Below are 54621 nucleotides of genomic sequence, written 5' to 3' on the forward strand. Positions count from 1 at the left end.
CCTTGATATCGAGACAAGACAATCAAGAGGAATAATCAGGTGAGTGCCCTCGATATCGAATATTTCGAACATGATGGCTTGCGTCTGGCGTACCGTCAGGACGGAGAAGGCGATCCGATCCTGCTCATTCACGGCTTTGCGTCGTCAAGTCTCGTCAACTGGGTTTCGCCCGGCTGGTTCCGCACGCTGACCGAAGCCGGATATCGCGTCATCGCCATCGATAATCGCGGGCACGGCCTTTCAGCGAAGCCCCATGACGCGGACGAATATACGCCAACCAAAATGGCAGCGGATGCAGCAGCCCTGCTCGATCATCTCGGGATCGAAAACGCACACGTCATGGGCTATTCCATGGGGGCGCGCATTACAGCATTTCTGGCGATTGAACACGCCGAGCGCGTTCATAGCGCCGTTTTCGGCGGTCTTGGCATTGGCATGGTGACGGGCGCTGGCGACTGGGAGCCTATTGGCGAGGCGCTTCTCGCCGAGGATCCGACGACGATTACGCATCCGCGCGGACAGATGTTCCGCAAATTTGCCGACCAGACGAAGAGTGACCGTATTGCGCTTGCCGCCTGTGTGATTACCTCCAAGGAGCTTGTTCCCGCTGCCGCGATTGCACGTATCATGCAGCCCGTTCTCGTGGCCGTCGGCACAACCGATGATATTGCAGGCAGCGCGCAGGAACTGGCCGATCTTCTGCCAAATGGACAGGCAGTCGATATTCCGGACCGCGACCATATGCTGGCCGTTGGTGACAAGGTCTACAAGCAGGCGGTGTTGCAGTTTTTGAAAGAAAATCGGCTCTGACGGGAATTTGATCTTGGACAAAGAGCGCGCCGACGGGGTGCGTCAAATTCGGCTGTGTCAAGGCAAACCATTTTAAGCCATTCCCCCGCAGAACTGCGGGGGAATGGCTATTTGCAGGTACGCATTTCCGAACGCAAAACCGTTTCACACTTTTGCTGGAAATGCTGTATGCTGCGCGCCGAACTCGTATTGCGGCGTGGGGACTGAGCGAAAGTTCGGCTGTCGTCTCCTCCTCTCGCGGTGCAAAACTGGAGTATGCATATGTCCGTTCGCACATCAGCGAAAGCGACCCCCGGTCTGGGGCAGGTCGATCCTATCTGGCATTCCATCCGTGCCGAAGCGGAGGAAGCCGTCAAGAACGATCCCGTGTTGGGCACGTTCCTTTATGCGACGATCCTCAACCAGCCGAGTCTGGAAGATGCGGTCATGCATCGTATCGCCGAGCGTCTCGGCCATGCCGATCTGAGCGCCGATATTCTGCGCCAGACCTTTGACGCGATGCTGGATGCCAATCCTGAGTGGTCGCAGATTGTGCGCGTCGATATTCAGGCGGTTTATGATCGCGATCCGGCCTATAGCCGCTTCATGGACCCTATCCTTTATCTGAAGGGTTTCCATGCGATCCAGACCCATCGTCTGGCACATTGGCTTTACCATGAAGGCCGCAAGGATTTTGCCTATTATCTGCAGAGCCGTTCGTCCTCGATCTTTCAGACCGATATTCATCCGGCCGCACGGCTTGGCAGCGGTCTGTTCCTCGATCATGCGACCGGACTTGTGGTCGGCGAAACAGCCTTGATCGAAGACAATGTTTCGATCCTTCACGGGGTCACACTCGGCGGCACGGGCAAATCGAGCGGCGACCGCCATCCGAAAATCCGTCACGGTGTACTGATCGGTGCTGGCGCGAAAATTCTCGGCAATATCGAAGTCGGTCATTGCTCGAAAATCGCCGCTGGTTCAGTGGTTCTGAAACCTGTCCCGAACAATGTCACGGTAGCTGGTGTACCGGCCAGGATCATGGGCGATACGGGTTGTGCCGAGCCCTCCCGCGTCATGGACCAGATGCTGGGCGAGGGGATTTAAGCGATACATCGTATCGTTGCAGGCTGAACGGGCCGCTTGCTGGTTTTTTCCAGTATGCGGCCTATATTCTGTCAAAAGAAGCTATTAACTGCCGACAACCCTTGAGCACGGCTTTGCCGGGGGTTTACATAGGAAATGGCCGGATGCAATAAACCGGCTCAATTCAATATCAGGAGAAGCCGGTTGAAACCCGAAGAACTCAAAAAACTGGACGCCTATTTCAAACGGACCTTCAACAATCCCGGCCTGCAGGTGAAGGCGCGTCCGCGCAAGAACGACTCCGCCGAGCTTTACCTCAACGACGAATTTCTCGGACTGGTCTATAAGGACGAGGATGAAGGCGAACTCTCCTACAATTTCTCGATGGCCATTCTCGACGTCGATCTTTGATAGGTCGCGGTAATCGCGTCGCGAACGACGCTGATGCCGGGCAGGAATACTCTCTGACGCCCTTTCCAATGGAGAGGGCGTTTTGATATCCCGACACGACTATTCCTGAGCCTTGGTTGATTCTATGAAATTTGGTTTTCCATTGGCTATGCTCCTGATGGCCCTGTCTTTAGCTGCGCGCGCAGAAGTTCTGGGAACTATCGAAACCGAACAGGACGATGGCTCGCGGTCAGTGATTGAGATATTCGATGAACCGCAAAGCATCGGGAAATGTGACGGCGCTTATGCTGCCGCAGCTTATGTCATGGATCGCGACTTTTCCCTCCTTGCAGGAAAAGGATGCTGGAAGCTTCTCGGATCGGCGGAAATGTTAAAGCTGGAAATCGTGCTGGCGGCCACGGAAGAACATCTCATGAGCGGGGTTCCACTCAGCCAGATCAAGTTCAGTGAAGACGGGCAAAGAGCTTTCCAGGAACTGAGCGGGAAGTAGATGTGCCAGTCTTATGGTCAGGACCTATTCATTTGGTGAAAATGGTGTGAGGCCATCTGTTTGGATACGAGGAGAAAAGGCGAAGGTTCATTTTCGAGGTTTTTTTTATCGAAGTAGCAGCGCGGATGGACCACATCTTCTGGACACCAAAATGACTCGCGATCCGCTGCGCCGAACCGCTCAGCCGGGGGAATCACCCCGTTCTTCGCATCTCTCCTAACCGCTCTTGTCATTTAAGGTGCCATTTCCATCAAATTAATAGGTCCTGACCTTTGGGCCGCTGATACCGCTCCAGCCCATCGATTAATAGCATCAATCCGAAATCGAACAGCTTCTCGGGGCCTTCTGCATCTAACGTTGCCATGGCTTTGGCAATTGTTGATGTTGCTTCAATATTTGCCTCGTCGGATGGCGTGCTTTCGTGGAAGTCAGCCTGCTGTTCCAGCGCAGCCCCGACAACATAATGGCTGATGCTGATCAGCACGCGCGCTGCATTTACGGGTGTAAAACCTGCCTGGATCAAAAATTCAATCTGAGCTTCGGCCTGTCCCATTTGATTGTTATTCGGGCGCGTTCCGGCGTGGATACGCGCGCCATCGCGATAAGTCAGCAATGCCCGCCGGAAACTATGCGCATTTTCAATCAGGAAATGACGCCAGTTCTCCCCAGCGCGCGGTAGGGCGTAGTCGTGATGCTCCGCCAAAATCGTTTCTGCGAGGGCATCCAGCAACACACGCTTGTTTTTGAAATGCCAGTAAAGTGCTGGCTGCTGCACGCCCAGCCGCTCTGCCAGACGACGCGTTGTCAGGCCCTCTTCTCCGACCTCATTCAACAGTTCCAGTGCCGTTCGTATCACGGCATCACGGTGTAATTTTGCCAAAGCGCTCACCAAATCAGTTATACCTTGACAATTTATCATTGATAAATTTTAAGTCCAGCTCCTTATCGATGATAAATTATGGGGCTGGTATGAACAGCACGTTGATGATCGTTCTGGCTGTTACTGTCTTGGACGCAGTGGGGATCGGTCTGGCGATGCCGGTTCTGCCCAGTTTGCTGCGCGATGTGGCTCATTCCGACGATGTGGCGGGTCACTATGGAGTGCTGTTGTCTCTTTATGCGCTCATGCAGGTTTTCTTCGCTCCGGTTCTGGGGCGAATGTCTGACCGATTTGGCCGGAAACCGATCCTGTTCGGCTCGCTCATCGGGGCGACAATCGATTATGCCATCATGTCTGCTGCCCCCCACCTCTGGGTTCTTTATGCTGGTCGTATCCTATCGGGTATGACGGGAGCGACGATGGCGGTCGCAGGAACCTGCATAGCGGATACGGTGGAAGGGAGTGCACGCGCTCAAGCCTTTGGCTGGCTGGGTGCATGTTATGGCGGCGGTATGATTCTCGGACCGGTCATCGGTGGCGCATTAGGAAATGTTTCGCCAACAGCCCCATTTGCGGTTGCCGCAGTGGTTAACGGTTTCATGGCTCTGTCGGTTTTCCTTTTGATGCCGGAGCTTCGCCCCGAAACCAAACCGGAGCCCCAGGCGAATGAATCTCTGGGCGCTCTCGTGCCATCGGGTGCGCAGAAAGGTCTCAAACCGTTGCTGTGGGTTTTCTTTCTTCTGCAACTGGTGGGACAGATACCTGCTGTCTTGTGGGTGATATTCGCTGAAGATCGTTTCCATTGGGATACGACACATGTGGGCTTGTCGCTTGCGGCCTTCGGTTTGCTGCATGCCATGTTTCAATGGCTTGGTACGGGTCGTCTCGTCGCATCAATTGGAGCTGGATATACGATAATCATTGGAATGGCTGCTGATGGGCTGGGTATGGCATCCCTCGCGCTCGCCGCAGAAGGCTGGATAGTTGCGCCAATTCTGGTGTTGCTGGCATTTGGTGGAATAGCGATGCCAGCTCTGCAATCCATCCTGTCGGATAAGGCGGGTCAAGACAAGCAAGGTGCGCTTCAGGGGACGCTTGCTAGCCTTACGAATATCAGTGCCGTCGCAGGCCCGGTTATTTTTACGGCACTTTATATGAGAACTGCTGCTAGCTGGAACGGTTGGGTGTGGCTGGTTGGGCCAGTAATCTATCTGGCGGCCGCTCCGTCACTCATTTTCGTTTGGCGTCAGTCGGCAGGCTTGCCATCAAGGAGATGAGTATTCGCAAAATCGACGACCGCCTTGTCCAGTGATTGCGAGTCGCCAAGCATGGAGCGGGGGAAGCGATAAAGTATTTGCAGGTCACGACCGAACTGGACGTCGCGCTCGCATGAGTTGAAGCTTTCCGCAGCACTATCCGCAAGGCATCGCGCAACGAATTCCGGCTTGCCGCTGCTCGGGTCGGACAAGACCAGTTCCTCACCCTTATAACCGCTATTGTCGAGAAAGCGGTGCACTGTCAGGTTTCCGGGCGCTGCTTCTCCGTTCGGGTCAATCAGTTCGGCATAGATCGGCAGATAACGCCCGCTCATATCGCGCGACATGGTTCGCTGCTCGATGGACATGAAAATGAGATGCCGTTTCGGAGTGAGAAGGTTGAAGATGGCGCGGTCGCGTTCCGTGTAACCGGTAAGGCCTGGCCAGCGAGCATACAGGTCGAGACGCCCGGTCACCCCATCGCGTCGCTGGTTCGAAAAGCGGATCATACTGGCTGGAATCGACAGGACGTTGTTGCCGATGATGATTTCATAAGCGTGCGTGCTGTCGGAGTGTCCGCCGCGCGCAATCAGCGGACCAAGCAGACGTCCGCCAACATTCATGGCAATCGAGAGCAGAATCAGGACGATAACCGCCAACAACAGCCAACCGAAGAGGCGGCTTCCCATTTTCGAGGCGGTGTAATCTGGTGCTGTTTCCATCTGGGTGTCATGGTGATGATATTGCAAAAGAATATCGGTCTTTTATGGTTAACAGAGCGTGAAGTCGTGCTTGTATGACGGCTTGAAACGGCTTAGCGATTCAATATCGAGTTTGCTGATGGAGGAAGAACATGCCGATCTATGCATATAACGGGCACAAGCCGCTATTCGCGGACCGCAGCAGCAACTGGATCGCGCCAGATGCGACCCTGATCGGCAAGATCGTTGTCGGTGAAAATGCCGGTTTCTGGTTTGGCGCTGTTCTGCGCGGCGATAATGAGCCGATCACCATTGGGGATGACACCAATGTTCAGGAACACACCATCATGCATACGGATATCGGCTTTCCACTGACAGTCGGTGCAGGTTGTACCATCGGGCATCGGGCCATTCTTCATGGCTGCACCGTAGGTGAAAATACACTGATCGGCATGGGTGCCATCGTTCTCAATGGCGCGAAGATCGGAAAGAACTGTCTGATCGGGGCAGGGGCTCTTGTGACCGAGGGTAAGGAAATACCGGATAATTCACTCGTGGTCGGTTCGCCTGCAAGGGTTCTGCGGGAACTGGACGATGCTGCGGTCGAAAAACTAAAGCTTTCGGCAGAACATTACGTCGAGAAGGCCCGGTCTTTCATGCGCGGGCTGGAACCAGCCTGAAAAGAAAAAGGACGGGGCCAGAGGGAGACTGACGGCCCGTCCTTGTCCTATCGGATAATCAGTTCTTGATGCTGCCGACCAGGAGTTCGCGGTCGCTCTTGATCGAAACCCAGCTTCCGGAGTTCGTGGTCGACTGGCGCTTCAGATAGCTATAATCGGTCTTGTTCCAGGCGAGGACGCGGGTATCGAGATTGTCGAGAATGAAGTCGCCGCGGTCGGTGCGAACGGTCAGAACCGCATGGCCTTCACCATTTGGCTGACGAACCACCGTGAAAAGCAGCGTATTTGCCGGGATGCCGAGCGCCATCAGTTCGCGACGCTTCAAAAGCATGTAGTCGTCGCAGTCACCCACTGTTGTCGGGTATTCCCAATATTCCTCGCGACCCCAGGCTTCCATATCGGTCATCGGCGCGATCTTTTCGTTGACGCTCGCATTGACCGCAATGATCTGTTTCCAGATTTCCGGTGTCAGCTTCAGCATATTGCTGTTGCGGCTGGTGATGTTGCATTCGGACTTGTAGCGCTCGCAGAACTCGTAATGGCCAATGGGCTGCGAAGTGCGTTCTCCGGTCGTCATCCATGGTGAATTGGAGGCGGGGCTTGCTGCCTCTGCCAGTCCGATTCCGAGCAGCATCAGTATGGCTGCGATGATGGTTTGTTTTGTCATTCTTTTGTCTCCCTGTTGGAGACCAAGATGACTTAGACAATTTGAAGGCACGCAAATTTGCGCGCGAAAATGCGAGTCAAATTCGATTAAAACTGCAAATAACGCTGAAACTTTTTGTCAACGAACGGACAAATTCAGGGCAAATCGGGCTGTTTTCGTGGCTTTTTTGTGATTCCTGGCATTTCGCGGTTTGCCATTCCGTAACCTTGACACGCATTCATCTTTTCGGCGGATGCTTTCAACCGAAAAGATTGTCCAGTGTTGTGCTGGTCTGGATGGTAGCGAATTCGACTGCGAAGCCGCCCTGGAAATGACGGACGACGGTTCCCCGGATCGGTCCCAGCATGATGCCGCTTTTGATCGTGGGCTTGAACTCGCTTTCGATTGCCGCACCGGAAAGCGATAGGTCGGCAATGCGGCACAGTCTTTGTGCACCATCGGCAAAAGTAATGTTGTGCTGGGTCTTGCGCGGTACGACGCGTTCGTGACGGCGATCTTCGGGCAAGGAAAGTTCGTGCTTGTTGGCAAGCCAGGTCAGCTGTGCGGAAAGCTTGTCCTTCTTCTGTTCGGAGGTCGACAGGAGAATGTGGAAGCCTTCGGATGTAACCTCGTTGGCAATTCCTTCGATCCGTCCCACATGGTCGATATAGGCGATAATGCGTTCGCCGTTGCGCGGTGTTGCTATACCGCTCATGAGTGCAGTTCCAGGCGACATGCGCTTGATGATACAGGGAAATTCGCTGCGATTTTCCAGCATGTAACGACCGTTGAGATCGACATTCACGGCATTGAAATTTTCCTGCCGCACATTGCTTGCAGAAGATGCCGCAGCAAATCTGTTCATCAAAGCCGATCCATCTCGAAATTTGGCACTCTTACTATCCGTCACAATACAGTAGCCGTCGATAAAGAGAAATCGCGATTTCAACCCTGCGTCAGGCTTTGCCGCCCTTGATGACGCGCAATTTCGGAGCGGCATGTTCCCGTGGCTGCGTCAGGCGAAGATTCGTCCACTCACGCCCTGCTCGGGGTGCATTTACTGTGATGGCGGCCGATTTTCGAACGTCATTTGCCAGAATCAGATCTGGAGCCACCGGTTCGATAGAATTCAGATGGCCGAGGACGATTGGATCGGCTCCGACCCATGTGACTGCGTCGAGCACGGCGATGCTGCCGAGAAGGCTGATCTGCCCGTCTGGCGCTTCAAGCGGGGCGAGAAACATTTCCAGATCGAGGCTTCGTCCGGACATGCTGATTCCCACATGCGAAACGAGGGCAGGGACTTCCAGGCTATTTACATTTTCCGACAGTTCGCCAAGGGCTGCCCGGTCCCGCTCTGACCAGAGCGAGAGGAACCGCGTGTTCTTCAGTTCGCGACCAAAAAGGGTGCAGATGCGTGTTCCCGCCAGACGGAACGACAGGTCGTCATCTTTTTCAGCCTCAAGGAAGAAGAGGTCGGACAGATGGCGCCCGAGCTTGCGCGGCTCGATCTGTTCACGCATCGGCGCACGAAAGAAACCGCTTTCCGTGCGGGCCAAGCGCTGCCATTCGCTGAAAATCGCGATCGTACTGCGGTGTTTCATCATGCGCCGTTGATTTGTCCGTTTCACGCGGAGGCTGCCTCCGCTGTTGAACGCATTAAAATAGTATTAACGGCGAGGATGCCAGTTTAACCCTTTCTTCATCCACCGGGCTCGTCCGTTAAGGTTAATAATAAGTAATGGTTGCACGGCACTGAAAGACGCGCTTTGATAAGGCGTCAGACGAAGCCTTTGACTTGGTTGGCGTTTTTCTGAGCTCCAGATTTAATTTCGCGAAAGATTTCTGTTCGCGTCAAGGCCGACCGGGAACCTCCGTCGGCCTTTATTTTTAATAAATTCTGCCCTATCAACATGCATCGACCAGACGCAAAAGGCTCCTTCGGTCCGATTGCGGTGCTTCGCATAAAATAGAAAGCAGCAGTTCATGAGCGTTCCCCAGCCGGAAATGAACGGCAGTAACCGCCGGTCGGGCGGTAGTGAGCCGATATTCAATATTCCGGGCGTTATTCTCGCTCTGATCGGCCTGTGCGCTGCAGTCTACGTTTATCAGAACTACCTCATCAGCGAGCAGCAGAACTATGAGTTCATGCTGAACTTCGCGCTCATCCCGGCACGTTTCTCACTGGCCGATGGGTTTACCGATCCTGCAGCACTTTTCACGCTCATCAGCTATTCCTTCATGCATGGCGGCTTTGCCCATATTGCCGTCAACATGATCTGGCTCGCAGCCTTTGGCTCTCCGCTCGCGGGCCGCATCGGTACGGGGCGAATGATCGTTTTCTGGATATTCACTTCGGTGATTGCCGGGTTGACCCATTATGCGATCTATCCGGACAGCGTTTCGCCACTGGTGGGGGCATCGGGTGCGATTTCGGGAATGATGGGTGCCGCAGCGCGTTACGGCTTTCGCCGCATCGGCCATGGACGCAGATCGGAATTCGCTGGCCCCGTTCTTCCGGTTGGGCTGACCCTGACGCTGAAGCCTGTCCTGACTTTTGTGGGTGTCTGGTTCCTGATCAACATCATCACCGGCCTTTATTCGACTGGCGGCGCGGACCTTTCCAGCATAGCCTGGGAAGCGCATATAGGTGGTTTCATTGCCGGGTTCTTCGGTATTTCACTGCTGGACCGTCCTCGCAGCTATGATGCCGTGCTGAGGCGATAAGTTCTGCACTCTTTTGGCTTTGACAAAGCCTTCTCCCCATTTGATGCCACTTGCTAATCTGACGTTCGAAGCGCACCATCATGGAACGTGGTGGGAGGAGCTGCGTTCTGCTTTATATGGCGTTTGAACGCCGGAAGCAGTGAGTGCTAAATCTTGGAGGGACTTTGGCATGACCGTAAGATCGATTCTCGAGACAAAGGGCAGGGATGTGCTGGTTATTGCACCTGCCGATACGCTATCCCACGCCGTCGCCATGTTGAACAAACATAAGATCGGTGCGCTGGTGGTGTGCGACGAGGCCGGTCGAATCAAGGGTATCCTGTCTGAACGCGATGTCGTGCGTGCCGTCGCGGCACAAGAAACCAAGGCCATGAGCATGCCGGTGGCCGAAGTCATGACGGCAAAAGTGCAGGTCTGCCGCGAACATCACACGATCAATCAGGTGATGGAGATCATGACGCGAAGCCGATTCCGCCATATGCCGGTGGAAGAAGGCGGCAAGCTCGTGGGAATCATTTCAATCGGTGACGTTGTGAAGCGGCGTATCGAAGACGTGGAGCGCGAAGCGGAAGATATCCGCAGCTATATCGCTACCGCCTGAGTCGGAACGATTGGATTTTCTGCCATTCTCCCGGATGGAGGGGCCAACCGGGAGAGGTCTTTACAGTCGAATCAACGTGCGCGGAGATATCGTTCGGCAGCGTAAAGGGAGATTGCAGCCGCATTCGAGACATTGAGCGACTTGATTTCGCCCGGCATGTCGAGGCGGGCAAGCGCGGTAACTGTTTCGCGCGTCTTTTGACGCAGGCCTTTGCCTTCTGCGCCAAGCACGAGAGCGATTCGTCCGCCGGACAAGGTGGCTTCCATTTCCAGCGGCCCTTCCGAATCAAGACCGATGGTCTGGAACCCGAGGCTGTGCAGCTCTTCAATCGCTTCGGCCAGATTGCGCACTTCAATATGCGAGATCATTTCGAGTGCACCGGAGGCGGCTTTCGCCAGAACGCCGGTTTCCTGCGGGCTGTGACGGCTTGTCGTAATCAGTGCGCCAGCACCGAAGGCTACTGCTGAACGCATGATGGCACCGACATTGTGCGGATCGGTTACCTGATCGAGGACGAGAAGCAGCGGGCTGTCCTTCAGTTCGGACAGTTTACGGGCGCGTAGCGGCTCGGCTTCGATCATGACGCCCTGATGGACAGCTTCGGAACCGGTTTCCTTGTCTATGTCGCGCGGATCGACGATTTCGACGGGGAAAGGGAGAGATTCGGCCTCTCCGATTTCAAGTCGGGCGAACCCGTTTCGCGTCGCGCGCATGCGCAATATCTTGCGTTCCGGGTTTTCCACGGCGGCGCGGACCGTATGCAGGCCATAAAGCCGTACGGTTCCCTCGGTCACGGCGCTTGCCGAAACGGACTGGCGCTGCGGCTTGCGCGGTGATTTGCCTTCGGTCACAGCTTTCTGATCGCGATGCTGGCGGCGCAGGCGCGCATAATGAGAATCTTTTGGTGTGCGGGGCGAGTTTTGATCGGTCATGGCGTGCTTATAACTCTTTAGGTGAGCGGAAGATAGCGACTTCACCTGTGATTGCTATCAGGCTGTTCTGATTGCCAAATAATCTCTGATGGCTGGAAAATCCTGAGAAATGCGGGCGTTTGAGCCTATGGAACGGGAGTGTGGAAGAGGAACTTTCCACGACGTTGTGGACGGACATGCATTCTTTTCGCTTTTACCCTGTTGACAGGGGATAAGCTTATCGTCATAAGGCCCCTCGCGGATCGACGGCTGGCCCAACAGTCAGCCAGAAGCCCCGCGGAAATGCCTAGTCGCTCGACTCTGCTGATAGTGATATCTGGAGGGATGCCCGAGTGGTTAAAGGGGACGGACTGTAAATCCGTTGGCTATGCCTACGTTGGTTCAAATCCAACTCCCTCCACCACTGTCGGATCAGAGTTAAGAGTGCGCGGGTATAGCTCAATGGTAGAGCAGCAGCCTTCCAAGCTGAATACGCGGGTTCGATTCCCGCTACCCGCTCCAAATGTTTCAGAGCGGTTTGGCGTGTAAGGAATCATCGACGGGCGGTTCGCCGTTCCGTTTTGGCATAAATGCTGGCCCGGAAGCCAAGAGGCTTTTGTGCTGGCGCTTGAGCGGTTCTAGAACAAAGAGAACAACGGCGATGGCAAAGAGCAAATTCGAACGTACGAAGCCCCACGTTAACATCGGCACGATTGGTCACGTTGACCATGGCAAGACGTCTCTGACGGCTGCGATCACGAAGTACTTCGGTGACTTCAAGGCCTATGACCAGATCGACGCAGCGCCTGAAGAAAAGGCGCGCGGTATCACGATTTCGACGTCGCACGTCGAGTACGAAACCGCAAACCGTCACTATGCACACGTCGACTGCCCTGGTCACGCCGACTATGTGAAGAACATGATCACCGGTGCTGCGCAGATGGACGGCGCGATCCTGGTTGTTTCGGCCGCTGACGGCCCGATGCCGCAGACCCGTGAGCACATCCTGCTCGCCCGTCAGGTTGGCGTTCCGGCAATCGTTGTGTTCCTGAACAAGTGCGACCAGGTTGACGACGCAGAACTGCTCGAACTGGTTGAACTGGAAGTGCGCGAACTTCTGTCGAAGTACGACTTCCCAGGCGATGAAACCCCGATCGTCAAGGGCTCGGCTCTTGCTGCTCTGGAAGATTCGTCGAAGGAACTGGGCGAAGACGCTGTTCGCGCTCTGATGGCCGCTGTTGACGACTACATTCCGACCCCGGAACGTCCGATCGACCAGCCGTTCCTGATGCCGATCGAAGACGTGTTCTCGATCTCGGGCCGTGGTACGGTTGTGACGGGTCGCGTTGAGCGCGGTATCGTCAAGGTTGGTGAAGAAGTTGAAATCGTCGGCATCAAGGCGACGACGAAGACGACGGTTACCGGCGTTGAAATGTTCCGCAAGCTGCTCGACCAGGGCCAGGCTGGCGACAATATCGGCGCTCTGATCCGCGGCGTTGGCCGTGAAGACGTTGAACGCGGCCAGGTTCTCTGCAAGCCGGGTTCTGTGAAGCCGCACACCAAGTTCAAGGCAGAAGCTTACATTCTGACCAAGGACGAAGGTGGCCGTCATACGCCGTTCTTCACGAACTACCGTCCGCAGTTCTACTTCCGCACGACGGACGTGACCGGTGTTGTCACGCTGCCGGCTGGTACGGAAATGGTCATGCCTGGCGACAACATCGCCATGGACGTCACCCTGATCGTGCCGATCGCGATGGAAGAGAAGCTCCGCTTCGCTATCCGTGAAGGCGGCCGCACCGTCGGTGCAGGCATCGTCTCCTCGATCATCGAGTAATTGATTTGACTGGCGGTTACGCCGCCAGTCTGGCATTCTAAATGCCGCATAGGGGTATAGCTCAGTTGGTAGAGCGACGGTCTCCAAAACCGTAGGTCGCGGGTTCGAACCCTGCTGCCCCTGCCATTTTATAACGGGTGCTCATGGCTTGACTGTGGGTGCCCGTTTTCTATATTATAAAGTTAGGCGGCAATCTATGCCGCTTTGCCTTTTCAACGACGGCGCAGGCTTCGGCAGAGCGACGTTGTTGAAAAAGATAATTCCCTGCGGGATTTGTTGGCCGGGCAGGGAAGGATCGCCGCCGCACGATTGGATGGTGCGCCGAGTGATATTCGCAAGGATCGGATTTCCGATAAGCCTGTATGGTATTCTTTTAACCTTTGGGCTTGTTTTTTTCGGGAATCGATTCTATGTAACGTCAACAGACACGCGGCGCGTGGGGCTGAATTTTCAGCTTTGCGTGCCGTATACGCGTGACTTCAGGCTTCTGATTCGTTTCGACGGGCCAGGGCTTGAGGGTAGCGCCGGATCAATGACAGAGCGGCAGATGGCATCCAAGACGAATCCGATCACCTTTTTTCAGCAGGTTCGCGCCGAAACGGCGAAAGTGACCTGGCCTACACGGCGTGAAACGGTCATCTCCACCATTATGGTGGTGATCATGGCGTTTCTGGCTGCCGCGTTCTTTTTTCTTGCCGACCAGCTTATGGCCTATGGCGTAGAATTTATTCTCGGCCTTGGTCGATAAGTTAGGATTGGGGAGTTTTTAGATGACGGCGCGCTGGTACATCGTTCACGCCTATTCCAATTTCGAAAAGAAGGTCGCCGAGGATATCGAGGCCAAGGCGAAGCAGAAAGGTCTGTCCGAACTGATCGAGCAGATCGTTGTGCCGACCGAGAAGATTGTAGAAGTGCGCCGCGGCCGCAAGGTTGACGCAGAGCGCAAATTCTTCCCAGGCTACGTGCTGGTTCGCGCAACCCTTACGGATGCCGTCTTCTCGCTTATTAAGAACACCCCGAAAGTCACTGGTTTCCTTGGTGATTCCAAGCCTGTTCCGGTTTCCCAGAAGGAAGTCGATCAGATTTTGAACCAGGTTCAGGATGGCGTCGAGCGTCCGAAGACTTCGGTATCCTTCGAGATTGGCGAAAACGTTCGCGTTTCCGATGGTCCGTTCGCCTCGTTTAACGGCATCGTTCAGGAAGTCGACGAAGAGCGCGCGCGTCTCAAGGTTGAGGTTTCCATCTTCGGGCGCGCAACGCCTGTGGATCTGGAATACGGTCAGGTCGACAAGCTCTGATCGTTTCGCCCGCAAGGGCTTCATTCCTTCCGAGTTTCGGTTGGGGTGAAAATGGTGGAAGGGAAGGCGGCTTAGCCAGTCGTTGATCTCCGAACCACCGAACTGCCCGCCAGTTGAACTGGCGTCAGTCGAGAGCCGGGTTTTCCGGCATTAATCGAGAAAGCCGGATTATCCGGCAGTTTATAAAGGCAGAAAGCAATGGCTAAGAAAATTGCAGGCCAGCTGAAGCTCCAGGTAGCGGCAGGTGCGGCCAATCCGTCGCCCCCGATCGGTCCGGCCCTGGGTCAGCGCGGCATCAACATCATGGAATTCTGCAAGGCGTTCAACGCTGCCTCGCAGGAAATGGAAAAGGGTTCGCCGATTCCAGTCGTGATCACCTATTACCAGGACAAGTCTTTCACTTTTGTGATGAAGACCCCTCCGGTAACCTACTTCCTCAAGAAGGCTGCTAACCTCAAGTCCGGTTCGAAGACCCCGGGCAAGGCCAGCGCCGGCACGATCACCCGCGACAAGGTTCGCACGATCGCTGAAGCGAAGATGAAGGATCTGAACGCCGCTGATATTGAAGCAGCGATGCGCATGATCGAAGGTTCTGCCCGTTCGATGGGCCTGGAAGTGGTGGGCTGAGACGATGGCGAAGATTTCCAAGCGCATTAACAAGATCCGTGAAGGCGTCGATCGCAACAAGCTGTACGATCTGTCGGCTGCTATCGGCCTCGTCAAGGAACGTGCTGTCGCCAAGTTCGATGAAACCATCGAAATCGCGATGAACCTCGGCGTCGACCCACGCCACGCTGACCAGATGGTCCGCGGCGTCGTCAACCTGCCGAATGGCACGGGCCGTACGGTTCGCGTTGCTGTTTTCGCTCGCGGCGACAAGGCTGAAGAAGCCAAGAAGGCTGGCGCCGACATCGTTGGTGCGGAAGAACTGTTCGAAATCGTCAATGGCGGCAAGATCGACTTCGATCGCTGCATTGCAACCCCGGACATGATGCCGCTCGTTGGTCGTCTCGGTAAGGTTCTTGGTCCGCGTGGCATGATGCCGAACCCGAAGGTTGGTACCGTCACCACCGACGTTGCAGCCGCTGTTGCTGCTTCCAAGGGCGGTGCAGTCGAATTCCGCGTTGAGAAGGCTGGTATCATCCATGCCGGTATCGGCAAGGTTTCCTTCGACAATGCCAAGCTCGAAGAAAACATCAAGGCTTTCGCTGACGCCGTCATCAAGGCAAAGCCGTCGGCTGCCAAGGGTGAATACGTCAAGCGCGTTTCGCTTTCCTCGACCATGGGCGTTGGCGTCAAGGTCGATCCGGCAACCGTCAAGGTCGTCGCTTAAGTTTTCAGGGCTCCGGTTTGCCGGGGCCCAAGCCTTTCCCGGAAAAGGGTAGGGCGATACAAGAATTCCGGATCGCAAGATCCGGATAGCCGGACGAAAGTCCGGTTATCCTGTCCGAGATTGCAGGCGGATCATCATCTTCGGGTGATAATCCTTAAACATATGGCCTGCATGAGACGTGGAATAACCCTGTTTCGCGTGAATACGCATGCAAGGTTTGAACCGTAGTTGCCTTTGAGTGACGCCTGGCTTCCAGGATAGCTGAAGGGGACAGGATCCTCGAACGTCGGGCTGACTGTGAAGTTCGTCCGGCAAAGGCAACCCGGCAGGGCCATGTGGTCCTGCCTACTGGAGAGAGACAGTGGATAGAGCGGAAAAACGCGAATTTGTCTCGTGGCTGAACGGCGCTTTTAAAGAGTCCGGTTCGGTCGTCGTGGCCCACTATACCGGTCTCACTGTTGCGCAGATGAGCGATCTTCGCTCGAAGATGCGCGATGCAGGTGGGTCCGTTAAAGTCGCGAAAAACCGCCTTGCCAAGATCGCTCTTCAGGGCACGGAATCGGAAGGCATTTCTGATCTGTTTACAGGTCAGACGGTTGTTGCTTATGCAAACGACCCGATTGCTGCTCCGAAAGTAGCCGTCGAATTCGCCAAGGCTAACGACAAGCTCGTTATCCTCGGTGGTGCAATGGGTGCAACGACGCTTAACGCCGATGGCGTCAAGTCGCTTGCTTCGCTCCCATCGCTCGACGAACTGCGCGCGAAGCTGGTTGGAATGATCCAGACCCCGGCTCAGCGTCTCGCAGTACTTACCAGCGCACCAGCGGGCCAGATCGCTCGCGTTATTGGCGCGCACGCCCGGAAGAACGAGGCGGCGTAAGGCCGTTTTTCGCTGTCAATTGTTCAAACCTTGAAACTAAGGAAATACCAAAATGGCTGATCTCGCAAAGATCGTTGATGACCTGTCGGCACTGACCGTTCTCGAAGCTGCAGAGCTTTCGAAGCTTCTCGAAGAGAAGTGGGGCGTTTCGGCTGCTGCTCCTGTTGCAGTTGCTGCTGCCGGTGGCGCTGCTCCTGCTGCTGCTGCAGAAGAAAAGACCGAATTCGACGTCGTTCTCGTTGACGGCGGCGCTAACAAGATCAACGTGATCAAGGAAGTGCGCGCAATCACCGGTCTCGGCCTCAAGGAAGCCAAGGACCTCGTCGAAGGCGCTCCTAAGGCTGTCAAGGAAGCCGCTTCGAAGGACGAAGCTGAGAAGATCAAGGCACAGCTCGAAGCTGCTGGCGCCAAGGTCGAACTCAAGTAAGTTCGGACTATTCTGGCGGATGGTTTCCCATCCGCCAGTTCCCGCCGGACTTTCCTGGTGGGTCGGATAACTGGAACCCTTTTCCTGAGTGCCGGAACGGCTTTCAGGAAACGGGTTTTAGCCCGTTAAGAGCGCCGCGTGTCGGTAACGATACGGAAGGCAGCTCTGGAAAGTTTGCACATGATCCTTTTCGATCCATCCGATCTGAAGGGGCCGATCTGAAGTGTCATGTGCTCGAAGGACCGCCGAAGGGCGGCGCATGATAAAGGCCGCAAGGCGTGAGCAAGCCGCAAGGCTATAGAACGAGGAGCGACGATGGCTCAGACCCATTCATTCAATGGTCGCAAGCGCGTACGCAAATTTTTCGGCAAGATCCCAGAGGTCGCCGAGATGCCGAACCTTATCGAGGTTCAGAAGGCATCTTACGACCAGTTCCTTATGGTTGAAGAACCATCCGGTGGGCGTTCTGACGAGGGTTTGCAGGCGGTTTTCAAGTCTGTTTTCCCAATTCAGGATTTCTCCGGCGCTTCGATGCTAGAATTCGTTCGCTACGAGTTCGACGCACCAAAATTCGACGTTGACGAATGCCGTCAGCGCGATCTGACGTATTCGGCGCCACTCAAGGTGACGCTGCGTCTTATCGTGTTCGATATTGACGAAGATACCGGCGCGAAGTCGATCAAGGACATCAAGGAGCAGGATGTCTACATGGGCGATATGCCGCTCATGACCGACAACGGCACCTTCATCGTCAACGGCACCGAGCGCGTAATCGTTTCGCAGATGCACCGTTCGCCGGGCGTCTTCTTCGACCACGACAAGGGCAAGACCCATTCTTCGGGCAAGCTCCTGTTCGCAGCTCGCGTCATCCCTTATCGCGGTTCGTGGCTCGATATCGAATTCGATTCCAAGGACATTGTCTACGCACGTATCGACCGCCGCCGCAAGCTGCCGGCCACCACGCTGCTGATGGCTCTCGGCATGGACGGCGAAGACATTCTGTCGACGTTCTACAAGACCGTTACCTATACGCGTGACGGCGACAACTGGCGCATTCCGTATTCGGCTGACCGCTTCAAGGGCATGAAGATCATCTCCGATCTCATCGATGCGGACACCGGTGAAGTCGTTCTCGAAGCCGGCAAGAAGCTGACCGCCCGTTCGGCCAAGCAGCTTGCTGAAAAGGGCCTCAAGGCCATCAAGGCGACGGAAGACGATCTGTTCGGCTCGTATCTTGCGGAAGATGTCGTCAATTACGCAACCGGTGAGATTTATCTCGAAGCTGGTGACGAAATCGACGAGAAGGTCCTCAAGACCCTGATCGATACAGGCGAGACGGAAATCAACGTCCTCGACATCGATCATATCAACATCGGCGGCTACATCCGCAACACGCTGGCTGTCGACAAGAACGAAAGCCGTCAGGAAGCCCTGTTCGACATCTATCGCGTCATGCGTCCGGGCGAACCGCCTACGATGGATTCCGCCGAAGCGATGTTCAACTCGCTGTTCTTCGACGCTGAGCGCTACGACCTTTCGGCCGTTGGTCGCGTCAAGATGAACATGCGTCTGGATCTCGACGCGGAAGACACCGTGCGCGTTCTGCGCAAGGAAGACATCCTGGCCGTGGTCAAGATGCTGGTGGAACTGCGCGACGGTCGCGGCGAAATCGACGACATCGACAATCTCGGCAACCGCCGTGTGCGTTCGGTCGGCGAGCTGATGGAAAATCAGTATCGCGTCGGTCTGCTTCGTATGGAGCGTGCGATCAAGGAACGTATGTCCTCGATCGAAATCGACACGGTCATGCCGCAGGATCTGATCAACGCGAAGCCGGCTGCTGCAGCCGTGCGCGAGTTCTTCGGTTCCTCGCAGCTGTCGCAGTTCATGGATCAGACCAACCCGCTTTCGGAAATCACCCACAAGCGCCGTCTCTCGGCTCTTGGACCGGGCGGTCTGACCCGCGAGCGCGCTGGCTTCGAAGTCCGCGACGTGCATCCGACCCACTATGGCCGTATCTGCCCGATTGAAACGCCGGAAGGCCCGAATATCGGTCTGATCAACTCGCTTGCAACTTTTGCCCGCGTCAACAAGTACGGCTTCATCGAAAGCCCGTACCGCAAGGTTGTCGACGGCAAGGTAACGAACGACGTTGTCTATCTGTCGGCCATGGAAGAAGCCAAGCACTCTGTTGCGCAGGCTAACGTCGAGCTGGACGAGCGGGGCGGTTTCGTTGACGAATTCGTCATCTGCCGTCATGCAGGCGAAGTGATGATGGCTCCGCGTGAAAACGTGGATCTGATGGACGTGTCGCCGAAGCAGCTTGTTTCGGTTGCTGCGGCTCTCATCCCGTTCCTGGAAAACGACGACGCCAACCGCGCGCTCATGGGTTCGAACATGCAGCGTCAGGCTGTGCCGCTCGTTCGCGCTGAAGCGCCGTTCGTCGGTACAGGTATGGAAGCGGTCGTTGCACGTGACTCCGGTGCCGCTATTGCAGCGCACCGTGGCGGTGTGGTCGATCAGGTTGACGCAACGCGTATCGTTATCCGTGCGACCGAAGATCTCGATCCGTCCAAGTCGGGCGTCGATATCTATCGCCTGATGAAGTTCCAGCGTTCGAACCAGAACACCTGCATCAATCAGCGTCCGCTTGTGCGCGTTGGCGATCCCATCCAGAAGGGTGACATCATCGCTGACGGTCCGTCGACGGATCTGGGCGATCTGGCTCTCGGCCGCAACGTGCTCGTCGCGTTCATGCCGTGGAATGGTTACAACTACGAAGATTCGATCCTTCTCTCGGAAAAGATCGTTTCGGACGACGTGTTCACTTCGATCCACATCGAAGAATTCGAAGTTGCTGCCCGCGACACCAAGCTTGGACCTGAGGAAATCACCCGCGACATTCCGAACGTGTCGGAAGAAGCGCTGAAGAACCTCGACGAAGCCGGTATCGTGTACATCGGTGCTGAAGTGCATCCTGGCGACATTCTTGTCGGCAAGATCACGCCGAAGGGCGAAAGCCCGATGACGCCGGAAGAAAAGCTTCTGCGCGCCATCTTCGGTGAAAAGGCATCGGACGTCCGTGACACCTCCATGCGTATGCCGCCTGGAACCTATGGTACCATTGTTGAAGTTCGCGTTTTCAATCGCCACGGCGTTGAAAAGGACGAACGCGCCATGGCTATCGAGCGCGAGGAAATCGAGCGTCTCGCCAAGGACCGTGACGACGAACAGGCTATCCTGGATCGCAACGTCTATGGCCGTCTTGCCGACATGATCGATGGCAAGGTTGCTGCAGCGGGTCCGAAGGGCTTCAAGAAGGGCTCGACGATCACCCGTGAGCTGATGACCGAATATCCGCGGTCGCAGTGGTGGCAGTTTGCTGTCGACGACGAGAAGCTCCAGGGCGAACTCGAAGCGCTTCGCAGCCAGTACGACGACTCCAAGAAGCTGCTCGAAGCACGCTTCATGGACAAGGTCGAAAAGGTACAGCGTGGCGACGAGATGCCTCCAGGCGTCATGAAGATGGTCAAGGTCTTTGTCGCTGTGAAGCGCAAGATCCAGCCAGGCGACAAGATGGCTGGCCGTCACGGCAACAAGGGTGTGGTTTCCCGCATTCTGCCAGTCGAGGACATGCCGTTCCTCGAAGACGGTACGCATGCCGACATCGTGTTGAACCCGCTTGGCGTTCCGAGCCGTATGAATGTGGGCCAGATTCTGGAAACCCACCTCGGCTGGGCATGCGCTGGCATGGGCAAGAAGATCGGTGAGCTCATCGACGTTTACCGCAAGACGGCTAATATCGAGCCGCTGCGCGAAACGCTGGAGCACATCTATCCGGACAACGACCGCAACGAACCGGTCCGGTCTTATGACGACGATTCCGTCCTCATGCTGGCCAACCAGGTGAAGCGCGGCGTGTCGATCGCAACGCCGGTCTTCGACGGTGCGGTGGAAGCCGACATCAACGCGATGCTGACGGATGCGGGTCTTGCAACGTCTGGTCAGTCGACGCTTTACGATGGCCGTACGGGTGAGCCGTTCGACCGTCAGGTGACCATGGGCTACATCTATATGTTGAAGCTCCACCACCTGGTCGACGACAAGATCCACGCTCGTTCGATCGGACCTTACTCGCTCGTTACGCAGCAGCCTCTGGGCGGCAAGGCCCAGTTCGGCGGCCAGCGCTTCGGCGAAATGGAGGTCTGGGCTCTGGAAGCATACGGTGCGGCTTACACGCTGCAGGAAATGCTTACCGTCAAGTCGGACGACGTTGCAGGCCGTACCAAGGTCTACGAAGCGATCGTGCGCGGCGACGACACGTTCGAAGCAGGCATTCCGGAGAGCTTCAACGTTCTCGTCAAGGAAATGCGTTCGCTTGGCCTCAATGTCGAGTTGGACGATACGCGTGACGAACAGCAGCAGGTCCTGCCTGACGCAGCGGAATAAAGCTCAAGGGCGCGCCACGGTATTGCCGCGGCGCGCCTGTATAATCGTTTCCAGAATATGCGGGACACGGTTCCGCGCCGGAAGCGAAACTACGGCAAGCCAGTTCATAACTGCGTAGTACCGCGATTTCTTTTCAGGATGGCAAGGATTTTCAGCTTGTCATCGACGACACAGGGCGACGGATCGCCCTCAAGGAGAACGGCATGAACCAAGAGGTCATGAATCTTTTCAATCCTCAGGCTCCGGCACAGACGTTCGATTCCATCAGAATCTCGATTGCCAGCCCTGAGAAGATTCTGTCCTGGTCATACGGCGAGATCAAGAAGCCGGAGACGATCAACTACCGCACGTTCAAGCCTGAACGCGATGGTCTCTTCTGCGCGCGCATCTTTGGCCCGATCAAGGACTATGAATGCTTGTGCGGCAAGTACAAGCGTATGAAATACAAGGGCATTATCTGCGAAAAGTGCGGCGTGGAAGTCACGCTCTCGCGCGTTCGTCGCGAGCGCATGGGCCACATCGAACTCGCAGCCCCGGTTGCCCACATCTGGTTCCTGAAGTCGCTGCCGAGCCGTATCGGCACGCTCCTGGATATGACGCTCAAGGATATCGAGCGCGTCCTGTACTTCGAGAACTACATTGTTACCGAGCCCGGCCTGACCTCGCTGAAGGAGCACCAGCTTCTTTCGGAAGAGGAATACATGATCGCCGTCGATGAATTCGGCGAAGATCAGTTCACGGCTCTTATTGGTGCTGAAGCTATCTACGAGCTTCTGGCTTCGATGGAACTCGAAAAGATTGCCGCCGATCTGCGCGTCGATCTGGCCGAGACCACCTCGGACCTGAAGCAGAAGAAGCTGATGAAGCGTCTGAAGATCGTCGAAAACTTCCTGGAGTCGGGAAACCGCCCGGAATGGATGATCATGAAGATCGTTCCGGTTATCCCGCCGGATCTACGTCCGCTCGTGCCGCTGGATGGCGGTCGTTTCGCGACGTCGGATCTGAACGATCTCTATCGCCGCGTCATCAACCGTAACAACCGTCTGAAGCGCCTGATCGAACTGCGCGCGCCTGGCATCATCATCCGTAACGAAAAGCGCATGCTGCAGGAAGCTGTCGACGCGCTGTTCGACAACGGCCGTCGTGGTCGCGTCATCACCGGTGCTAACAAGCGTCCGTTGAAGTCGCTGTCCGACATGCTCAAGGGCAAGCAGGGTCGCTTCCGTCAGAACCTGCTCGGCAAGCGCGTCGACTATTCCGGCCGTTCGGTCATCGTGACCGGTCCGGAACTGAAGCTGCACCAGTGCGGCCTGCCGAAGAAGATGGCGCTCGAACTGTTCAAGCCATTCATCTACGCACGTCTTGACGCCAAGGGTTACTCCTCGACCGTCAAGCAGGCGAAGAAGCTGGTTGAAAAGGAACGTCCGGAAGTCTGGGATATCCTTGACGAAGTAATCCGTGAGCATCCGGTTCTTCTGAACCGCGCGCCTACGCTGCACCGTCTTGGCATCCAGGCCTTCGAACCCACCCTGATCGAAGGCAAGGCAATTCAGCTGCATCCGCTCGTTTGTACGGCGTTCAACGCCGACTTCGACGGTGACCAGATGGCTGTCCACGTTCCGCTGTCGCTTGAAGCCCAGCTTGAAGCACGCGTGCTGATGATGTCGACCAACAACATCCTGCACCCGGCCAACGGCGCACCGATCATCGTTCCTTCGCAGGACATGGTTCTCGGTCTCTATTATCTGTCCATCGTGGCAGACAAGGAGCCGGGCGAGGGCATGATGTTCGCCGATATGGGCGAGCTGCAGCATGCGCTTGAAAACAAGGTCGTCACGCTGCACACCAAGATCAAAGGCCGTTTCAAGACGGTCGATGCCGAAGGCAAGCCTGTGTCGAAGATCTACGACACGACGCCTGGCCGCATGATCACAGGTGAGCTGCTGCCGAAGAACGTCAACGTGCCTTTCGACATCTGCAATCAGGAGATGACCAAGAAGAACATCTCCAAGATGATCGACCACGTCTACCGCCATTGCGGTCAGAAAGAGACGGTTATCTTCTGCGATCGCATCATGCAGCTCGGCTTCGCTCATGCCTGCCGCGCAGGCATCTCCTTCGGCAAGGATGACATGGTCATTCCGGACACGAAGGCGAAAATTGTTGCCGACACCGAAGCGCTTACGACCGAATACGAACAGCAGTACAATGACGGCCTGATCACTCAGGGCGAAAAGTACAACAAGGTCGTCGACGCCTGGGGCAAGGCTACCGACAAGATCACCGAAGAGATGATGGCGCGCCTGAAGGCCGTCGAATTCGATCCGGTGACTGGTCGCCAGAAGCAGATGAATTCGGTCTACATGATGTCGCATTCGGGTGCCCGTGGTTCGGTCAACCAGATGCGTCAGCTTGGCGGCATGCGCGGCCTTATGGCCAAGCCGTCGGGTGAAATCATCGAAACCCCGATCATTTCGAACTTCAAGGAAGGCCTGACCGTTAACGAGTACTTCAACTCGACCCACGGTGCCCGTAAGGGCCTGGCAGACACCGCCTTGAAGACTGCCAACTCGGGCTACCTGACCCGTCGTCTCGTTGACGTTGCACAGGATGCGATCATTTCGGAAGTCGATTGCGGCGCTGAAATCGGTCTCACCATGCAGCCGATCGTCGATGCCGGTCAGATCGTGGCTTCGATTGGCCAGCGCGTTCTGGGCCGTACGGCTCTCGATCCGATCCTGCATCCGACCACTGGCGAAGTCATCGTCGAAGCTGGCCGCATGATCGAGGAAAAGGACGTCGAGATTATCGAGAAGGCTGGTATCCAGTCGATCCGCATCCGTTCGGCACTGACCTGCGAAACCCGTAACGGTGTTTGCGCTAAGTGCTATGGTCGCGACCTTGCACGCGGTACCCCGGTCAACCAGGGCGAAGCCGTCGGCGTTATCGCTGCTCAGTCGATCGGCGAGCCGGGCACTCAGCTTACCATGCGTACCTTCCACCTTGGCGGTACTGCACAGGTTGTTGACAGCTCGTATCTCGAAGCTTCGTACGAAGGCACCGTCAAGTTGCGTAACCGCAATGTGGTTCGCAACTCCGATGGCAACCTCGTGGTGATGGGCCGTAACATGGCTGTCCTCATCCTCGACGCTACGGGCAAGGAACGTGCGGTCCATCGCGTGACCTACGGTTCGCGTCTGTTCGTGGACGAGGGCGATACGGTCAAGCGCGGCCAGCGTATTGCCGAGTGGGATCCGTACACCCGTCCGATCATGACCGAAGTTGAAGGCTACGTTGAGTTCGAAGATCTCGTCGATGGTCTCTCGGTTTCGGAATCGGCTGACGAGTCGACTGGTATCACCAAGCGCGTCGTTATCGACTGGCGTTCGACCCCTCGCGGTTCTGACCTCAAGCCTGCCATGGTCATCAAGGACAAGGCTGGCAAGATCCTGAAGCTGTCGAAGGGTGGTGATGCCCGCTTCATGCTCTCCGTGGAATCGATCCTTTCGGTCGAACCGGGCGCGCATGTCAAGGCTGGTGACGTTATCGCCCGTCTGCCGATGGAAAGCGCTAAGACCAAGGACATCACCGGTGGTCTGCCGCGTGTTGCGGAACTGTTCGAAGCACGTCGTCCGAAGGACCATGCCGTCATCGCCGAGATCGATGGTACTGTTCGTTTCGGCCGCGACTACAAGAACAAACGTCGCATCATCATCGAGCCGAACGACGACACGATCGAACCGGTCGAGTACCTCATTCCGAAGGGCAAGCCGTTCCATCTTCAGGACGGTGACGTCATCGAAAAGGGTGAGTACATCCTCGACGGCAACCCGGCACCGCATGACATTCTGGCGATCAAGGGCGTCGAAGCTCTGGCTTCGTACCTCGTGAACGAAATCCAGGAAGTCTATCGTTTGCAGGGCGTTTTGATCAACGACAAGCACATCGAAGTGATTGTCCGTCAGATGCTGCAGAAGGTGGAAATCACGGAATCCGGCGATACCGGCTACATTCCGGGCGACCACGTCGACCGCATCGAGCTGGAAGAGATCAACGAGCGTCTTATCGAAGAAGGCAAGAAGCCGGGCTCCGGCAATCCTGTCCTCCTCGGTATCACCAAGGCTTCGCTGCAGACGCCTTCGTTCATCTCGGCCGCGTCGTTCCAGGAAACGACCCGCGTGCTTACCGAAGCTGCGGTTGCCGGCAAGATGGACACGCTGCAGGGTCTCAAGGAAAACGTCATCGTCGGCCGTCTCATCCCGGCCGGTACTGGCGGCATGACCAACCAGATCCGTCGCATTGCTACCGCACGCGACGAGCTCATCATCGACGAGCGCCGCAAGACTTCCGGTTCAGCCGAAGCCAATGCAATGCTGGTCGACATGACCAACAACGCTGCCGAGTAAGATCGACAGATACGAAACTGAAAAAGGCCGCCTTTCGAGGCGGCCTTTCTTATTTGAGCCTTCGGTTGATTTGCAAGTTACCCGAAAACCGCGTCCCGTTTTGGGGGATGCTGTTTAGTCTTCAAGATCTTTTTCGAGAAGCGTGTAATTTCTGCTGAACGTCAGATCAAATCTCTGCCCATCGCAGGTAGCGTTGTTGACTTCGAAATGATTGTCGCTTTGGTCGAACTGCATATATCCTCCAGAGCAGCCCAATTGAGAGAGCTTGGTCTCCAGAATTTGTTTTTGCTGAACGGTGACAGGAATATCCGCGTGCGCAATTCCGGCAGTTACTGTAAAAATATTGGAAATAATGAATAATGATTTTCTCATAAGAAATTACCTAATGGTTTTAATTTCGTACTAAATATACGTCATCATTTTATTCCTGGATTGCGTCATATATAAGAGAAGTTGAGTAATAAAATATTCCGGATGGCTGAGTGACGCGCCATACATACTGGCGCGTCACCTAAAATATTTATTCTTCTTCGTCATCGCCATCGAATTCGATCAAGGCGACTTCGCCAGTGAGCGCAGTGGCCCAGGCGCTCTTGTGCGGTTCTTCTTCCGGCTCTTCAGTTAGTGTGCCCATCTCAAGAAGCTCGGCTTCATGGTAGCCTTCTTCAGCAAGAATGCTGAGGACGGTCTGGACGAGGTCTTCATTCTCGTCAGCTTTCAAAAGCAGGTGCACTTCGACCGGAGATTCTTCACCTTCGTTCCAGACGTCGGCGATAACGAGGTGAACGGTTGGCGAATCGTCGCCAGCAGTTGCGGATGTGGAAGACATTGAGAAACCCTTAATATTCTGTTGCGTTTCGACTCAGATGTGCTTCAATAACCTGTACCAAGTGGCTGCGCCATGCTTGCAAAGGAAAATGACGGTTTTGATCGCGAAATATTAGCGAATAGACGTCAAATGCGGCGCAATAACCTGTCCGGCCGGAACCAAAACGCCGGTTTTGGGTCTTCAGTTGAAGAAACTTGAGCCGCTGCCCTTGACGAAACGCCGCTAAAGACGTATCAGCACCCCATCTGAGCCGATGTGAGACAAGCTTTTTCGGGGCGACGCGCCCTGAAGTTCATCTCAAACAGGGTTCGTTTTACGATCGAAATGCAACTTGCCGTTCGCATGAAGCGTCAGCTTCCTCTGCTTTTGTTCGGGGTGGTCACCGGTTGTCGTGACTTGTCCCGAATTTGTGCATCAGCATGGCGGTGAAACGGCCCGTATGGGCGTGGATACGAGATTTTTTATAGAGGAAGGTTGTATGCCAACCGTAAACCAGCTTATCCGCAAGCCGCGCATCGCGCCGGTAAAGCGTAATAAGGTTCCTGCACTGCAGGCAAACCCTCAGAAGCGCGGCGTTTGCACCCGCGTTTACACGACGACCCCAAAGAAGCCGAACTCGGCTCTCCGTAAGGTTGCCAAGGTTCGTCTGACGAACGGCTTCGAAGTTATCGGTTATATCCCTGGTGAAGGGCATAACCTGCAGGAGCACTCCGTCGTGATGATCCGTGGCGGTCGTGTAAAGGACTTGCCGGGTGTGCGTTACCACATCATCCGCGGCGTTCTCGATACCCAGGGTGTCAAGAACCGCAAGCAGCGCCGTTCGAAGTACGGTGCAAAGCGTCCGAAATAAGATTTTCCGGGGATACCGGCCGCCAGAAGGCGAGCTGAGCCCGATGTAATTGAAAGAAGAGACGAAATGTCCAGACGCCATAAGGCTGAGAAGCGTGAGATCAATCCGGATCCGAAGTTCGGCGATCTCGTTATCACGAAGTTCATGAATGCAGTCATGCTTCATGGCAAGAAGTCGGTTGCTGAAAGCATCGTTTACGGTGCGCTTGATTCAATCGAAGCCAAGGCAAAGTCCGAGCCGGTCGCCCTGTTCCATCAGGCGCTTGACAACGTAGCTCCGCACATCGAAGTCCGTTCGCGCCGTGTTGGTGGTGCAACCTATCAGGTTCCGGTAGATGTGCGTCCAGAACGCCGCCAGGCACTTGCCATCCGTTGGCTCATCAATGCTGCTCGTGGCCGTAACGAGACGACGATGATCGATCGTCTTTCCGGTGAGCTGCTTGACGCTGCTAACAACCGTGGTTCTGCTGTGAAGAAGCGTGAAGACACGCACCGCATGGCTGAAGCCAACCGCGCCTTCTCGCATTACCGCTGGTAATCGTCGAAACCTATTCAAAGAGCGACTATCATGGCCCGCGAATATAAAATCGAAGACTACCGCAATTTCGGTATCATGGCTCACATCGACGCCGGTAAGACGACGATGACCGAGCGTATCCTGTTCTACACCGGTAAGAACCATAAGATCGGCGAAACCCACGATGGTGCGTCGACCATGGACTGGATGGAGCAGGAGCAGGAACGCGGTATCACCATCACGTCCGCTGCCACGACCACGTTCTGGCAGGGTCAGGATGGCAAGAAGCGTCGTTTCAACATCATCGACACGCCGGGCCACGTTGACTTCACGATTGAAGTTGAGCGTTCGCTCCGCGTTCTCGACGGCGCAATTGCACTGCTTGACGCCAATGCTGGCGTTGAGCCTCAGACGGAAACCGTGTGGCGTCAGGCTGAAAAGTACCACGTCCCGCGTATGGTGTTCGTCAACAAGATGGACAAGATCGGCGCCGATTTCTACCGTTGCGTAGAAATGGTTGGTTCGCGTCTTGGCGCAGTAGCACTTCCGGTTCAGCTGCCGATCGGCGCTGAAAACGAGTTCGAAGGCGTCATCGACCTGATCGAAATGAAGGCTCTGACCTGGGATGGCACGATCGGCGCAGCTGCGACCGTTGGTGAAGTTCCTGAGCACCTCAAGGATCAGGCTGAAGAGTACCGCGAAAAGCTCATTGAGCTGGCCGTGGAAATCGACGAAGCTGCCATGGAAGCTTACCTCGAAGGTACCATGCCTACGAATGCAGAGCTGCGTGCTCTGATCCGTAAGGGTACCATCGACGTCAAGTTCCATCCGGTTCTTTGCGGTACTGCGTTCAAGAACCGTGGCATTCAGCCGCTTCTCGACGCTGTTGTGGAATTCCTTCCGGCTCCGACCGATGTTCCTGCGATCAAGGGCATCGACGTCAAGACGGAAACCGAAACCACCCGTGAATCTTCGGATGAAGCGCCGCTCTCGATGCTTGCATTCAAGATCATGAACGATCCGTTCGTTGGTTCGCTGACCTTCGCTCGTATTTACTCGGGTAAGCTGACCAAGGGCATTTCGCTCGAAAACACCGTTAAGGGCAAGCGTGAGCGTATCGGCCGTATGCTGCAGATGCACTCCAACAGCCGTGAAGACATCGAAGAAGCTTTTGCAGGCGACATCGTTGCTCTGGCTGGCCTCAAGGAAACCACCACTGGCGATACGCTCTGCGATCCGCTGAAGCCGGTTATCCTCGAGCGCATGGAATTCCCGGATCCGGTTATCGAGATCGCTATCGAGCCGAAGACCAAGGCCGACCAGGAAAAGATGGGCATCGCGCTCAATCGTCTGGCTGCCGAAGATCCTTCCTTCCGCGTCAAGTCGGACGAAGAATCCGGTCAGACCATCATCGCCGGCATGGGCGAACTTCACCTCGACATTCTCGTCGATCGCATGAAGCGCGAATTCAAGGTTGAAGCCAACGTCGGTGCGCCGCAGGTTGCTTACCGTGAATCGATCACCCGTCAGGCTGAAATCGATTACACCCACAAGAAGCAGTCGGGTGGTTCGGGTCAGTTCGCTCGCGTGAAGATCATCTTCGAACCGCATGACGGCGATGATTTCATCTTCGAATCGAAGATTGTCGGCGGCTCGGTTCCGAAGGAATACATTCCGGGTGTCCAGAAGGGTATCGAAAGCGTCATGGGTGCAGGCCCGCTGGCTGGCTTCCCGATGCTCGGCGTGAAGGCCACCCTGATCGACGGCGCATACCATGACGTTGACTCGTCTGTTCTCGCCTTCGAAATCGCGTCCCGTGCAGCGTTCCGTGAAGGTGCGCAGAAGGCTGGCGCACAGCTCCTCGAGCCGATCATGAAGGTCGAGGTTGTTACGCCGGAAGATTACGTTGGTGACGTTATCGGCGATCTGAACTCGCGTCGCGGTCAGATTTCCGGCACCGAAGCCCGCGGCATCGCCACGGTCGTCAATGCAAACGTTCCGCTCGCCAATATGTTTGGCTACGTGAACAGCCTGCGTTCGATGTCCCAGGGCCGTGCACAGTACACGATGCAGTTCGACCATTATGAGCCGGTTCCGACGGCGGTCGCACAGGAAATCCAGAAGAAGTTTGCGTGACCTAAGGGTCACGCTCCCAATTAAAAGAATGCCTGAGCAGGCTAAATTTACGGAGAGCTCAAATGGCAAAGAGTAAGTTTGAACGTACGAAGCCCCACGTTAACATCGGCACGATTGGTCACGTTGACCATGGCAAGACGTCTCTGACGGCTGCGATCACGAAGTACTTCGGTGACTTCAAGGCCTATGACCAGATCGACGCAGCGCCTGAGGAAAAGGCGCGTGGTATCACGATTTCGACGTCGCACGTCGAGTACGAAACCGCAAACCGTCACTATGCGCACGTCGACTGCCCTGGTCACGCTGACTATGTGAAGAACATGATCACCGGTGCTGCGCAGATGGACGGCGCGATCCTGGTTGTTTCGGCCGCTGACGGCCCGATGCCGCAGACCCGTGAGCACATCCTGCTCGCCCGTCAGGTTGGCGTTCCGGCAATCGTTGTGTTCCTGAACAAGTGCGACCAGGTTGACGACGCAGAACTGCTCGAACTGGTTGAACTGGAAGTGCGCGAACTTCTGTCGAAGTACGACTTCCCAGGCGATGAAACCCCGATCGTCAAGGGCTCGGCTCTTGCTGCTCTGGAAGATTCGTCGAAGGAACTGGGCGAAGACGCTGTTCGCGCTCTGATGGCCGCTGTTGACGACTACATTCCGACCCCGGAACGTCCGATCGACCAGCCGTTCCTGATGCCGATCGAAGACGTGTTCTCGATCTCGGGCCGTGGTACGGTTGTGACGGGTCGCGTTGAGCGCGGTATCGTCAAGGTTGGTGAAGAAGTTGAAATCGTCGGCATCAAGGCGACGACGAAGACGACGGTTACCGGCGTTGAAATGTTCCGCAAGCTGCTCGACCAGGGCCAGGCTGGCGACAATATCGGCGCTCTGATCCGCGGCGTTGGCCGTGAAGACGTTGAACGCGGCCAGGTTCTCTGCAAGCCGGGTTCTGTGAAGCCGCACACCAAGTTCAAGGCAGAAGCTTACATTCTGACCAAGGACGAAGGTGGCCGTCATACACCGTTCTTCACGAACTACCGTCCGCAGTTCTACTTCCGCACGACGGACGTGACCGGTGTTGTCACGCTGCCGGCTGGTACGGAAATGGTCATGCCTGGCGACAACATCGCCATGGACGTCACCCTGATCGTGCCGATCGCGATGGAAGAGAAGCTCCGCTTCGCTATCCGTGAAGGCGGCCGCACCGTCGGTGCAGGCATCGTCTCCTCGATCATCGAGTAATGAAGGTTTGTGCAGGAACGCTCGCTCTGGAGCGAGCGTTTCCGCGTAACAAGGAACAGATGAAATGAACGGTCAAAACATCCGCATTCGCCTCAAGGCGTTTGATCATCGGATCCTTGACGCTTCGACGCGGGAGATCGTGTCGACTGCCAAGCGTACCGGTGCAAATGTGCGCGGACCGATCCCGCTTCCTACGCGGATCGAAAAGTTCACAGTTAACCGGTCGCCGCACATCGACAAGAAGAGCCGCGAGCAGTTCGAGATGCGCACGCACAAGCGTCTTCTCGATATCGTTGACCCGACCCCGCAGACGGTGGACGCGCTGATGAAGCTCGATCTGTCCGCCGGTGTCGATGTCGAGATCAAGCTTTAATCGGCTTGAGGACGGAAGGAACGAACCCGATGCGTTCAGGTGTTATTGCACAGAAGCTGGGCATGACCCGCGTCTATAACGACGCCGGCGAGCATGTGCCGGTGACGGTTCTCCGCATGGAGAATTGCCACGTGGTAGCTCAGCGTACAGTTGAAAAGAACGGTTACACGGCTGTTCAGCTTGGCGTTGGACTTGCCAAGGTAAAGAACACGTCCAAGGCTATGCGCGGTCATTTCGCGAAGGCCGAGGTCGAGCCGAAGGCGAAGGTCGCGGAATTCCGCGTTTCGCCGGACAACCTCCTCGAAGTCGGCGCTGAAATCACCGCCGAACACTTCGTCGCCGGCCAGAAGGTCGACGTGACGGGTACTTCGATTGGTAAGGGCTTTGCTGGTGTTATGAAGCGTCATAACTTTGCCGGTCATCGCGCTTCCCATGGTAACTCCATTACCCACCGCGCTCACGGCTCGACCGGTCAGCGTCAGGACCCGGGTAAGGTGTTCAAGGGCAAGAAGATGGCTGGTCACATGGGCCAGACCCGCGTAACCACGCAGAATATTGAAGTTGTCTCGACGGACAGCGATCGCGGCCTCATTCTGGTTCGTGGCGCGGTTCCGGGCTCCAAGGGTGCCTGGATCATCGTGCGCGACGCGGTAAAGGTCTCACTGCCTGAGAACGCGCCGAAGCCGGCCGCTCTGCGTGCAGGTGCCGCGAAGGCTGAAGCTGTCGCGACTGAGGGAGCCGAATAATGGATCTCACGATTACCACTCTTGAAGGCAAGGATGCCGGCAAGGTCAAGCTGAACGAAGAAATCTTCGGCCTCGACCCGCGTGACGACATTCTTCAGCGCGTTGTGCGCTGGCAGCTGGCTCGCCGCCAGCAGGGCTCCCATAAGGCTCAGGGCCGTGGCGACGTAAGCCGCACCGGTGCCAAGATGTACAAGCAGAAGGGTACGGGCCGCGCTCGTCACCATTCAGCTCGCGCTCCGCAGTTCCGCGGCGGTGGTCAGGCTCACGGACCGGTTGTCCGTTCGCACGATCACGATCTGCCGAAGAAGGTTCGCGCTCTTGGCCTGCGTCATGCCCTGTCTGCAAAGGCAAAGGCATCAGACCTGATCATCATCGATGATCTGGCTGCAACGGAAGCCAAGACGAAGCAGCTTGTTTCGCAGTTCGCCAAGCTCGGTCTTGAAAATGCACTCCTCATCGGCGGTGCAGAGATCGACGTGAACTTCCAGCGCGCGGCTTCGAACATCCCGAACATCGACGTTCTGCCGGTGCAGGGGATCAATGTTTACGACATTCTTCGCCGCGGCAAGCTCGTTCTTTCCAAGGCAGCTGTCGAAGCCCTTGAGGAGCGTTTCAAATGACTGATCTTCGCCATTACGACGTGATCGTCAGCCCGGTTATCACCGAGAAGTCCACCATGGTTTCCGAACACAACCAGGTTGTCTTCAACGTAGCCCGCAAGGCAACGAAGCCGGAAATCAAGGCTGCAGTCGAAGCGCTGTTCGGCGTCAAGGTTACCGCAGTCAACACTGCAGTGCGCAAGGGTAAGGTTAAGCGGTTCCGCGGCCTTATCGGGCGCCAGAGCGACGTCAAGAAAGCGATCGTTACTTTGGCTGAAGGCCAGAGCATCGACGTTTCGACCGGTCTCTGAGAGGCCATGGAGTAAGAGACAATGGCACTCAAGCATTTTAATCCGATCACGCCAGGCCAGCGTCAGCTGGTCATCGTGGACCGTTCGGAACTCTACAAGGGCAAGCCGGTCAAGTCCCTGACCGAAGGTCTGTCCAAGAAGGGTGGCCGCAACAACACCGGTCGTATCACTGTTCGCTTTCAGGGCGGTGGTCACAAGCGTACGTACCGTTTCATTGATTTCAAGCGTCGCAAGCTTGACGTTGTTGGCACTGTCGAACGCCTGGAATACGATCCGAACCGTACCGCGTTCATTGCGCTGATCCGTTACGAAGACGGTGAACTGGCCTACATCCTGGCTCCGCAGCGTCTTGCTGTTGGCGACAAGGTTGTTGCAGGCAACTCCGTCGACGTGAAGCCGGGCAACGCAATGCCGCTCGCTTCGATGCCGGTCGGCACGATCGTTCACAACGTCGAGCTGAAGCCGGGCAAGGGCGGTCAGATCGCTCGTTCGGCTGGCACCTATGCTCAGCTGGTCGGTCGCGATCAGGGTATGGCTATTCTGCGCCTCAACTCTGGTGAACAGCGTCTGGTTCCAGGTGCCTGTTTCGCTTCGGTCGGCGCAGTGTCCAACCCGGATCACGGCAATATCAACGACGGCAAGGCCGGTCGTTCGGTATGGCGTGGCAAGCGCCCGCACGTTCGCGGCGTTGCAATGAACCCGGTCGATCACCCGCATGGTGGTGGTGAAGGTCGTACCTCGGGTGGTCGTCACCCTGTTACTCCGTGGGGCAAGCCTACGAAGGGCAAGAAGACGCGCTCGAACAAGGCGACCGACAAGTTCATCATGCGTTCGCGCCATCAGCGCAAGAAGTAAGAGAGGTAGTCTGAAGTGGCTCGTTCAGTTTGGAAAGGTCCGTTTGTCGACGGCTATCTTCTCAAGAAGGCTGAGAAGGTACGCGAAGGCGGTCGTAATGAAGTTATCAAGATGTGGAGCCGCCGCTCCACCATCCTGCCGCAGTTTGTCGGTCTGACTTTCGGCGTCTACAACGGCAACAAGCATGTGCCGGTGTCGGTTTCGGAAGAAATGGTCGGACACAAGTTCGGTGAATTTGCACCGACCCGTACCTACTACGGTCACGGTGCGGACAAGAAGTCGAAGAGGAAGTAACGATGGGCAAGGCTAAAGCTCCCCGTCAGCTCAAGGACAACGAGGCTCAGGCCGTTGCCCGTACGCTGCGCGTCAGCCCGCAGAAGCTGAACCTTGTTGCGAGCATGATTCGCGGCAAGAAGGTGAATGCGGCTCTTGCCGATCTGACGTTCTCGCGCAAGCGGATCGCCGATACGGTTAAGAAGACGCTCCAGTCCGCAATTGCGAACGCTGAAAACAACCATGATCTCGACGTCGATTCTCTGATCGTCGCCGAAGCTTATGTTGGCAAGTCGATCGTCATGAAGCGCTTCCACGTCCGTGGTCGTGGCCGTGCAAGCCGCATCGAGAAGCCGTTTTCGCATCTCACCATTGTTGTCCGCGAAGTCGCGGAAAAAGGGGAGGCCGCATAATGGGTCAGAAGATTAATCCGATCGGTCTTCGTCTCGGCATCAACCGCACCTGGGATTCGCGTTGGTACGCGAATACCGGTGAGTACGGCAAGCTGCTGCATGAAGATGTCAAGATCCGAGAGTTCCTCACCGAAGAACTCAAGCAGGCTGCGATCTCCAAGATCGTGATTGAGCGTCCGCACAAGAAGTGCCGCGTGACGATCCACTCGGCTCGTCCGGGCATCATCATCGGCAAGAAGGGTGCAGACATCGAAAAGCTCCGCAAGAAGCTTTCCGAGATGACCAACGCCGATACGTCGCTCAACATCGTTGAAGTTCGCAAGCCGGAAATCGACGCTACGCTGATCGCTCAGTCGATCGCTCAGCAGCTCGAACGCCGTGTGGCATTCCGTCGCGCCATGAAGCGTGCCGTTCAGTCGGCAATGCGTCTTGGAGCCGAAGGTATCCGTATCAACTGCTCGGGACGTCTGGGTGGCGCGGAAATCGCTCGCATGGAATGGTACCGTGAAGGTCGCGTTCCGCTTCACACGCTGCGCGCCGATATCGACTACGGCACGGCAGAAGCGAAGACCGCTTATGGTATCTGCGGCGTGAAGGTCTGGGTCTTCAAGGGCGAAATCCTTGAACACGATCCGATGGCTTCCGAGCGTCGTGCGGTCGAGGGTGACAATCAGGGTTCCTCGTCGAACCGCCGCCGCGAAAACGCTTAAAAAGCGGGCCGCGGGCGAGAAATTTGGAGTAGAGAACAATGATGCAGCCTAAGCGCACCAAGTTCCGCAAGCAGTTCAAGGGCCGTATTCACGGCAACTCGAAAGGCGGCACGGATCTGAATTTCGGTGCATTCGGTTTGAAGGCCGTTGAGCCGGAACGCGTCACTGCACGTCAGATCGAAGCGGCCCGCCGCGCGATCACCCGTCACATGAAGCGTGCCGGTCGCGTGTGGATCCGCATCTTCCCTGACCTGCCGGTAACTTCGAAACCTACTGAAGTCCGTATGGGTAAAGGTAAGGGTTCGGTTGACTACTGGGCATGCCGTGTGGCACCAGGTCGCGTGATGTTTGAGCTTGACGGCGTACCCGAAGATGTGGCACGCGAAGCCCTCAGACTCGGCGCAGCAAAGTTGCCGATCAAGACGCGCTTTATCCAGCGCATTGCTGAATAAGGAGAGGCAACTATGAAAGCCGCAGACGTTCGGGCGAAGAGCCTCGATCAACTGAATGACGAGCTGGGCACCCTGAAGAAAGAGCAGTTCAATCTGCGCTTTCAGAAGGCAACCGGCCAGCTCGAAAAAACCGCGCGCGTGAAGCAGGTTCGCCGCGACATCGCGCGTATTAAGACTATTGCCCGCCAGAAGGCGGCCGCAAGCAAGGCATAAGGAAAAATATAATGCCTAAACGCGTTCTGCAGGGCGTTGTCGTCAGCGACAAGAATGACAAGACTGTTGTGGTCAAGGTTGAGCGCCGCTATTCGCATCCGCTCCTCCAGAAGACCGTGCGTCAGTCTAAGAAGTACAAGGCGCATGACGAAAACAACCAGTTCAAGGTTGGTGATCTCGTTTCCATCCAGGAATCGGCTCCAATCTCGAAGGACAAACGCTGGGTCGTTCTGACGAACGAAGCAGCAGGCTAAATTATAAACACGCAGCTTAGGTAGGGCAGGAGCCCTTAACCAGCTGAGAGGAAAGAAGGCGGCCAGTCATGATTCAGATGCAAACAAACCTTGACGTGGCGGATAACTCCGGCGCACGTCGTGTCATGTGCATCAAGGTGCTGGGCGGCTCGAAGCGGCGTTACGCTTCCGTTGGTGACATCATTGTGGTGTCGATCAAGGAAGCTATTCCGCGCGGCCGCGTCAAAAAGGGTGACGTGATGAAGGCGGTTGTTGTACGCACCGCCAAGGACATCCGTCGTCCGGACGGCAGCGTTATTCGTTTCGATAACAATGCAGCCGTTCTCATCGATAACAAGAAAGAGCCGATCGGCACGCGTATCTTCGGACCGGTTCCGCGCGAACTCCGCGCAAAGAACCACATGAAGATCATCTCGCTGGCCCCGGAAGTTCTGTAAGGAAGCAAGACGATGCAGAAGATTCGCAAAGGCGACAGCGTTGTCGTGCTGTCCGGTAAGGACAAGGGCCGTAAAGGCGAAGTTCTCAAGGTTATGCCAAAGGACGAGCAGGCGCTCGTTCGCGGTATCAACATTGTGAAGCGTCATCAGCGTCAGACCCAGACCCAGGAAGCCGGCATTATCTCCAAGGAAGCGCCGATTCACCTGTCCAACCTGGCAATTGCTGATCCGAAGGACGGTAAGCCGACCCGCGTCGGTTTCCGCGTCGAGGACGGCAAGAAGGTTCGTGTCGCAAAACGTTCTGGAGCGCTGATCGATGGCTGAAGCTAAGGCACTTCCCCGCTTCAAGAAGCTTTACAACGAGAACATTCGTAAGGCTCTGCTTGAAGAATTCAAATACGACAACGAGATGCAGATTCCGCGCATCACCAAGGTTGTCCTCAACATGGGCGTTGGCGAAGCCACTGGCGACTCCAAGAAGCCGGCGATAGCCGCTGAAGACCTTGGCTTGATTGCCGGTCAAAAGGCTGTTATCACCCGCGCCCGTAACTCGATCGCAACGTTCAAGTTGCGTGAAGGCATGCCGATCGGCACGAAGGTTACCCTTCGCCAGGATCGCATGTACGAATTCCTTGATCGTTTTATCACGATCGCTCTTCCTCGCGTTCGCGACTTCCGCGGCCTGAACCCGAAGAGCTTTGACGGACGTGGCAACTATGCCATGGGCATCAAGGAGCACATCGTGTTTCCGGAAATCAACTACGACAAGGTTGATCAGATCTGGGGCATGGACATCATCGTTTGCACGACCGCCAAGACGGATGATGAAGCGCGCGCTCTTCTGCGTGCATTCAACTTCCCCTTCCGGCAGTAACGGCAAGCGTAGCGAGGTATATTAATATGGCCAAGACTAGCGCAGTCGAAAAAAACAAGCGCCGCGAAAAGTTGGTTAAGCGTCACGCTGGCAAGCGTGCACGTCTGAAGGCGATCGTAATGGATCAGGGCCTTCCGCTGGAGGAGCGCTTCCGCGCCACTATCCGGCTTGCCGAACTGCCGCGCAATTCGTCGAAGGTTCGTATTCGCAATCGTTGCGAAGTTTCGGGCCGTCCGCGTGGTTATTACCGTAAACTGAAGATGTCGCGTATTGCGCTCCGTCAGTTGGGTTCGCTCGGTCAGATCCCGGGCATCGTCAAGTCGAGCTGGTAAGGAGTAGCATATGTCTGTGTCAGATCCTCTCGGCGATATGCTGACCCGTATCCGCAACGCAGTAGGCCGCAAGAAGACCAAGGTTACGACCCCGGCTTCCAAGCTGCGCGCCCGCGTTCTCGATGTTCTTCAGTCTGAAGGTTACATCCGCGGTTACTCGCAGAGCGAGTTCGTGAACGGCAAGGCCGAGATCGAAATCGAACTGAAGTACTATGAAGGTGTTCCGGTTATCCGTGAGATCAGCCGCGTATCGAAGCCTGGCCGTCGCGTTTACGTGTCGGTCAAGTCGATCCCGCAGGTCGCAAACGGCCTCGGCATCTCGATCCTCTCTACGCCGAAAGGCGTTATGGCGGATCATGAAGCCCGTGAACAAAACGTTGGTGGTGAGCTGCTCTGCCGCATCTTCTGATGCGGTTGACAGCGAACAGATAAAAGACAGGTATTAAAATGTCTCGTATCGGTAAAAAACCCGTGCCGGTCCCGGCAGGCGTGACCGCCAGTGTTGATGGGCAGATCGTCAAGGCCAAGGGCGCGAAGGGTGAACTCTCCTTCGTCGTGCACGATGAAGTTCTGGTCAAGATGGAAGACGGCGCCGTAAGCGTCGATCCTCGCGACCAGTCGAAGGAAGCTCGTTCGAAGTGGGGCATGTCCCGCACGATGATCTCCAACATTTTTGTTGGCGTGAAGGACGGCTTCGAAAAGAAGCTCGAAATCAGCGGCGTCGGTTACCGCGCTGCCATGCAGGGCAAGAACCTGCAGCTTTCGCTCGGCTTCAGCCACGAAGTGGTCTACGACGTGCCTGCCGGCATCACTGTTGCTGTTCCGAAGCCGACGGAAATCGTCGTCACCGGTATCGACAAGCAGCAGGTCGGTCAGGTCGCGGCTGAGATCCGCGAATATCGCGGCCCCGAGCCTTACAAGGGCAAGGGCGTCAAGTATGCTGGCGAGAAGATCGTCCGCAAAGAAGGCAAGAAGAAGTAAGGGAAGCGCGTCATGGCATCGCCAAAAGAAACTTTGCAGCGTCGCGCTGCTCGTGTACGCCGTCAGGTCAAGGCTGTCGCAAACGGCCGTCCGCGTCTCAGCGTGCACCGCTCTTCCAAGAACATCTACGTTCAGGTTATCGACGACGTTCGCGGTGTTACCATCGCAGCTGCTTCGACCCTGGATGGCGACCTGAAGGGCAAGCTCAAGACCGGCGCCGACTCCGCAGCAGCAGCTGCAGTTGGCAAGCTGGTTGCCGAGCGTGCCGTTAAAGCAGGCGTCAGCGAAGTAGTGTTCGACCGTGGTGCATTCATTTACCACGGCCGCGTGAAGGCTCTCGCCGAAGCTGCCCGCGAAGGCGGACTGAGCTTCTAATAGCATTTTGTGCTTCCGGAAAAGAAAAAGGAAATCAGGATATGGCACAGAGAGAACGTAACCGCGAAGATCGCGGCCGTGAGGAGCGCGACAGCGAATTCGTCGATAAGCTCGTTCACATCAACCGTGTTGCCAAGGTCGTCAAGGGCGGCCGTCGCTTCGGTTTTGCTGCGCTCGTCGTTGTTGGCGACCAGAAGGGCCGCGTAGGCTTCGGTCATGGCAAGGCACGTGAAGTGCCGGAAGCTATCCGTAAGGCTACGGAAGCTGCCAAGCGCGACATGATCTTCGTACCGCTGCGTTCGGGTCGTACGCTGCATCACGATGTTGAAGGCCGTCACGGCGCTGGCAAGGTTCTGCTTCGCGCAGCTCCTGCTGGTAAGGGTATCATCGCCGGTGGTCCGATGCGTGCAGTGTTTGAAACGCTCGGCGTTCAGGACGTTGTCGCCAAGTCGCTCGGTTCGTCGAACCCTTACAACATGGTTCGTGCGACGTTCGATGCTCTGAAGCATCAGATGCATCCGAAGGACATCGCTGCACAGCGCGGCATCAAGTACTCGACCCTTCAGGCTCGCCGCCATGATGTGGTCGGTTCGGAAGAATAGCCGATAGTTTGTGTTCGTCCGGGGCCGCTCAGGCCACCGGATACGCCATAGACAAGGGATTTGAGTGATGGCTGAGAAGAAGGGCAAGACGGTTACGGTCGAGCAGATCGGAAGCCCAATCCGTCGTCCAGCCGAGCAGCGCGCAACGCTGATCGGTCTGGGTCTTAATAAAATGCACCGCCGCAGCACGCTGGAAGATACTCCGGCAGTTCGTGGCATGATCGCCAAGCTTCCACATCTCGTTCGAGTTGTGGACGAGGCGTGATAGCGCAGGGAGATAGAGATATGAAACTCAACGATCTGCGTGACAAGCCAGGTTCTGTCAAGGCGCGCAAGCGCGTTGGCCGTGGTATCGGTTCGGGCACCGGCAAGACCGGTGGTCGTGGTGTCAAGGGTCAGAAGTCCCGTTCGGGCGTCGCGATCAATGGCTTTGAAGGCGGGCAGATGCCAATCTACCGCCGTCTGCCGAAGCGCGGCTTCACCAACATCTTCGCAAAGAGCTTCAACGTTGTGTCGCTTGGCCGTATTCAGGCCGCTATCGATGCAGGCAAGCTCGACGCCAAGGCTGTTGTGAACCTCGATTCGCTGAAGGCTGCCGGCGTGATTCGTCGTGCCAAGGACGGCGTTCGCATCCTTTCGGACGGCGAACTGAAGGCAAAGATTGCTTTCGAGGTAGCCGGTGCTTCCAAGGCTGCGGTCGAAAAGATCGAAAAGGCCGGTGGTAGCATCAAGCTTCCTGAAGCCGCTGCCGAATAAGGCTTCGATACAAAAATAAAAAGCGGCGGCCTTAGTGCCGCCGCTTGCACATTTATGCCAATGCGCATATCTGGGTAGGGTCTTTTTAGTCTCGAGGCGCGACCGCTATAGATTGCGCTGACGGGGGCGGAGGACCGGAGACTTTTCACCGGAGAAATTTAATGGCATCGGCTGCTGAACAGCTAGTTTCCAATCTCAATTTTTCGGCTTTCTCGAAGGCAGAAGAACTCAAGAAGCGCATCTGGTTCACGCTGGGTGCTTTGCTCGTATACCGGTTCGGCACCTATATTCCGCTTCCCGGCATCAATCCTGACGCGCTTGCGCAGGCTTTCCAGCAGCATAGCCAGGGTGTGCTCGGACTTTTCAACATGTTCGCCGGTGGTGCCGTTGGTCGTATGGCCATTTTCGCGCTCGGCATCATGCCTTATATCTCTGCCTCCATTATCGTGCAGCTCATGACGTCCGTTGTGCCGTCGCTTGAAGCGCTGAAGAAGGAAGGCGAGGCGGGTCGCAAGATCATCAATCAGTATACGCGTTACGGCACGGTGCTTCTGGCGCTTGTTCAGGCCTACGCGATTTCGGTCGGTTTGCAGTCCGGTAACGGTATTGTCACCAATCCGGGACCGTTCTTCGTCGTTTCGTCGGTGATCACCCTTGTTGGTGGTACGATGTTCCTGATGTGGCTTGGCGAACAGATCACCGCGCGCGGCATCGGTAACGGTATTTCGCTGATCATCTTCTCCGGTATCGTGGCCAACCTGCCGCATGCTATTTCCGGTACGCTGGAACTTGGTCGTACCGGTGCGCTGTCGACGGGCCTCATTTTGGGCGTCATCATTCTTGCCATCGTGCTGATTGCGGTCATTGTTTTCGTTGAACGCGCGCAGCGTCGCCTTCTAATCCAGTATCCGAAGCGTCAAGTCGGTAACCGCATGTTCCAGGGCGACACGTCGCATCTGCCGCTGAAGCTTAACACTGCAGGCGTTATACCTCCGATTTTCGCCTCGTCGTTGTTGCTTCTGCCTGCGACCGTTGCGGGCTTCGCCAACACGACGGAAATGCCTGCATGGGCTACGACCATTCTCAATGCGCTTGGTCATGGACAGCCGCTTTACATGCTGTTCTACGCTGCATTGATGGCATTCTTCTGCTTCTTCTATACGGCCATTGTGTTCAATCCCAAGGACACCGCTGACCAGCTCAAGAAGCATTCCGGCTTTATCCCGGGTATCCGTCCGGGCGAGCGTACTGCCGAATACATAGACTATGTGCTGACACGCATCACTGTTGTCGGCGCCATCTATATCGTGCTTGTTTGTCTCCTGCCGGAATTCTTGATTTCCGCAACCGGTGTGCCGTTCTATCTCGGTGGTACTTCGCTGCTGATCGTCGTGAGCGTTACGCTCGATACGGTTGCGCAAATTCAGGGGCATCTGATCGCCCATCAGTATGAAGGGCTGATCAAGAAGTCCAAACTCAGAGGTGGGAAACGCAATAAATGAGACTGATACTTCTTGGGCCGCCCGGAGCAGGTAAGGGGACGCAGGCTGGACTTCTTACCAAGAAGCATGGAATTCCTCAGCTCTCGACCGGCGACATGCTGCGTGCAGCAGTCGCCCAGCAGAGTGAGATCGGGAAGCGCGCCAAGGCCGTGATGGACGCCGGGCAACTGGTTTCTGACGAGATTGTAAACCAGATCGTATCTGAGCGTATTGATGCTCCTGACTGCGCGAACGGTTTTATTCTTGACGGCTATCCACGCACGGTTCCACAGGCTCAGGCTCTAGGGACCATGCTGGCGGGGAAGGGCCTCAAGCTTGATGCAGTCATTGAGCTGAAGGTTGATGAGAATGCTCTGGTCAAGCGGATGGAGAGCCGCGTGGCCGAAACGATTGCCAAGGGTGGTCAGGTCCGCTCGGACGACAATCCGGAAGCTTTCCGCAAGCGTCTCGTTGAATACCGCGAAAAGACTGCGCCGCTTTCGAGCTATTACGCCGGAACCGGTGAACTGCGCGTCATCAATGGCATGGCGCCGGTTGAAGAAGTTACTGCCGAAATCGAGAGGATTCTGGTTCCGGCATGAAAATAGAAGAGGCTTGAAGAAGCCTCATTCCATTACGGGCAGGGAAAGCGTGAAGCATTTTCTGCCCGTTTATTGCTTCCAGAAGTTGATTGATTCGTCTGTGGGCCGGGTTTCACGGCTTTACGAACGTTTAATAGTTGACTTTTTCGGGCGATTCCGTCAAAGACTGCGCCACTTCAACTGGTTTTGAATGGCGGGTATCGGCGGAAATCGAAAGAGGCCGGTACCGGTCGTTTAATGCTGTCTGGTTGATCGCATCTGCCAGATGCAATTTTTTATAACTCAAGGAGAACAGACGTGGCACGTATCGCTGGCGTCAACATCCCGACGAACAAGCGCGTTGTTATTGCGCTTCAGTACATCCACGGGATCGGACCGAAATTTGCTCGGGAAATCGTAACGAAGGTCGGCATTGCTGACGATCGTCGCGTTAACCAGCTGTCGGATGCTGAAGTCCTTCAGATCCGCGAAGCAATCGATGCTGACTACCAGGTCGAAGGTGACCTGCGTCGTGAAGTTTCGATGAACATCAAGCGCCTGATGGACCTGGGCTGCTACCGCGGTCTGCGTCATCGTCGTTCGCTGCCGGTTCGCGGTCAGCGCACGCACACCAACGCACGCACCCGTAAGGGTCCGGCGAAGGCAATCGCAGGCAAGAAGAAGTAATTTCGACGGGACATATGTTCCGTCGGGCCTTTCCGGTGCGCCGGTTGGGTTTGATGCTGGTCCTTTCTTGAGGACCGGTGTAGCCGCTGGAATTACGGCGGTGTAGAGATCGATTGAAAGGACTGTCATGGCCAAGGAAGCCACGCGCGTTCGCCGTCGCGAGCGTAAAAACATCTCGTCGGGCGTTGCCCACGTAAATTCGACGTTCAACAACACGATGATCACCATCACGGATGCTCAGGGCAATGCGATTGCCTGGTCGTCTGCCGGTGCTCAGGGTTTCAAGGGTTCGCGTAAGTCGACCCCGTTTGCCGCTCAGATCGCTGCCGAAGATTGCGCCAAGAAGGCTCAGGAACACGGCATGCGCTCCCTCGAAGTCGAGGTTTGCGGACCGGGCTCTGGCCGTGAATCCGCGCTGCGCGCCCTCCAGGCTGCGGGCTTTGTGATCACGTCGATCCGCGATGTTACGCCGATCCCGCACAACGGTTGCCGTCCGCGCAAGAAGCGCCGGGTCTAATCCTCGTTCACATGCCGTACGAGCCTCGGGCTTTCCAAGTTCGGGGCTCCTCTGCGGTTTCTACACTTGATCGCTACGATAGGATGGTAGCGACGATTGATAGAGGGATACTTACATGATCCAGAAGAACTGGCAGGAACTCATCAAGCCGAACAAGGTGGAATTTATCACCAACGGCTCCCGCACGCATGCAACCGTCGTTGCTGAACCGCTGGAACGCGGCTTCGGTCTTACGCTCGGTAATGCTCTGCGTCGCGTGCTTCTGTCGTCGCTTCGCGGCGCTGCCGTGACCGCCATTCAGATTGATGGCGTTCTGCATGAATTCTCTTCGATCCCGGGCGTCCGCGAAGACGTTACGGATATCGTTCTGAACGTCAAGGAAATCGCCATCCGTATGGAAGGCGAGGGCCCGAAGCGCATGGTCGTCCGCAAGGAAGGCCCAGGAGTCGTTACGGCTGGCGACATTCAGACTGTCGGCGATGTCGAGATCCTCAACCCGGATCACGTCATCTGCACGCTGGACGAAGGCGCTGAAATCCGCATGGAATTCACCGTCAACACCGGCAAGGGCTATGTGCCTGCCGACCGCAACCGCGCAGAAGATGCTCCTATCGGGCTTATCCCGGTTGACAGCCTCTACTCTCCGGTTCGCAAGGTGTCGTACAAGATCGAGAACACCCGTGAAGGTCAGGTTCTCGATTATGACAAGCTGACGCTGAACATCGAGACAAACGGCTCGGTCAGCGGTGAAGACGCAGTGGCATATGCTGCTCGTATTCTCCAGGACCAGCTGGCGATCTTCGTCAACTTCGAAGAGCCTCAGAAGGAAGCTCCGCAGGAACAGGTTGCGGAACTGGCTTTCAACCCGGCTCTGCTCAAGAAGGTGGACGAACTCGAACTGTCCGTCCGTTCGGCAAACTGCCTGAAGAACGACAACATCGTCTACATCGGCGATCTGATCCAGAAGACGGAAGCCGAGATGCTGCGGACTCCGAATTTCGGCCGCAAGTCGCTCAACGAGATCAAGGAAGTTCTGGCATCGATGGGTCTCCATCTCGGTATGGAAATCCCGTCCTGGCCGCCGGAAAATATCGAAGATCTCGCAAAGCGCTACGAAGACCAATATTAAGACCGGCAATCCGGCTAGAACTAATTAAGGAGAAGGCTCATGCGTCACGGTAACGGATACCGTAAGCTGAACCGCACTGCCTCGCACCGCAAGGCGATGTTCGCCAACATGGCTGCTTCGCTTATCGAACACGAGCAGATTGTGACGACGCTTCCTAAGGCTAAGGAAATTCGCCCGATCGTTGAAAAGCTTGTCACGCTTGGCAAGCGCGGCGATCTGCATGCTCGCCGTCAGGCAATCTCGGCTATTCGCGACGTCAAGCTCGTTGCAAAGCTGTTCGATACGCTGGCTGCTCGCTATGCAACGCGCAACGGTGGCTACATCCGCATCATGAAGGCTGGCTTCCGCGCTGGCGACAACGCGCCTCTGGCAGTTGTTGAATTCGTGGAACGCGATGTCGATGCAAAGGGCAAGGCTGACCGCGCCCGCGTCGAAGCCGAACAGGCTGCAGAAGCAGACGCAGCATAATCTGCACTGTTTCTGACTATTGAAAAGGGCCGCCTTGTGCGGCCCTTTTTCTTTGCGCAGGCCGTGTTTCCAGTCGTTCGGGGGCAGGCGCTTCACGAAAAATTGCCTGTTTGCTGTCCAAGGTCACAATGTGGCCCTTTATCCTTGCCCTCAGTTGACTACATTCAAGACCGAGTCTTGCATGCTTTCCCGAAAGCGGCAGTAAGCTTGATAAGCGCGGAGTATGTGCATGAATTGGCGACGTTTAGGTATATTGGGTCTTGTAGTGGCGTCGGTGGGACTGGCTTTGCCGTCTGCTATGGCGCAGGATGCGCCCGTAACGCCTCCCAAGGAAGTGCCGCTCAGCCGCGCTGATATGCAACTTTCCTTCGCTCCGCTTGTGAAGGAAACCACACCCGCTGTCGTGAATGTCTATGCCGCGCGCCAGGTTCAGGCACGCTCGCCGTTTGCCGGTGATCCGTTCTTCGAGCAATTTTTCGGGCGGCAGTTCGGGGAAAGTAAACCGCGCATTCAGCAATCACTTGGTTCTGGCGTGATCGTTGACAGTTCAGGCATCGTCGTGACGAACAATCACGTCATCAAGGACGCTGACGAAATCAAGGTCGCCTTGTCGGATGGTCGTGAGTTTGAAAGCAAACTGCTCCTTCGCGACGAAACCACAGACCTTGCCGTGTTGAAAATCGAAGCCAAGGACAAGTTTCCCGTGTTGGGGCTCGGCAATTCCGACGAAGTCGAAGTTGGCGATCTGGTACTCGCTATTGGCAATCCGTTCGGGGTTGGGCAAACTGTGACGAGCGGTATCGTGTCGGCGCAATCACGTACACAGGTCGGCATTTCCGATTTCGATTTCTTCATTCAGACAGATGCTGCGATCAATCCCGGTAACTCCGGCGGCGCATTGATCGACATGCGTGGACGCCTGATTGGTATCAATACCGCTATCTATTCGCGCTCTGGCGGCTCCGTCGGCATCGGCTTCGCGATTCCGTCCAATATGGTCCGCGCCGTCGTGGAAGCTGCACAGAATGGCAGCAAAAGTTTCGAGCGCCCCTATATCGGCGCAACTTTTCAGGGGGTGACCTCTGATCTGGCCGAAGGGCTTGGAATGGAGAAGCCTTACGGGGCTTTGATTACGGCAGTAGCTAAAGGTGGCCCGGCAGAAGCGGCAGGGCTGAAGATCGGCGATGTAGTGCTGTCCGTCCAGGGCGTTCGCGTCGATAATCAGGATGTGCTGGGATACCGTCTGTCAACGGCTGGCATCGGCAACACCGTGTCGATCGAAATCATGCGGGACGGAAAGAACCAGACCATCCCGGTGAAGCTCTCCAAAGCGCCTGAAGTTAAGGAAACTGCGCCGCAGGTGATCAAGGGCGATAATCCCTTCGCCGGCGCCGCTGTCCTTGTGCTGACGCCATCCACGGCTAAAAAACTGCGTCTCAAGAATGATAGCCAGGGAGTGGCCGTTGTCGATGTCTATTCCGGTTCGCCAGCGGCGCGGCTCGGATTGCGCCCCGGTGACATTGTTCGTAGCATTAACGGCAACCCTATCCGCACCGTGGAGGATATGACTGCGATTCTGGATGCAGGACGTGGTCTTGCCTGGCGGCTTGAGGTGGAACGCAACGGTACCCTATTGCGTCAGTTTGTGCGCTAAATCTTATCGTTGGACATCGCCAAAAGTTGCATGCCGCTTCAGGTGAGACTATGCCTGAAGCGGCATTAGTCTTTTGATAGAGCAAGTAAATGAGCGACCTTTTCTCAGCGGCGGCAGACCCGAACGCGGACCGCAACCGGCCGCTTGCTGATCGTCTGCGTCCGAAGCATTTGTCGGAAGTAACCGGTCAGGAACATCTGACCGGGCCTGAAGGTGTACTGACACGCATGATTGCGTCCGGTTCGCTCGGCTCCATGATCTTCTGGGGGCCTCCCGGTACCGGCAAGACGACCGTTGCCCGCCTGCTTGCCGGAGAGACTGATCTCGCATTTGAACAGATTTCGGCGATCTTCTCCGGGGTCGCCGATCTCAAGAAGGTTTTTGAAGCGGCCCGCGCGCGGCGCATGTCGGGACGTCAGACGCTGCTTTTCGTAGACGAAATTCATCGCTTCAATCGTGCGCAACAGGATTCGTTTCTGCCGGTCATGGAAGACGGCACAGTTATCCTGATCGGTGCCACGACAGAAAATCCGTCGTTTGAACTCAATGCCGCTCTTTTGTCCAGGGCGAGGGTGCTGACTTTTCACCCTCATGATGGCGAGAGCATTGCAACACTTCTTACCCGTGCCGAAGAGCAGGAAGAACGCCCCTTGCCGTTGGACGAGGAAGCGCGGGCCAGCCTTGTTCGCATGGCTGACGGCGATGGACGCGCTGCGCTGACGCTTGCCGAGGAAGTCTGGCGCGCAGCCCGTCCCGATGAAGTGTTTACTGCCGAAAAGCTGCAGGATGTCGTGCAACGCCGCGCCCCGGTTTATGACAAGGGGCAGGACGGGCATTACAATCTGATCTCGGCGCTGCATAAGTCGGTGCGGGGATCGGACCCCGATGCGGCGCTTTATTATCTTTCCCGTATGTTCGATGCGGGCGAAGACCCGCTATATCTTGGACGGCGGCTCGTGCGCATGGCCGTGGAGGATATCGGCCTTGCTGATCCGCAGGCACTGGTCATCTGCAACGCTGCCAAGGATGCGTATGACTATCTCGGTTCGCCGGAAGGCGAACTGGCACTGGCGCAGGCCTGCGTTTATCTTGCGACGGCTCCGAAATCGAACGCTGTCTATGTGGCTTACAAAGCTTCGATGCGCGCGGCCAAGGAAAACGGTTCCCTGTTGCCGCCGAAGCATATTCTCAACGCGCCGACCAAGCTCATGAAAAATGAGGGTTATGGTGATGGCTATGCCTATGACCATGACCAGCCAGACGCGTTTTCGGGGCAGGATTATTTCCCCGAAAACATGGGCCGGCAGAAATTCTACGATCCGCCGGAGCGGGGTTTTGAGCGGGATATTCGCAAGCGCCTCGAATATTGGGCGCGGCTGCGGCAGGAGCGTCAGGGGCGCCGTTGACGTTTGGAGCGATTCTGTTTCAGCCTCGAACCCTCCAGAAACACGCTATCCCCATAGTTATCCACATTCATCCACAGTTCGAGCCGCTGTCGTATTGGCAACGGCTTTTGCTTTGCTTCTTCACGCGGGTTTGAAGAGCGACGGAAGTGGCGACCTGTCGTTAGAAAGGTCTTCTTAATCTTTACATTTTATCAATTTTTACAAAGAGACGAGGTTTTCCATGATGCGCGTTTTGTTTCTCGTCGCGCTCGTGATCCTAGGAGGCTGCGCGACCGCCCCACGGCAGGTCAACAATGTGTGTGCGGTCTTTGATCAACGCGACGGTTGGTTCAATAACTGGCAGACGGCTGCCACGCGGGTTTCGCGCGAGTTCGGTGTTCCGGTTCCAGTTCTTATGGCCACAATCTATACTGAATCCGGCTTCCAGCCCTATGCACGCCCGCCACGGACCAAGATTCTCTGGATTATTCCGTGGAAGCGGGCCTCCAGCGCCTATGGTTATTCGCAGGCGCTAAATGGCACCTGGGATCGTTACAAGCGGGAAACGGGTCGGTGGACGGCATCGCGCACCAATTTTGCGGACGCTATCCATTTCATCGGCTGGTATCACTATCAAAGCTATCTGAAGAACGGCATCAATCGCGCCGATGCCTACAGTCTTTATCTCGCTTACTATTCGGGCCACGGCGGTTATGCTCGTGGTGCCTGGCGCGGGAATGCCACGGCGCTCAACGGCGCAAAACGGGCCCAATCCATGGCCAATCGTTACGCCACGCAGTTGCGCAGTTGCGGAGGCATCGGCTAAAAAGCGAAAGACCGGATTCAGTCTCGCATTTGAGACACCATCCGGCCTTAATCGCTATTATCATGCGAGCGGATTCGCTAATTGAGGATGACCATTTCATGCTGAAGAAGATCGGTATTGCCCTTTTCGCCGCCACATTTCTGGCAGGCTGCACCACCGACCCCTATACCGGGGAACAGAAGATGTCGAACACTGCGGGCGGTGCTGCGATTGGCGCGGCTGTTGGTGCCCTCGGTGGCCTGATGGTCGGCGGTTCCAGCCGCGCGCAGCGCAATGCCGTTCTGATCGGCGCCGGTATTGGTGCCCTCGGCGGTGGTGCAATCGGCAATTACATGGATCGACAGGAAAATGAGCTCCGCGCACAGTTGCAGGGCACCGGTGTTTCCGTGACCCGTAACGGCGACCAGATCATCCTGAATATGCCGTCCAGCATTACTTTCGATACCGATCAGGATCAGGTGAAGAGCCAGTTCTATCCGACGCTTAATTCGGTCGCGATTGTGCTGCGCAAGTTCAACCAGACGCTTGTGGACGTTTATGGCCACACCGATTCGACCGGCAGTGTCAGTCATAATCAGGCTCTTTCGCAGCGCCGTGCCGCTTCGGTTGCAAGCTATCTCGGTTCGCAGGGTATTGATCCGCGTCGCTTCGCCGTTATCGGCTACGGCGCGAGCCAGCCAGTTGCCACTAATGCAACACCGGAAGGCCGTGCACAGAACCGCCGTGTGGAAATCCAGATTTCGCCGCTTCGCGCCGCAAGCTGATTCCCTTCCCAAGGTAATAGGCTTCAAAAAGAACGTAGTTCTTCGAAAGAAGGGCTGCGTTTTTCTTTGTCTTTCCGAATCGCTAGATGAGCCGTTTGGTTCGAATTAAGTTAATTCGTGGATAGTTCGATTATTTTCGTATTCGCTGATGTTGGAGAACGATTATAGAACAAAAATACGGAATCGTTTATATTCAACAGGTTAGCCTCATTGCCAAAAGAGAACAAAACAGATACAAATAGATAGTGGCAACGAGCCTGCCGGGCTTCTAGCGAGACAAGAGGATGGTGTAAGATGTCTCAGAATTCATTGCGACTTGTTGAGGAAAATTCAGTGGACAAGACTAAGGCTCTCGATGCGGCACTGTCGCAAATCGAAAGGGCGTTCGGTAAGGGCTCGATCATGCGTCTGGGGAAAAATGCCCCGGTTATTGAGATCGAAACCGTTCCGACCGGCTCGCTTTCTCTGGACATCGCGCTAGGTGTCGGCGGCTTGCCCAAAGGACGTATTGTCGAGATTTACGGACCGGAAAGCTCTGGTAAGACGACACTTGCGTTGCATACGATCGCGGAAGCACAGAAGAAGGGCGGTATCTGTGCGTTCGTCGATGCGGAACATGCGCTTGATCCTGTCTATGCGCGCAAGCTGGGTGTAGATCTGGAAAACCTGCTTATTTCGCAGCCGGATACGGGCGAACAGGCACTTGAAATCACTGACACGCTTGTGCGTTCGGGCGCTATCGACGTTCTCGTCGTTGACTCCGTCGCTGCCTTGACGCCGCGTGCGGAAATCGAAGGCGAAATGGGTGACTCCTTGCCAGGCCTTCAGGCTCGTCTCATGAGCCAGGCACTGCGCAAGTTGACCGCATCGATCTCGCGTTCGAATTGCATGGTGATCTTCATCAACCAGATTCGTATGAAGATCGGCGTGATGTTCGGTTCGCCGGAAACGACGACCGGCGGTAACGCCCTCAAGTTCTACGCTTCAGTTCGTCTCGATATTCGCCGTATCGGTTCGATTAAGGAACGTGATGAGGTTGTTGGTAACCAGACCCGTGTGAAGGTCGTCAAGAACAAGCTTGCTCCGCCCTTCAAACAGGTCGAGTTCGACATCATGTATGGCGCTGGCGTTTCAAAGACCGGTGAGTTGATCGATCTTGGTGTGAAAGCCGGTGTTGTCGAGAAGTCTGGTGCATGGTTCTCGTATAATTCCCAGCGACTGGGGCAGGGCCGTGAAAACGCCAAGCAGTATCTCAAGGACAACCCTGAAGTGGCCCGCGAGATCGAGACGACGCTTCGTCAGAATGCTGGTCTGATTGCTGAACAGTTCCTCGAAGATGGCGGACCGGAAGACGACGCAGGCGACGCTGCCGAAATGTAAGATAGACAGCATCGAATGAATTATCGAAGCCCCGTGCAATTGCACGGGGCTTTTGTTTTTGCGACGAGATTTTTTGCGGGCGGACAGAGCTGATTTTCCGCCTGCATTTATCGTCATTCAGCAGAAATTGCTTTTATGGCGCAGCGTACTTATCTGGACAGAAAAGCAAGGCACCGTTAAAAGCGGTCAACCGAAAACTCCACTTCACATTCTAGCGGTGCGGGAGAGCCTCGGACCTTCGATAATCGTTGGTGGCTGTGGGAGTTTGAACAGGATAATTTATGCAGCTTTTTGCAAAGCTGCATCCGTGCAGGGCAAAAAAGCCCAAGGGTGACTTATGGCTGGCGTCAACGAGATTAGGTCCACATTCCTCGACTATTTCCGCAAAAACGGGCACGAGGTCGTTCCATCGAGCCCGCTCGTTCCGCGTAACGATCCGACGCTGATGTTCACCAATGCGGGCATGGTGCAGTTCAAGAATGTTTTTACTGGCCTTGAGCATCGTTCCTATAATCGTGCGACGACCTCGCAGAAATGCGTTCGCGCCGGCGGCAAGCACAACGATCTGGACAATGTCGGCTATACCGCTCGCCATCACACCTTCTTCGAAATGCTGGGCAATTTCTCGTTTGGCGACTATTTCAAGGAAGATGCCATCAGCTTCGCCTGGAACCTGATCACGAAGGAATTCGGCCTTCCGAAGGACAAGCTGCTCGTCACCGTTTATCACACGGACGACGACGCCGCGAATTACTGGAAGAAGATCGCCGGTCTTTCCGATGACCGCATTATCCGCATTGCTACCAGCGATAATTTCTGGGCTATGGGCGATACCGGCCCATGCGGTCCGTGCTCTGAAATCTTCTTTGACCATGGCGACCATATATGGGGCGGCCCTCCGGGATCGGCTGACGAAGACGGTGACCGTTTCATCGAAATCTGGAACCTCGTTTTTATGCAGTTCGAGCAGATCACGCCCGAACAGCGCATTGACCTGCCTCGTCCGTCCATCGACACGGGCATGGGGCTGGAGCGCGTGGCCGCGGTCCTGCAGGGCGTGCATGACAATTACGATATCGATCTCTTCAAGGCACTGATCCGAGCTTCCGAAGAAGCAACCGGCGTGAAGGCTGAAGGTGAGTTCCGCGCCAGCCACCGCGTCATTGCTGACCATCTGCGCGCATCGAGTTTCCTGATCGCCGACGGTGTCCTGCCTTCCAACGAAGGCCGTGGCTACGTGCTGCGTCGCATCATGCGCCGTGCAATGCGTCATGCCCAGCTTCTGGGTGCGAAGGAGCCATTGATGTGGCGTCTGTTGCCTGCTCTGATCCGCGAAATGGGACAGGCTTATCCGGAACTGATCCGCGCCGATGCGCTGATTTCCGAAACGCTCAAGCTCGAGGAAACCCGTTTCCGCAAGACGCTGGATCGCGGTCTTGGTCTTCTGTCGGATGCGACGGAAAGCCTTGTTGAAGGTGATCGGCTTGATGGCGAAACCGCTTTCAAGCTTTACGACACCTATGGCTTCCCGCTCGATCTGACGCAGGATGCTCTTCGTCAGCGCGGCATTGCTGTGGATACGGATGGCTTCAGTGCCGCCATGGAACGCCAGAAGGCCGAGGCCCGTGCCAATTGGGCTGGTTCCGGCGAAGCTGCAACCGAAACGATCTGGTTCGGTATCAAGGATAGGGTCGGCGCGACTGAATTCCTTGGATATGAGACCGAGACTGCCGAAGGCGTTATTACTGCTTTGGTGCGCGACGGTGCGGAAGTGCAGTCGGCTTCCGAAGGCGAGACCGTGGTCGTCGTCGTCAACCAGACTCCTTTCTATGGAGAATCCGGTGGCCAGCAGGGCGACACCGGTACGATCTCTGGTGAAGGTTTTGCTATTGCAATCAAGGATACGCAGAAGAAGGGCGAGGGTGTCTTCGTTCACATCGGCGAAGTCACCAAGGGGACGACGAAAACTGGCGATGCTGTCGAACTGAAAGTGGATTCAGTGCGCCGCACGCGCATCCGTTCCAACCACTCGGCGACCCATCTTCTACATGAGGCACTGCGTGAAACGCTTGGTAGCCATGTCGCACAGAAGGGCTCGCTCGTTGCACCGGATCGTCTGCGTTTCGACTTTTCGCATCCGAAGCCGATCTCGGCTGAAGAACTGACGCAGGTGGAAAGCCTCGCTAATGAAATCATTCTGCAGAATGCTCCCGTCAGCACCCGGCTGATGGCTGTTGACGATGCGATTGCCGAGGGTGCCATGGCACTGTTCGGTGAGAAATACGGCGATGAAGTTCGCGTCGTTTCCATGGGCACCGCCAAGCACGGTTCGAAGGAAGGCAAGGCCTATTCGGTTGAGCTTTGCGGCGGCACACATGTGCGCCAGACCGGAGACATCGGCCTCGTCCGCATCGTTTCGGAAGGCGCGGTTGCTGCTGGCGTTCGGCGTATGGAAGCGCTGACGGGTGAGGCAGCACGTCTTTACCTCGAAGAGCAGGACGAGCGTGTAAAGGCCATCGCCGGTGCATTGAAGACGACACCATCTGAAGCGCTGGAACGTGTCAACGCACTGCTTGATGAACGCAAGAAGCTGGAACGCGAACTTGCCGATGCCCGCAAGAAGCTTGCGCTTGGCGGCGGTTCGGCAGATGGCGGCAGCGCCGTTGAAGCCGTGAATGGCGTCAACTTCCTCGGCAAGATCGTGACGGGCGTTTCCCCGCGTGATCTCAAGCCGCTTGCCGACGAGGGCAAAAAGCAGGTCGGTTCCGGTGTGGTGCTGTTCATCGGCATCGGAGAAGATAGCAAGGCCAGTGCGG

General features: G+C 56.0%; 62 protein-coding genes and 3 tRNA genes (1 of these 65 only partly in view). 57 read left to right on the forward strand and 8 right to left on the reverse strand.

Features of this window, described 5'->3' with window-relative positions:
• Positions 1 to 39: 39 nt before the first annotated feature.
• From MKS82_RS01480 to MKS82_RS01495, 4 genes are all read left to right on the forward strand, one after another.
• Positions 40 to 810 carry an alpha/beta fold hydrolase gene (locus MKS82_RS01480; protein ID WP_109988451.1) on the forward strand — a complete coding sequence of 257 codons (771 nt, stop codon included), beginning with the start codon at positions 40 to 42 and terminating at the stop codon, positions 808 to 810.
• Positions 811 to 1071: 261 nt separating this feature from the next.
• Positions 1072 to 1896 carry a serine O-acetyltransferase gene (cysE, locus tag MKS82_RS01485; RefSeq protein WP_109988450.1) on the forward strand — a complete coding sequence of 275 codons (825 nt, stop codon included), beginning with the start codon at positions 1072 to 1074 and terminating at the stop codon, positions 1894 to 1896.
• Positions 1897 to 2079: 183 nt separating this feature from the next.
• Positions 2080 to 2286: a DUF3126 family protein gene (locus MKS82_RS01490; RefSeq protein WP_010659890.1), complete on the forward strand. Its 207-nt coding sequence runs from the start codon at positions 2080 to 2082 to the stop codon at positions 2284 to 2286.
• A 157-nt stretch (positions 2287 to 2443) separates the two neighbouring features.
• On the forward strand, positions 2444 to 2776 hold the full coding sequence (locus tag MKS82_RS01495) for a hypothetical protein (RefSeq protein WP_235969182.1): 333 nt from the start codon (positions 2444 to 2446) through the stop codon (positions 2774 to 2776).
• A gap of 250 nt (positions 2777 to 3026) precedes the next feature.
• On the opposite strand, the gene tetR is transcribed toward MKS82_RS01495, so the two are convergent.
• Positions 3027 to 3665, reverse strand: a complete 639-nt coding sequence (tetR, locus tag MKS82_RS01500; RefSeq protein WP_286166597.1) for a tetracycline resistance transcriptional repressor TetR — start codon at positions 3663 to 3665, stop codon at positions 3027 to 3029.
• Positions 3666 to 3745: 80 nt separating this feature from the next.
• On the opposite strand from tetR, the gene tet reads away from it, so the two are divergent.
• On the forward strand, positions 3746 to 4933 hold the full coding sequence (gene tet / locus MKS82_RS01505) for a Tet(A)/Tet(B)/Tet(C) family tetracycline efflux MFS transporter (protein WP_176038676.1): 1188 nt from the start codon (positions 3746 to 3748) through the stop codon (positions 4931 to 4933).
• Here the strand turns inward: tet and MKS82_RS01510 are convergent.
• The gene (locus tag MKS82_RS01510; RefSeq protein WP_109988446.1) at positions 4903 to 5634 is read right to left on the reverse strand and encodes a hypothetical protein; all 732 of its coding nucleotides are present in this window, start codon (positions 5632 to 5634) and stop codon (positions 4903 to 4905) included. The genes tet and MKS82_RS01510 overlap by 31 nt on opposite strands.
• Positions 5635 to 5765: 131 nt before the next feature.
• Between MKS82_RS01510 and MKS82_RS01515 the strand changes: the two genes are divergently transcribed.
• Positions 5766 to 6293: a gamma carbonic anhydrase family protein gene (locus tag MKS82_RS01515; RefSeq protein ID WP_109988445.1), complete on the forward strand. Its 528-nt coding sequence runs from the start codon at positions 5766 to 5768 to the stop codon at positions 6291 to 6293.
• Positions 6294 to 6351: 58 nt separating this feature from the next.
• Here the strand turns inward: MKS82_RS01515 and MKS82_RS01520 are convergent, their stop codons facing one another.
• The 3 genes from MKS82_RS01520 to MKS82_RS01530 form a co-directional block, all read right to left on the reverse strand.
• Complete coding sequence (locus MKS82_RS01520) at positions 6352 to 6960, reverse strand: transglutaminase-like cysteine peptidase (protein ID WP_109988444.1); 609 nt, start codon at positions 6958 to 6960, stop codon at positions 6352 to 6354.
• 238 nt (positions 6961 to 7198) lie between these two features.
• Positions 7199 to 7804: a PilZ domain-containing protein gene (locus tag MKS82_RS01525; protein ID WP_109988443.1), complete on the reverse strand. Its 606-nt coding sequence runs from the start codon at positions 7802 to 7804 to the stop codon at positions 7199 to 7201.
• 91 nt (positions 7805 to 7895) lie between these two features.
• Entirely contained in the window at positions 7896 to 8543 is a 648-nt protein-coding gene (locus tag MKS82_RS01530) for a PAS domain-containing protein (RefSeq protein WP_235969183.1), read from the reverse strand.
• A gap of 382 nt (positions 8544 to 8925) precedes the next feature.
• Here MKS82_RS01530 and MKS82_RS01535 point away from each other — a divergent pair, with 382 nt between their 5' ends.
• Together MKS82_RS01535 and MKS82_RS01540 are read left to right on the forward strand one after the other, a co-directional pair.
• Positions 8926 to 9666, forward strand: coding sequence for a rhomboid family intramembrane serine protease (locus MKS82_RS01535; RefSeq protein ID WP_109988440.1), 741 nt, complete (start codon positions 8926 to 8928; stop codon positions 9664 to 9666).
• A gap of 169 nt (positions 9667 to 9835) precedes the next feature.
• A complete protein-coding gene (locus tag MKS82_RS01540; RefSeq protein WP_240578283.1) occupies positions 9836 to 10267 on the forward strand; it encodes a CBS domain-containing protein in 432 nt (143 codons plus the stop codon).
• A 71-nt stretch (positions 10268 to 10338) separates the two neighbouring features.
• Here MKS82_RS01540 and rlmB read toward each other — a convergent pair whose 3' ends face one another.
• Positions 10339 to 11199, reverse strand: a complete 861-nt coding sequence (rlmB, locus tag MKS82_RS01545; RefSeq protein ID WP_109988439.1) for a 23S rRNA (guanosine(2251)-2'-O)-methyltransferase RlmB — start codon at positions 11197 to 11199, stop codon at positions 10339 to 10341.
• A 318-nt stretch (positions 11200 to 11517) separates the two neighbouring features.
• Here rlmB and MKS82_RS01550 point away from each other — a divergent pair.
• The 12 genes from MKS82_RS01550 (at position 11518) to rpoC (ending at position 25808) form a co-directional block, all read left to right on the forward strand.
• Positions 11518 to 11602: transfer RNA gene (locus MKS82_RS01550), tRNA-Tyr, on the forward strand.
• A 24-nt stretch (positions 11603 to 11626) separates the two neighbouring features.
• Positions 11627 to 11700 (forward strand) — tRNA-Gly (locus MKS82_RS01555).
• Between the two features lie 139 nt (positions 11701 to 11839).
• Positions 11840 to 13015, forward strand: a complete 1176-nt coding sequence (gene tuf / locus MKS82_RS01560) for an elongation factor Tu (RefSeq protein ID WP_240578284.1) — start codon at positions 11840 to 11842, stop codon at positions 13013 to 13015.
• Between the two features lie 50 nt (positions 13016 to 13065).
• Positions 13066 to 13141 (forward strand) — tRNA-Trp (locus tag MKS82_RS01565).
• Between the two features lie 70 nt (positions 13142 to 13211).
• Positions 13212 to 13763, forward strand: coding sequence for a preprotein translocase subunit SecE (gene secE, locus MKS82_RS01570; protein ID WP_109989809.1), 552 nt, complete (start codon positions 13212 to 13214; stop codon positions 13761 to 13763).
• 22 nt (positions 13764 to 13785) lie between these two features.
• Positions 13786 to 14313 (forward strand): transcription termination/antitermination protein NusG, encoded by a 528-nt coding sequence (gene nusG / locus MKS82_RS01575; RefSeq protein WP_006467043.1) that lies wholly within the window; start codon positions 13786 to 13788, stop codon positions 14311 to 14313.
• 198 nt (positions 14314 to 14511) lie between these two features.
• The gene (gene rplK / locus MKS82_RS01580) at positions 14512 to 14940 is read left to right on the forward strand and encodes a 50S ribosomal protein L11 (protein ID WP_006467042.1); all 429 of its coding nucleotides are present in this window, start codon (positions 14512 to 14514) and stop codon (positions 14938 to 14940) included.
• 4 nt (positions 14941 to 14944) lie between these two features.
• Positions 14945 to 15646 carry a 50S ribosomal protein L1 gene (rplA, locus tag MKS82_RS01585; RefSeq protein ID WP_010659904.1) on the forward strand — a complete coding sequence of 234 codons (702 nt, stop codon included), beginning with the start codon at positions 14945 to 14947 and terminating at the stop codon, positions 15644 to 15646.
• Between the two features lie 361 nt (positions 15647 to 16007).
• The gene (gene rplJ / locus MKS82_RS01590) at positions 16008 to 16526 is read left to right on the forward strand and encodes a 50S ribosomal protein L10 (protein ID WP_010659905.1); all 519 of its coding nucleotides are present in this window, start codon (positions 16008 to 16010) and stop codon (positions 16524 to 16526) included.
• A 52-nt stretch (positions 16527 to 16578) separates the two neighbouring features.
• Positions 16579 to 16953, forward strand: coding sequence for a 50S ribosomal protein L7/L12 (gene rplL / locus MKS82_RS01595; RefSeq protein ID WP_061346151.1), 375 nt, complete (start codon positions 16579 to 16581; stop codon positions 16951 to 16953).
• Positions 16954 to 17268: 315 nt separating this feature from the next.
• Positions 17269 to 21402 (forward strand): DNA-directed RNA polymerase subunit beta, encoded by a 4134-nt coding sequence (rpoB, locus tag MKS82_RS01600; RefSeq protein WP_240578285.1) that lies wholly within the window; start codon positions 17269 to 17271, stop codon positions 21400 to 21402.
• 203 nt (positions 21403 to 21605) lie between these two features.
• Positions 21606 to 25808: a DNA-directed RNA polymerase subunit beta' gene (rpoC, locus tag MKS82_RS01605; protein WP_109989806.1), complete on the forward strand. Its 4203-nt coding sequence runs from the start codon at positions 21606 to 21608 to the stop codon at positions 25806 to 25808.
• Positions 25809 to 25922: 114 nt separating this feature from the next.
• Here the strand turns inward: rpoC and MKS82_RS01610 are convergent, their stop codons facing one another.
• Together MKS82_RS01610 and MKS82_RS01615 are read right to left on the reverse strand one after the other, a co-directional pair.
• Positions 25923 to 26180, reverse strand: a complete 258-nt coding sequence (locus MKS82_RS01610) for a hypothetical protein (RefSeq protein WP_146206519.1) — start codon at positions 26178 to 26180, stop codon at positions 25923 to 25925.
• Positions 26181 to 26328: 148 nt separating this feature from the next.
• Positions 26329 to 26637, reverse strand: coding sequence for a hypothetical protein (locus tag MKS82_RS01615; RefSeq protein ID WP_109989805.1), 309 nt, complete (start codon positions 26635 to 26637; stop codon positions 26329 to 26331).
• A 478-nt stretch (positions 26638 to 27115) separates the two neighbouring features.
• Between MKS82_RS01615 and rpsL the strand changes: the two genes are divergently transcribed.
• From rpsL to alaS, 37 genes are all read left to right on the forward strand, one after another.
• Positions 27116 to 27487, forward strand: a complete 372-nt coding sequence (gene rpsL, locus MKS82_RS01620) for a 30S ribosomal protein S12 (protein WP_006471111.1) — start codon at positions 27116 to 27118, stop codon at positions 27485 to 27487.
• A 66-nt stretch (positions 27488 to 27553) separates the two neighbouring features.
• Positions 27554 to 28024, forward strand: coding sequence for a 30S ribosomal protein S7 (gene rpsG / locus MKS82_RS01625; protein ID WP_109369231.1), 471 nt, complete (start codon positions 27554 to 27556; stop codon positions 28022 to 28024).
• Positions 28025 to 28054: 30 nt separating this feature from the next.
• Entirely contained in the window at positions 28055 to 30139 is a 2085-nt protein-coding gene (gene fusA, locus MKS82_RS01630; RefSeq protein WP_109989804.1) for an elongation factor G, read from the forward strand.
• A 62-nt stretch (positions 30140 to 30201) separates the two neighbouring features.
• A complete protein-coding gene (gene tuf, locus MKS82_RS01635; RefSeq protein WP_240578284.1) occupies positions 30202 to 31377 on the forward strand; it encodes an elongation factor Tu in 1176 nt (391 codons plus the stop codon).
• A gap of 64 nt (positions 31378 to 31441) precedes the next feature.
• Positions 31442 to 31750, forward strand: a complete 309-nt coding sequence (gene rpsJ, locus MKS82_RS01640; protein WP_002964363.1) for a 30S ribosomal protein S10 — start codon at positions 31442 to 31444, stop codon at positions 31748 to 31750.
• A gap of 29 nt (positions 31751 to 31779) precedes the next feature.
• Positions 31780 to 32496, forward strand: coding sequence for a 50S ribosomal protein L3 (rplC, locus tag MKS82_RS01645; protein ID WP_012091910.1), 717 nt, complete (start codon positions 31780 to 31782; stop codon positions 32494 to 32496).
• Positions 32496 to 33116: a 50S ribosomal protein L4 gene (gene rplD / locus MKS82_RS01650; protein ID WP_109987721.1), complete on the forward strand. Its 621-nt coding sequence runs from the start codon at positions 32496 to 32498 to the stop codon at positions 33114 to 33116. Before rplC ends, rplD begins: the two co-directional genes overlap by 1 nt.
• Positions 33113 to 33406: a 50S ribosomal protein L23 gene (locus MKS82_RS01655; RefSeq protein ID WP_006467028.1), complete on the forward strand. Its 294-nt coding sequence runs from the start codon at positions 33113 to 33115 to the stop codon at positions 33404 to 33406. The genes rplD and MKS82_RS01655 overlap by 4 nt, the downstream gene beginning before the upstream one ends.
• A 21-nt stretch (positions 33407 to 33427) precedes the next feature.
• Positions 33428 to 34261 carry a 50S ribosomal protein L2 gene (gene rplB, locus MKS82_RS01660; RefSeq protein WP_109987722.1) on the forward strand — a complete coding sequence of 278 codons (834 nt, stop codon included), beginning with the start codon at positions 33428 to 33430 and terminating at the stop codon, positions 34259 to 34261.
• A 15-nt stretch (positions 34262 to 34276) separates the two neighbouring features.
• The gene (gene rpsS, locus MKS82_RS01665) at positions 34277 to 34555 is read left to right on the forward strand and encodes a 30S ribosomal protein S19 (RefSeq protein WP_006467026.1); all 279 of its coding nucleotides are present in this window, start codon (positions 34277 to 34279) and stop codon (positions 34553 to 34555) included.
• Between the two features lie 2 nt (positions 34556 to 34557).
• Positions 34558 to 34947, forward strand: a complete 390-nt coding sequence (gene rplV / locus MKS82_RS01670) for a 50S ribosomal protein L22 (protein WP_010659918.1) — start codon at positions 34558 to 34560, stop codon at positions 34945 to 34947.
• On the forward strand, positions 34947 to 35657 hold the full coding sequence (rpsC, locus tag MKS82_RS01675; protein ID WP_006467024.1) for a 30S ribosomal protein S3: 711 nt from the start codon (positions 34947 to 34949) through the stop codon (positions 35655 to 35657). Before rplV ends, rpsC begins: the two co-directional genes overlap by 1 nt.
• 38 nt (positions 35658 to 35695) lie before the next feature.
• Positions 35696 to 36109 (forward strand): 50S ribosomal protein L16, encoded by a 414-nt coding sequence (gene rplP / locus MKS82_RS01680; RefSeq protein WP_006467023.1) that lies wholly within the window; start codon positions 35696 to 35698, stop codon positions 36107 to 36109.
• A gap of 12 nt (positions 36110 to 36121) precedes the next feature.
• The gene (rpmC, locus tag MKS82_RS01685) at positions 36122 to 36322 is read left to right on the forward strand and encodes a 50S ribosomal protein L29 (protein ID WP_006467022.1); all 201 of its coding nucleotides are present in this window, start codon (positions 36122 to 36124) and stop codon (positions 36320 to 36322) included.
• 11 nt (positions 36323 to 36333) lie between these two features.
• Complete coding sequence (gene rpsQ, locus MKS82_RS01690) at positions 36334 to 36576, forward strand: 30S ribosomal protein S17 (RefSeq protein ID WP_010659919.1); 243 nt, start codon at positions 36334 to 36336, stop codon at positions 36574 to 36576.
• A 68-nt stretch (positions 36577 to 36644) separates the two neighbouring features.
• Positions 36645 to 37013 (forward strand): 50S ribosomal protein L14, encoded by a 369-nt coding sequence (gene rplN, locus MKS82_RS01695; RefSeq protein ID WP_004683923.1) that lies wholly within the window; start codon positions 36645 to 36647, stop codon positions 37011 to 37013.
• Between the two features lie 12 nt (positions 37014 to 37025).
• A complete protein-coding gene (gene rplX / locus MKS82_RS01700; RefSeq protein ID WP_006467020.1) occupies positions 37026 to 37337 on the forward strand; it encodes a 50S ribosomal protein L24 in 312 nt (103 codons plus the stop codon).
• A complete protein-coding gene (gene rplE, locus MKS82_RS01705; RefSeq protein ID WP_109987723.1) occupies positions 37330 to 37887 on the forward strand; it encodes a 50S ribosomal protein L5 in 558 nt (185 codons plus the stop codon). Before rplX ends, rplE begins: the two co-directional genes overlap by 8 nt.
• A 26-nt stretch (positions 37888 to 37913) precedes the next feature.
• Positions 37914 to 38219 carry a 30S ribosomal protein S14 gene (rpsN, locus tag MKS82_RS01710; protein ID WP_104756407.1) on the forward strand — a complete coding sequence of 102 codons (306 nt, stop codon included), beginning with the start codon at positions 37914 to 37916 and terminating at the stop codon, positions 38217 to 38219.
• Positions 38220 to 38229: 10 nt separating this feature from the next.
• Positions 38230 to 38628, forward strand: a complete 399-nt coding sequence (rpsH, locus tag MKS82_RS01715; RefSeq protein ID WP_078340781.1) for a 30S ribosomal protein S8 — start codon at positions 38230 to 38232, stop codon at positions 38626 to 38628.
• Between the two features lie 38 nt (positions 38629 to 38666).
• Entirely contained in the window at positions 38667 to 39200 is a 534-nt protein-coding gene (gene rplF, locus MKS82_RS01720) for a 50S ribosomal protein L6 (protein ID WP_010659923.1), read from the forward strand.
• A 12-nt stretch (positions 39201 to 39212) separates the two neighbouring features.
• Positions 39213 to 39575 carry a 50S ribosomal protein L18 gene (gene rplR, locus MKS82_RS01725; protein ID WP_010659924.1) on the forward strand — a complete coding sequence of 121 codons (363 nt, stop codon included), beginning with the start codon at positions 39213 to 39215 and terminating at the stop codon, positions 39573 to 39575.
• Between the two features lie 41 nt (positions 39576 to 39616).
• Complete coding sequence (gene rpsE / locus MKS82_RS01730) at positions 39617 to 40177, forward strand: 30S ribosomal protein S5 (RefSeq protein WP_006467009.1); 561 nt, start codon at positions 39617 to 39619, stop codon at positions 40175 to 40177.
• A gap of 67 nt (positions 40178 to 40244) precedes the next feature.
• On the forward strand, positions 40245 to 40442 hold the full coding sequence (gene rpmD / locus MKS82_RS01735) for a 50S ribosomal protein L30 (RefSeq protein WP_002967737.1): 198 nt from the start codon (positions 40245 to 40247) through the stop codon (positions 40440 to 40442).
• A 20-nt stretch (positions 40443 to 40462) separates the two neighbouring features.
• Positions 40463 to 40933: a 50S ribosomal protein L15 gene (gene rplO, locus MKS82_RS01740; RefSeq protein ID WP_109987724.1), complete on the forward strand. Its 471-nt coding sequence runs from the start codon at positions 40463 to 40465 to the stop codon at positions 40931 to 40933.
• Between the two features lie 161 nt (positions 40934 to 41094).
• Complete coding sequence (gene secY, locus MKS82_RS01745; protein WP_104756405.1) at positions 41095 to 42435, forward strand: preprotein translocase subunit SecY; 1341 nt, start codon at positions 41095 to 41097, stop codon at positions 42433 to 42435.
• A complete protein-coding gene (locus tag MKS82_RS01750) occupies positions 42432 to 43016 on the forward strand; it encodes an adenylate kinase (protein WP_109987725.1) in 585 nt (194 codons plus the stop codon). Before secY ends, MKS82_RS01750 begins: the two co-directional genes overlap by 4 nt.
• Positions 43017 to 43313: 297 nt before the next feature.
• Positions 43314 to 43682: a 30S ribosomal protein S13 gene (gene rpsM / locus MKS82_RS01755; RefSeq protein WP_006467002.1), complete on the forward strand. Its 369-nt coding sequence runs from the start codon at positions 43314 to 43316 to the stop codon at positions 43680 to 43682.
• Positions 43683 to 43809: 127 nt separating this feature from the next.
• A complete protein-coding gene (gene rpsK / locus MKS82_RS01760) occupies positions 43810 to 44199 on the forward strand; it encodes a 30S ribosomal protein S11 (protein ID WP_002964339.1) in 390 nt (129 codons plus the stop codon).
• 115 nt (positions 44200 to 44314) lie between these two features.
• Entirely contained in the window at positions 44315 to 45328 is a 1014-nt protein-coding gene (locus tag MKS82_RS01765; protein ID WP_061346158.1) for a DNA-directed RNA polymerase subunit alpha, read from the forward strand.
• A gap of 39 nt (positions 45329 to 45367) precedes the next feature.
• A complete protein-coding gene (gene rplQ, locus MKS82_RS01770; protein WP_006467000.1) occupies positions 45368 to 45796 on the forward strand; it encodes a 50S ribosomal protein L17 in 429 nt (142 codons plus the stop codon).
• A 229-nt stretch (positions 45797 to 46025) separates the two neighbouring features.
• Positions 46026 to 47450: a DegQ family serine endoprotease gene (locus MKS82_RS01775; protein WP_240578286.1), complete on the forward strand. Its 1425-nt coding sequence runs from the start codon at positions 46026 to 46028 to the stop codon at positions 47448 to 47450.
• A gap of 89 nt (positions 47451 to 47539) precedes the next feature.
• On the forward strand, positions 47540 to 48856 hold the full coding sequence (locus MKS82_RS01780) for a replication-associated recombination protein A (protein WP_109987727.1): 1317 nt from the start codon (positions 47540 to 47542) through the stop codon (positions 48854 to 48856).
• Between the two features lie 220 nt (positions 48857 to 49076).
• Entirely contained in the window at positions 49077 to 49661 is a 585-nt protein-coding gene (locus MKS82_RS01785; RefSeq protein ID WP_061346161.1) for a transglycosylase SLT domain-containing protein, read from the forward strand.
• A gap of 98 nt (positions 49662 to 49759) precedes the next feature.
• Complete coding sequence (locus tag MKS82_RS01790; RefSeq protein ID WP_010659932.1) at positions 49760 to 50425, forward strand: OmpA family protein; 666 nt, start codon at positions 49760 to 49762, stop codon at positions 50423 to 50425.
• 294 nt (positions 50426 to 50719) lie between these two features.
• Entirely contained in the window at positions 50720 to 51805 is a 1086-nt protein-coding gene (gene recA / locus MKS82_RS01795) for a recombinase RecA (RefSeq protein WP_109987728.1), read from the forward strand.
• Between the two features lie 337 nt (positions 51806 to 52142).
• Positions 52143 to 54621, forward strand: partial view of an alanine--tRNA ligase gene (gene alaS / locus MKS82_RS01800; RefSeq protein ID WP_109987729.1) — the 5' portion only. It continues 179 nt past the right edge of the window; the window shows 2479 of its 2658 coding nt (coding positions 1-2479); the start codon lies at positions 52143 to 52145; its stop codon lies off the right edge, out of view.

This window comes from Ochrobactrum sp. A-1, assembly GCF_022488005.1.
Taxonomy (GTDB): domain Bacteria; phylum Pseudomonadota; class Alphaproteobacteria; order Rhizobiales; family Rhizobiaceae; genus Brucella.

Bases quoted from the DNA above. Each gene is read 5' to 3' on its own strand.
- cysE (WP_109988450.1), top strand. From the start codon at position 1,072: ATGTCCGTTCGCACATCAGCGAAAGCGACCCCCGGTCTGGGGCAGGTC.
- MKS82_RS01495 (WP_235969182.1), top strand. From the start codon at position 2,444: ATGGCCCTGTCTTTAGCTGCGCGCGCAGAAGTTCTGGGAACTATCGAA.
- tet (WP_176038676.1), top strand. From the start codon at position 3,746: ATGAACAGCACGTTGATGATCGTTCTGGCTGTTACTGTCTTGGACGCA.
- MKS82_RS01510 (WP_109988446.1), bottom strand. From the start codon at position 5,634: ATGGAAACAGCACCAGATTACACCGCCTCGAAAATGGGAAGCCGCCTC.
- MKS82_RS01515 (WP_109988445.1), top strand. From the start codon at position 5,766: ATGCCGATCTATGCATATAACGGGCACAAGCCGCTATTCGCGGACCGC.
- MKS82_RS01520 (WP_109988444.1), bottom strand. From the start codon at position 6,960: ATGACAAAACAAACCATCATCGCAGCCATACTGATGCTGCTCGGAATC.
- MKS82_RS01525 (WP_109988443.1), bottom strand. From the start codon at position 7,804: ATGAACAGATTTGCTGCGGCATCTTCTGCAAGCAATGTGCGGCAGGAA.
- MKS82_RS01530 (WP_235969183.1), bottom strand. From the start codon at position 8,543: ATGAAACACCGCAGTACGATCGCGATTTTCAGCGAATGGCAGCGCTTG.
- MKS82_RS01535 (WP_109988440.1), top strand. From the start codon at position 8,926: ATGAGCGTTCCCCAGCCGGAAATGAACGGCAGTAACCGCCGGTCGGGC.
- MKS82_RS01540 (WP_240578283.1), top strand. From the start codon at position 9,836: ATGACCGTAAGATCGATTCTCGAGACAAAGGGCAGGGATGTGCTGGTT.
- rlmB (WP_109988439.1), bottom strand. From the start codon at position 11,199: ATGACCGATCAAAACTCGCCCCGCACACCAAAAGATTCTCATTATGCG.
- tuf (WP_240578284.1), top strand. From the start codon at position 11,840: ATGGCAAAGAGCAAATTCGAACGTACGAAGCCCCACGTTAACATCGGC.
- secE (WP_109989809.1), top strand. From the start codon at position 13,212: ATGCCGCTTTGCCTTTTCAACGACGGCGCAGGCTTCGGCAGAGCGACG.
- nusG (WP_006467043.1), top strand. From the start codon at position 13,786: ATGACGGCGCGCTGGTACATCGTTCACGCCTATTCCAATTTCGAAAAG.
- rplK (WP_006467042.1), top strand. From the start codon at position 14,512: ATGGCTAAGAAAATTGCAGGCCAGCTGAAGCTCCAGGTAGCGGCAGGT.
- rplA (WP_010659904.1), top strand. From the start codon at position 14,945: ATGGCGAAGATTTCCAAGCGCATTAACAAGATCCGTGAAGGCGTCGAT.
- rplL (WP_061346151.1), top strand. From the start codon at position 16,579: ATGGCTGATCTCGCAAAGATCGTTGATGACCTGTCGGCACTGACCGTT.
- rpoB (WP_240578285.1), top strand. From the start codon at position 17,269: ATGGCTCAGACCCATTCATTCAATGGTCGCAAGCGCGTACGCAAATTT.
- rpoC (WP_109989806.1), top strand. From the start codon at position 21,606: ATGAACCAAGAGGTCATGAATCTTTTCAATCCTCAGGCTCCGGCACAG.
- MKS82_RS01610 (WP_146206519.1), bottom strand. From the start codon at position 26,180: ATGAGAAAATCATTATTCATTATTTCCAATATTTTTACAGTAACTGCC.
- MKS82_RS01615 (WP_109989805.1), bottom strand. From the start codon at position 26,637: ATGTCTTCCACATCCGCAACTGCTGGCGACGATTCGCCAACCGTTCAC.
- rpsL (WP_006471111.1), top strand. From the start codon at position 27,116: ATGCCAACCGTAAACCAGCTTATCCGCAAGCCGCGCATCGCGCCGGTA.
- rpsG (WP_109369231.1), top strand. From the start codon at position 27,554: ATGTCCAGACGCCATAAGGCTGAGAAGCGTGAGATCAATCCGGATCCG.
- fusA (WP_109989804.1), top strand. From the start codon at position 28,055: ATGGCCCGCGAATATAAAATCGAAGACTACCGCAATTTCGGTATCATG.
- tuf (WP_240578284.1), top strand. From the start codon at position 30,202: ATGGCAAAGAGTAAGTTTGAACGTACGAAGCCCCACGTTAACATCGGC.
- rpsJ (WP_002964363.1), top strand. From the start codon at position 31,442: ATGAACGGTCAAAACATCCGCATTCGCCTCAAGGCGTTTGATCATCGG.
- rplC (WP_012091910.1), top strand. From the start codon at position 31,780: ATGCGTTCAGGTGTTATTGCACAGAAGCTGGGCATGACCCGCGTCTAT.
- rplD (WP_109987721.1), top strand. From the start codon at position 32,496: ATGGATCTCACGATTACCACTCTTGAAGGCAAGGATGCCGGCAAGGTC.
- MKS82_RS01655 (WP_006467028.1), top strand. From the start codon at position 33,113: ATGACTGATCTTCGCCATTACGACGTGATCGTCAGCCCGGTTATCACC.
- rplB (WP_109987722.1), top strand. From the start codon at position 33,428: ATGGCACTCAAGCATTTTAATCCGATCACGCCAGGCCAGCGTCAGCTG.
- rplV (WP_010659918.1), top strand. From the start codon at position 34,558: ATGGGCAAGGCTAAAGCTCCCCGTCAGCTCAAGGACAACGAGGCTCAG.
- rpsC (WP_006467024.1), top strand. From the start codon at position 34,947: ATGGGTCAGAAGATTAATCCGATCGGTCTTCGTCTCGGCATCAACCGC.
- rplP (WP_006467023.1), top strand. From the start codon at position 35,696: ATGATGCAGCCTAAGCGCACCAAGTTCCGCAAGCAGTTCAAGGGCCGT.
- rpmC (WP_006467022.1), top strand. From the start codon at position 36,122: ATGAAAGCCGCAGACGTTCGGGCGAAGAGCCTCGATCAACTGAATGAC.
- rpsQ (WP_010659919.1), top strand. From the start codon at position 36,334: ATGCCTAAACGCGTTCTGCAGGGCGTTGTCGTCAGCGACAAGAATGAC.
- rplN (WP_004683923.1), top strand. From the start codon at position 36,645: ATGATTCAGATGCAAACAAACCTTGACGTGGCGGATAACTCCGGCGCA.
- rplX (WP_006467020.1), top strand. From the start codon at position 37,026: ATGCAGAAGATTCGCAAAGGCGACAGCGTTGTCGTGCTGTCCGGTAAG.
- rplE (WP_109987723.1), top strand. From the start codon at position 37,330: ATGGCTGAAGCTAAGGCACTTCCCCGCTTCAAGAAGCTTTACAACGAG.
- rpsN (WP_104756407.1), top strand. From the start codon at position 37,914: ATGGCCAAGACTAGCGCAGTCGAAAAAAACAAGCGCCGCGAAAAGTTG.
- rpsH (WP_078340781.1), top strand. From the start codon at position 38,230: ATGTCTGTGTCAGATCCTCTCGGCGATATGCTGACCCGTATCCGCAAC.
- rplF (WP_010659923.1), top strand. From the start codon at position 38,667: ATGTCTCGTATCGGTAAAAAACCCGTGCCGGTCCCGGCAGGCGTGACC.
- rplR (WP_010659924.1), top strand. From the start codon at position 39,213: ATGGCATCGCCAAAAGAAACTTTGCAGCGTCGCGCTGCTCGTGTACGC.
- rpsE (WP_006467009.1), top strand. From the start codon at position 39,617: ATGGCACAGAGAGAACGTAACCGCGAAGATCGCGGCCGTGAGGAGCGC.
- rpmD (WP_002967737.1), top strand. From the start codon at position 40,245: ATGGCTGAGAAGAAGGGCAAGACGGTTACGGTCGAGCAGATCGGAAGC.
- rplO (WP_109987724.1), top strand. From the start codon at position 40,463: ATGAAACTCAACGATCTGCGTGACAAGCCAGGTTCTGTCAAGGCGCGC.
- secY (WP_104756405.1), top strand. From the start codon at position 41,095: ATGGCATCGGCTGCTGAACAGCTAGTTTCCAATCTCAATTTTTCGGCT.
- MKS82_RS01750 (WP_109987725.1), top strand. From the start codon at position 42,432: ATGAGACTGATACTTCTTGGGCCGCCCGGAGCAGGTAAGGGGACGCAG.
- rpsK (WP_002964339.1), top strand. From the start codon at position 43,810: ATGGCCAAGGAAGCCACGCGCGTTCGCCGTCGCGAGCGTAAAAACATC.
- MKS82_RS01765 (WP_061346158.1), top strand. From the start codon at position 44,315: ATGATCCAGAAGAACTGGCAGGAACTCATCAAGCCGAACAAGGTGGAA.
- rplQ (WP_006467000.1), top strand. From the start codon at position 45,368: ATGCGTCACGGTAACGGATACCGTAAGCTGAACCGCACTGCCTCGCAC.
- MKS82_RS01775 (WP_240578286.1), top strand. From the start codon at position 46,026: ATGAATTGGCGACGTTTAGGTATATTGGGTCTTGTAGTGGCGTCGGTG.
- MKS82_RS01780 (WP_109987727.1), top strand. From the start codon at position 47,540: ATGAGCGACCTTTTCTCAGCGGCGGCAGACCCGAACGCGGACCGCAAC.
- MKS82_RS01785 (WP_061346161.1), top strand. From the start codon at position 49,077: ATGATGCGCGTTTTGTTTCTCGTCGCGCTCGTGATCCTAGGAGGCTGC.
- MKS82_RS01790 (WP_010659932.1), top strand. From the start codon at position 49,760: ATGCTGAAGAAGATCGGTATTGCCCTTTTCGCCGCCACATTTCTGGCA.
- recA (WP_109987728.1), top strand. From the start codon at position 50,720: ATGTCTCAGAATTCATTGCGACTTGTTGAGGAAAATTCAGTGGACAAG.